The sequence below is a fragment of the Stenomitos frigidus ULC18 genome, assembly GCF_003003795.1.
In the GTDB taxonomy this organism is placed as follows: domain Bacteria; phylum Cyanobacteriota; class Cyanobacteriia; order Leptolyngbyales; family Leptolyngbyaceae; genus Stenomitos; species Stenomitos frigidus_A.
The window spans coordinates 1-45,914 of sequence record NZ_PVWK01000058.1 but is presented as its reverse complement, the minus strand read 5'-3'; the positions used below and the strand labels follow the sequence as shown (position 1 = coordinate 45,914).

Genomic DNA, 45,914 nt, shown 5'->3' with positions numbered 1-45,914 from the left:
GCCTCTCCCCTTGTTGCCAATGAGCATCGGTGACATTGTCCTTGTGGTGTTAAGCAATGTTTCGCCAACGGTATCCTAAAGTGAGCAATGTGGTTTTACCCGATCGTCTCTGACAAACGGACAAGAGTGTGTTTTGCCAAAGCAATTGCAGTCTAGGCTTGTGGGAGGAAAAGGGCGATTGCAAACAGCCCTGTCGCCGCCAGACTCACAAGTGCCAGTAATCCCGCAGGCATGAACTTGCTCGTTGCCCGAAAACGAAGGGCAAAAACAATCACCAACGCGACAGCAATCACAGTTGCCAAGATCAATCCGATCGTCGGATTTTGCAAGCTGACGTACCAGGCGATCGCCAATGCTGCACCGCTACCCAACCCTGAAAGGAGTGATTGGTTGCTTTTCGCTTTGACGTACCCAATGATGCCACCGATCGCCACAAGCAGCGCGTAGATTAGAATGAGCCAGATAATAGTTGCCAAGGTGTGTCTCCTTTTTGCCTACGTTCCACACCCTACACCCTATTCTGGTCATTAGCCTCTGGTCGTCATAATGCTTTTCACACAGACCATCCCCGTACTAGATTTACGCGACTTTTATGCAGACGATCGTCGCCAAGCCTTTGTCAGACAACTGGGAAGCGCTTTAGAGGACATCGGCTTTTTTGCCATCACGCATCATGGCGTTGAAGCAACCTTAATTCAAGCGGCATACCAGGCGGCTCAAGCGTTTTTTACCCTGCCTGAAGACGTTAAACGCCGCTATGACGATCCAGCCTTACATGGTCAGCGTGGTTTTACGGTCTTTGGGCGTGAACATGCAAAAGATCATCCCGTCTCTGATCTCAAAGAATTTTGGCATGTTGGTCGAGACCTTCCACCCGATCATCCTTTGACCGCTAGCTATCCGGCAAACATATCGCCTGTAGAAGTGCCTGCATTTGCCGCAGTGATGAATCAGCTTTACGCGCAACTGGATGCATGTGCCAAAGATTTATTAAAAGCTTGCGCCCTTTACCTGGGCGCACCAGAGAACTTGTTGAGCGACATGACACGCGATAGTGACACCATTCTCCGCGTGCTGCACTATCCCCCGATCGCGCCTGACGTTCATCCTGCCAGCCTCCGGGCAGCACCGCATGAAGATATTAATTTGATCACGCTCTTGTGCGAGGCAACAGATGACGGGTTGGAATTATTGCAGCGAGATGGCACCTGGCGATCGATTCGCGCACTACCCGGGCAGATCATTGTCGATAGTGGCGACATGCTTCAACAATTGACGAACGGGTTACTCAAAAGCACCACTCATCGCGTGGTCAATCCCACTGACAGTCGAGCACGACGATTCTCGATGCCGTTCTTCGCTCACCCTCGTGCTGAAGTCGATCTCACGCCTCTTCAAAGCTGCTTTGCTAAAACCGGAGGGCAAAGGTTTCCCAGCATTACCGCTGGCGCATACCTGCAACAACGGTTGAGAGAGATTGGGCTGGTGGTGTAAAGAGGCAGAGGACGTGAGGGGGCAGAGGCGGTAGTAAGGTTGTGGCTAAAACCCAAAACGCTGACTCCTCAGAACTTTCTTACAACTCAAAACTCAAAATTTTCTGAGCCTTCAGCCGCCCGCAGAAAAAGTCACCATTACTGCCACCGAAAGGATAATGCCAGGAGACAGCATCAGTACTAGCATCAGGAGATCGTGGGTTGTCATCGTTGCCTCTTGGAATGGGGATTTTGCGTTACTTAGCCCAAATTGGCTGGCGTTGGTTCGATCGTAACCTGCCTCCTAGTGAACAATGCTCACAGCTCAGCCTTAAAGCATTGAGAAATGCTGAAGATTGTGTTGCTCGCTAAACTGCTTTTGGACGTAAGGTAATGAGGGCGGCAGCATCGCAGGATGCATACCTGTAAACCTGTATGTGTCAGTTCTGCACTGATGATATACGCTTGACCATAAAGTCTTAATATTAATTGTTCAAGCGTCTTGCTTTAGTGTTTGAGTCTAATCTTGAGTCAACTATGAGCAACTTTTCTTTTGATGACCTGTGGCGGAAGGACTTTCTCAAGGGGCTGATTCTTTGGATCGTCATTGAGATTGTGAGTTTTCTTGTGTTACCCGGTTTGGGAGCCATTCAACAGAGCGATCGGCTGAAGCTTTGGTTTGGTCTTAGTATTCCACTAGGGATTGGTGGGGCAATACTATTGGGTGGTAGTTCCCGCTTCGTCGCCATCACGAATGAGCGTGCTGCTAGCGGCAGCAAAACGTTGTTGAGTCTTCTAGGGCAGTTTGGCGGCTCGATCGGGATTGCAGGGATTCTCTTTCCCTTTGTGATGGCAGCAGGCGAGTTTCTTGCCAAGATTTTTGATAAGTAGGGTTGGGGAGTAGGGAGAGACAACAGTGTCCTTGCACTTACAGCCGTTTGCAAATGAGTCAGCCACAGTGCGTAAAGCCTTGCGGCATACAAGAAACGCAGAGCGAGTGCTTTGCACTTACGTCTTGCTCGCGGGCATAAGCGAGACGCTCATACTCAGTTGATGTGGCTGATTCAAACGACAATTGCTGTAAGAGATTTCTAGTCAACAAAATACCCGTAGTGGCAGGTTTGACCACAAGCCTAACAGCTAGATCACAAGACTCTAGCAAAACCTGCCCGTACCCAACGGTGAATTTTTTCTTGGAAATCTCCTTAAGACAAGGCGATAGAGAGGGAAAGGAAATGGCGATCGAGCAAGTGACGCAGATACTGACGCATGCCTTAAAAGAATGGCAGGTAGCGGTCAAAGCACTGGAACAGGGTGAGATGATCGTGCTGCTGCGAAAGGGTGGTTTGCGTGAGACTGGCGGTAGATTTACGGTCATGCACGATCGCATTTTACTATATCCCACCTATGAGCACCAGCGATCGCACCTGGTCAAACAGCAATATGCCGATGCGATTACACCTGTAGAGCCAGGTTGGCATCCTGAAACGGTTCGCCTTGGATCATGGGCGATAATTACTGATCGGCTTCAAACCAGCGATGCCGCTACAGTGGCCGCATTACTCCCCTTTCACATTTGGAATGAAACGTTTGTCGCGGAACGGCGGCAATGGAAAGCGACTCAACCGATTGAGGTGTTGTTGCTAAGGGTCTACACCCTTCCTCAACCGCAACTGATCCCTTATGACTCGACGTATGGGGGCTGCAAGTCATGGCTTGACTTAACCCAGGCGATCCCCCTGGATGGCAGTACACCAGCCCTAGAGGACCGAGACTACCGTGAGCGTTGCGACCAAATTCGGGCGATCGTGTCACAGCAAGCACCTGACATTTCCCGTTTGCTAGAGTAAGACGCAACAAAATTTAACGGACAAATCATTCAAACCCTATATCTGGTGCCATCATGGGATGGAGTAGGGGTGCAGTCCCTAAATAGGGTAGAGGTCAGTCGTGTGTTTTCAGCCTGTAGTTTGAGCAAAAGCCATCCCGCTCAGTCATCAGCCCCTTATCGATCAGCTAACACTGGTGGAACGCAGCTCGTTGCGCCTTAACGTAACCTACACGTCAAAAGGGTTCAACGCTGAAAGCTGGTGGCTGAAAGCTGATGGCTAAATGCTTCAGTTGCGACTATCCTTATAGCCAGATTAAAAAGCCCGATTTGTGGACGTGTTCAGCACAAAGTGATGCAAAGCCAAACATTCGAATCAGAATTCAAGCCTGAAAGCACCCAGCGATCGACGCAGTCGTCTGTCGTAAAGCGGTTGCTAGCGGCATCGATCATGATGATGAGTACGATCGCGGCAGAAGCACACCTCATTTCCGTGCAAGCGGCATCCTTAACGAGCTGGAATTTTGATCCGGCGGCAAATCAGCTCGAAATTACGGTGAAAGATGGCACAACTCCACGCTATTTTTTGATGGCTCAACCGGCTCGCATTGTGGTTGACCTTCCTGATACCGCGATCGGTGCTGTAAGCGCACAAAAAACCTACTCTGGCGCGGTGCGTCAGATTCGGGTATCCCAGTTTGAACCGGGTCTCACCCGCATCGTGATGGAAATTTCACCCGGTGTTTCGCTCGCGCCTGGTCAAGTTAAACTGCAAAAAGTGGGGAATGATGCGGCACGAGCGGGCAATACTCGATGGATGCTGCAACCTCTCGTCACCAAGTCGCTCTCCGCTAATGCAGTAGCGGTCAAACCGTCAACCTCCGTCCAGCCGCGTACCAGTGTGACTGCTCCCACTGAGTCAGCTGCTAAGCCAGCGACAGCTCGACTGACACCGATCGCATCCACTGCGACTGTTCCAGGTGCTGCTGTTACGAAGGCACCGATCGCCAAGTCGCAGCCAGCCGCAGCCAGCAATATCCCCTCACAGCCCACAGCAAGCAGTCAATTTTCAACCGCTACCAACCCCACTACGGCTGGTAGAGCTAATAGTAAGCCTTCTGTTGTCGTGCCTAACCTCACTGCTCCTCCAACCACACCTGTAGCGCTTGCTCCTGCTTTACCGCCCTCGCCGACACCCGCTACACAGGCTGGCACACAGGCAGAGACACCGCTGTCGCCCGTAGCTGCGCCTCCAATCGATCCAAATGTCGCTGTGGATACTCAAAGCGGGGTCACGATCGCGGTTCCAACGCCCACTACTCGTTCTTCCACTGCTACGCCTCCCTTCAACAAGACAGCCCTTCAGCCATCCGTACCGACTCCGACGAAGCCTGTTGAGCCAATCCCACAGTCGGCTGCCGATCCAACCCCACGCTCGGCTGCCGCTTCAGTGCCACGATCGGCTACCAGTCTTAGCAGTACACCGGCTGTTAAGCCTCCTGCTAAAGTTACTAGCCGTTCGACTCCACAGATCATGACAACACAGGCTGCTCCAACACTAAGTCTGTCGCCGTTAGAGATCCCAACGACGTTGGCAGCAGCGTCCTTAGCACCGACACCGAGTGTGAGTGTGCCACCATTAAGCGCTCCTGGTGTATCACCCAGCCCTGCTCCAGCTCAATTCAGGCAACCTGACGCTCCCATAGAGGCTCCGCCCGATAGTGTACCTGCCAGTTCTAGTTTCAATGTTCAACCCAGTTCTAAGGCTCAGCCAAGCGTGAGTGTGCCACCCTTGATCCGGGTTGGGTCACCAAGCTTAGGTCTGCCCACAAGAGTCGCACCAGCAGTTGAACCAACGCCGCCGACTTCTGTTTTCGCTCCCAATGCGACGCTGACCCCACCCGTTGAGGTGCTCCCGTTGCTGCAACAGACTCCACCGACGATCGTCCAGCCAGCAGTCGTGCAACCATCCTACGATGCTAATACGGTGAGACAGCCAACCTCAAGCGCAAATCTCGCTCCACCGCTGAACATAGTGCCACTGCAAGCGCCGCTACAGTCGCCAACCACCACTGTGTCGGTGACTCCCGGTTACGACGCCACTACCGTCAGGCAGCCGCCTACCGATCCAGCACCGACGTCAGTTGTAGATTTTGGACAACCACTACCGCCAACGTCTCGCACTGCTGGAGTTGGTCAGCCACTCAACAGTCTGCCAAACGCATCAGCTGGCGTTCGCCAAGCCTTCAAGCCTGCCGCACCCAACGTTTTACTACCTGCTGGCAGCACTCTGAACCTGCGTTATCCTGGCAACTCCACCTTAACGTTGAAGGCAGAGAGTCCGCAGCAAGAAATACTCGTTCTACTGACAGAACTACGAGATGTCTCTGGAAACCTTCTAGCACCCGCAGGTAGTACCGTCACGGGACGGTTTGAGACTACAGCGTCAGGCAGTCAGTTTGTTACACAGGCGATCGTCGTGGCAGGGCGCACCGTACCACTGGCCGCACAGTCTGAGGCGCTAGACGGTGCCCGTAAGGTTGAGGGTAACAATCTGGCACGTAATTCTGGTATTGGAGTGCTAGCAGGCGGCGTGCTAGGGGCGCTGAGCGGTTCCGTAGGCTTGGGGGCACTGGGCGGAGCGGCAGCTGGAGCAGCGACCACCCTTCTGACTGCGCCTAAACCTGCCATCATCCAGCCAGGTCAAATTGTGCAAGTTCGCTTGACACAAGATCTTGTCACAGCACAACCGCATACACGTTGATCATATAGATTAACAAGCCGCTGCTGAACACAAGCGATACTGAACCACGATCGCGCATCTCTTACAATGCGAACGATCGTTTCACCTGCCATAGCTCATGCTTAACATCTATCAACAGCTTGCCACCGAACTTCAGAAAGGATCGGTTGTACTGGCAGCGGTCGTTGATGTGAAGGGCTCGGTACCTAGAGAAGTAGGTGCAATGATCCTGCTTTGTTGTGATGGCAGCACGATTGGTACGATCGGTGGTGGTGCAGGTGAAGCCAGCGTCATCGAGCGAGCCAGGCACGTCTTAGTAACAGGCCAGAAGCAACTGGTTGATATCGACCTATCGGGCAATCTGGAGCACACCAAGCAGGGTATTTGCGGTGGCATGATGCAGGTTTGGTTGGAACGCTGGCAGGGTGACGGCGCGATCGCCCTTGCGAACCAAATCGTAGCCCTTCTACACACTGGACAATCCGGCTGTTTGGTCATCCCCATGGCACCAGAGCGATCGCCCTACCTCTCCACACCCCACACCCCACACCCCACACCCGTTCGGCTGAGCGCTCACGTCGAAGCCCACTTCCCCACCTTCACCCTGCCTCTCCTCCCACCACCCACACTACTCATCATTGGAGCGGGTCACGTAGCAGTGCCTCTGGCGCAAATGGCACATCTGCTTGATTTTCATGTCGCGGTACAGGACGATCGCCCGGAGTTTGCCAATGTCCAGCGGTTTCCTGACGCCACCATCCTGGCTCAACCAATTGCTACCGCCATTGCCACAGTGAACGCGAGCCCACAGCTTTACGTCGCACTGGTGACACGCGGTTATCAGCATGATCTAGCAGCATTGAAAGTACTGCTGCCCCGATCGCCCCAATACATTGGCATGATTGGTAGCGAAAAGCGAGTCAGAACGGTTTTACAAGCGCTCCAACAAGAGAGCATTCCCGGCGTAGAAGAGGCCTCAGTCGCATCTCAACTACAAGCGGTTTACGCGCCGATCGGTCTCGATTTAGGTGCTTTGACACCCGCAGAAATTGCTGTCAGCATCTGCGCCGAGTTGATTACCGTCTATCGGGGTGGCAGTGGACGATCGCTCTCACGTCGATCGCGTTCAAGCCAATCACAACCCCTCTCTACACCGACCACCAACGGCGCGCTGATCAAACGTCAGGAGCAGCAAGCGCAGCAGCAGTGAGCGCGCCTCTCTGCCAGCCGATCAAACAGAAGGGTGGCGTTCAGAGGCTACATTCCCTTTACAATGTTTGCGTTTTTCATCACGTTGATACCCGCTATAGTAGGCTTGAGCATTCCAGCCTTTGTCCTTGTCAGTCCGTGAAATGCCTTCCAACCGAAGCGTTAGTCTGAGTCGAGTGCTTCCACACCAGATGTTTGATCAGCTTGGCAGTGTCTTGAACCAAACAGCCCAAGCCTTTGATGAAACCGTGTGGAGGTTCACGGAAGCAATGATGCCTGTTGATCACGCAACCACTGAGCAGCCTAAGCGTTTCCTGCTCGTTGTCTCGCGTCAATTTAGTGGTTTGCTGCTAGCAGAGGCTGTGCCACTGTGCACGGAACCATTGCAGTATCAGGTTGAGCTCACCTTTGTGCCAGACGCGATCGCAGCGTTTATGGCAACGCTCAGCAGCCAACTTCAGGATGAGCCTGTCTCCGTTCGCCGTTTGCAGGAAGCCCGTGAACAGCTACAGGCAAATGATCCAGCTGTGCAGAGCGAGTTTACGCTGCGACTGACAGACGTTCTCATTGCCCCTCAGACTCAACTGCAGACTCAGATCCAGCAACAGGAGTCCTTACTAGAACAGCATGCGATGGAACGCCTCCAGGTACAGGATGCACTTCTAGCGGCTCAAGCTGCCAGCCGTACCAAAACTGAGTTTCTGGCTGCCATGAGCCATGAACTGCGAACACCCCTCACCTGCGTCATCGGTATGGCAGACACCCTGCTGCGCTTCATGACGTTGAAACCAGAGGTACACTTCCTGCAACTCCAAAAGCAGGAGGGGTATCTCAAACTGATCAAACGCAGCGGTGAGCATCTATTGGAACTCATTAATGACATTTTGGATGTGTCGCAAGTAGAGGCAGGCAGAGCGGTACTGAATGTCCGATCGTTCTCGTTGTCTCAGATTGCACATCAAAGCCTGCAAATGCTTCAAGAACGGGCACGCTCTAAGGGGGTTGAGCTCACCCTGAGAACGCTACAGCGCGACTCCCAAAGCTCAGTCTCAGGCAGCAATCACCCTGAAGATGATGCTTTCACAGCCGATCCACGTCGAGTCAGCCAAATTTTGTTGAATCTACTCACTAACGCTATTAAATTTACGCCTGAAGGTGGGCATGTGACGCTGCGGTTTGGCAACAAGCAGAACATTGCCATGTTTCAGGTTGAAGATACAGGCATCGGTATTTCAGAAAGCCAGCGTCCTCTGCTATTTCAAATGTTTCAGCAGCTTGACAGCGCCTTAAATCGCACCTATGAGGGGACAGGTTTGGGACTGGCCCTAACCAAACAGCTGGTTGAACTTCACAACGGTCGTATTGAAGTTCACTCTACCGTTGGTGTTGGATCAACCTTTACTGTATGGTTGCCTGCCCAGCCGATCGCCCAGTCGACCAAAAGCAATAGCAAGACTTTACCGGCGATCACGGCCAATCTTCTGGAAACCGACGCAGCCACTCACCCTCTACCCGTTGGCGAACGCATTGTGTTGATTGAAGATCACGATGAAACCGCCATGTTGATCTGTGATTTGCTCACTGCCACAGATTGCCAGGTTGTTTGGATGATTGATGGATCGACAGCCATGCGACAAATTGAACTGTTGCATCCTTGCCTCATCATCATCAATCGGCACTTGCCCGATATGCAGAGTGATGACATCCTCTACTTTGTACATCAGCACCCTGCTCTGCAAGCCACTAAAATTCTAATGCTTGTCGAACAAAACACATCAGGCGATCACTTAGAAGCAGGAGCGGATGCCTACCTCACCAAACCGATCGAGCCGTATCCACTGTTAGATCAGGTTGCAGCCCTGGTGGGAGAGAGCAGAAAAAACAAACGGCAACTGGCAAAAGAACAGAAATAGAGTTTAGTGGATAAACAGTGGGGCCTCAGCGGTTAAGACAGTCGCTAGGTCAAGACAGTAGCTAAGAGTGAAGGCCTCATTCCGCATTTCGCGTCCCCGTCACCAACTCTCTAATCGTCTTTTCCACCGATCGCGGTGCCCAACCGAGCTCTCGGCGAGCCTTGCTGCCATCCACACGCACACAGCGATCGTACACATAATGCACACGCTCTCGACTCAGCGGTGGTTGCCAAGAAAAGAGACGCCCGATCGGGTCAAGTAGATTACCCACCAACCGCACTACAGCTTCTGGCGTTTCGGCTGGGGCAGGCACACCAGATTCCTTGCTCAGTAGCGCAAACATTTCACGCGTTGTCATGTCGCCAGCCGAAATGATGTAACGGTCTCCCCGCCGACCTTTTTCGGCTGCCAAGAGCATCGCTGTTGCTAAATCATCCACATGCACAATACCCGTGACTCGATCGCCCCCTGCCCACAGCTTGAGCCTGCCTTTGAGAAACTGCTTCACGACAGGCCCAAAGTGTGGATCGTCGGCACCAAAAATTCCCGATGGTAAGACGCTAACGACATGGAATCCTTGATCCGCAGCTTGATCAACCAGTTGCTGGGCGTCGTACTTAGTGCGATCGTAGGCCGACGAAAAATCCTTCTGGGTGCGCTCAAACGTTTCATCAATCACACGCCCTTGTGTATCGCCAAAAATACCGATCGTGCTGCAATACACCATCTTGGGAACTCCCACTGCCTGCGCCGCTGTCAGCACTGCACGCGTACCTTCTACATTGACACGCGCCATTTCTGCCGCGTTGACAAGACCCAATTCCACATAAGCAGCAACGTGGAAGACCACATCCACACCCGTCATGGCTGTTTTCAGAGCTTCAACGTCGCACAAATCCGCGTACACTAGCTCAACGTGGCATCCCTCCAGTCGTGAGCGATCGCTGGACTGTCGCACCAAACCCACAACGAAATCACCACGTTGTTCTAATGCTTTGATCAGATGGGATGCCGAAAAGCCATTTGCCCCAGTTACGAATGCTTTCATAGATCAAACAATAGCCACTTTACTCAGGGTCGAGAAGCTGAAGGTAGTTGATTCACAACTTGATCAACAAGCGCCTTTTCATAAATGCGGTAGGTTTTATAAATTGTGCCGCCAGAGGCTTCTATGAGTTTACGAGAGGGGAAATTGTCCTCATAAACCCAGGAAAGTTCCGCGCGTTTGTAGGGTTTACCTTTTTGAATACCACCTTGCATACCCAAGTAGATCAGTCCCAACGGCACCATTTTGCGGCGGAACTCTGGCAGTGAACAAATGGCAATTACTCGTCCCTGATCAATCTGGCGGCGATACCAGAGAAACTTGAGGATGCCAAGCCAATTCAGCTTGCCATTCACATGTTTGAGCGGAATGTTGTAATCCGGTAAACCCATCCAGAAACCAATCATTTCTCCGTTGTATTCAGCGATCGGAAACACATCTGGATCAACTAAACTCTGCAAATCTTTCGCTTCCTCCAGAAACTCTTCTTGTGTACGTGGTGTGGAACTCCAGTTATTTGAAAAGGCTTTCGTAAACAGGTTATACAAACTAATGCAATCCTGCTCAAAGCCCTCACCTTTAGTGCGCAAGGGACGGAAAGTAACACCCGATTTCAACGCAATGCGGTAACCCTTTTCAAACTCTGGCGACAGCGGTTTATCCAACGGAAAGTTATACGCATAGGCATCCTTTGCCTTTTGCCAACCGTCCTGCTCCACAAATTGCGGGTAGTAGGGCGGGTTGTAGGGCATCATCATCATCGGTGGCGAGTCAAACCCATCCACTAAGAACAGACAATTGTTATGAGTGGAAAGGTCGATCGGCCCCCGCACGATTGTCATGCCCTGTTCCCGCAACCACTGACACGCTGCATCCAACAATGCCTTCGCGACAGTAAAATCGGGCACGCATTCAAAGTAGCCAAAGAGCCCAACTTTTTGACCTTCGCGATCGATGAGCCGATCGTTCACCACCGCCACAATCCGACCGAGAAGTGAAGGTTTTGCTTCTTTACCCCTCTCTCCTATCTCCTCACCCCTCACTGCCACAAACTGCTGCAAGCGCCCGTACTGAAAAAATGGGTTTGTGGACGCTAACTGCTTGGCAATACTGCTGCGTAAGGGAGGCACCCAATTGGGATCGTTCGCATACACAACCGCCGGAACGTCGAAAAACCATTCCTGCTCTACCGCAGTTTTCACTGGGATAATCTGGATGGCGATCGAGCCTTGGGGCTTAGTCGTTGTGCTGGGATTAGCAGGCATAGAGGATTCCACAGATGCTTACCTCTTGTTCTTTCTCATCTTGCTTTACAGATACAGCGGTGATCACTCCAATGCACTGAACTATAAGTCCTGACCTCAAAGGTTGACTGACCAAACTCTCTTGCCCTCACCTATCCTCCTCTGAGAGAAGGCTTTGGAGCGATCTTGTTCCGCTTCCCTCTCCCAATTTGGGAGAGGGCTAAGGTGATGGCCGTTCGGGCAATGATGCCACAGTTTTGTCAGTTAACCAGATCCTGCCTCAAAGGTTGTATCTCACTTTCAGAAGAAGGGCGATATAGTGCTTACTCCACCGCTAGAAAGCACTATATCAGCCTTCCTCTCCTTTTAATGCTTTGATTTACGACCTGGAGAGTTTAATCTCGGTAGCCAACGGGCAGGAGGCAGAAAGTCTACAAGTTCCTTCAACTCGTCTAAGTTAGGGCACCTGCTGATGTTGTTTTGGGTCAACGTCTGGCAGCGCATGTTCCATTTTTTAGCAACCTCTTTATCGGCGAGCTTTTGCTTAACTTGGTCAGTGATAATATCCGTCTTTTCTTTCCAAGGCGCGACTTTGGGAAGCTGATTCGCTTCATACATAGCATTTTCCAATTCGCCATCATCGAGAAAATCTTGTGCTTTGTGCTCATGCTGATAGGGCTCTATTTTTTGCACCATATCGTCTCTCCGCTGTTGCCAGAGAGAATTTTGATTTGTTTGATTGGCATTGATTTGATTTACCTCCTGTAGAGCTGTTTCCCAGTCATTTTGGTCTAATGCTTGTTGGGTCAATTGCAAGTGTTTTTGATTACTTTCATGCATTGCCTCTAGCTTTTGCTGTAGGGCTCTTTGTTCTTCTTCTTGCTGAAGCGATTGCCCTGACCATTGATTAATCGCTTGCTGCGCTTGCTGATAGAGCAGACTGTTAACAGGAATTTTGCTTGCTTCCGCGATCGCGTCCTCAAATCTATTACCTACTGCCAGTCGTCTAGCACGATCAAGCAGCATTTTCGCTTGCATTTCGTTGCCGTTTTGCGTATCCGTTGGACTTTCAGCCTTTGGAATGCTCTGTTCGTCTTGATTTAATCTTGGTTGCGTTGACTCAACGGTAGACGGCTGCGATCGTTGCAGAACCTCCAGTTTTGCCAGGATGACATAAACAACGCCTGAAAAGACCGTCAAGCCCATCGCGATCGCAACAACAATCACCACAGCTTGAATCATACGGTTTGGGCGCGATGGCTCGGTTGATGGACACGACTTGAGATCGGTAATCGATGTCTCTTGAGACGGTAGTTCAGGGATCGATAGCACTGAAAGATCGTCCTGAGATCTAGCAGCTTGAGATTCGCTGGTTTGAGATTCACTGATTTGAGATGAGGCGGTAGGAAACACTGATGTTTGAGAGTAGTTTGTTGATTTCATAGGGTTGGTTTAGCGATAGCGGTTAGTGATGTGGCGTACACAACATGCCCAACGATCGAGTTGCTCAAAATTGGTCGATTTTAAGCAATACGTTTAACTGGTTAGACTGGCGCTGAAATGCGGTTTTTGAAAGATCCAACGTCTTGTTTTATGGCTTGTTTTTCTCTTCTTCTCGCTTCTTTTTGTTCTCGGCAAGGTACTTTGTGACGGCCTCACCAATCTCTTCTTCTAGTGTTTTGGGCCGTTTGAGCTGAGCAAGAAAATCCACAAGCGTCACGAAAACTAATCCCGTAAAAATCGCGATCGCAAATGCCATATTCGTTAACGTCCTTGTATAGAATTAATGAAACCTGGCTCAACGTACAGCGTTATATTCTGACGACTGATGACGTAAACAACTTTGCCTGGAAGCAGCGTCAACCCTTGCACTGATTTGGCCGTCCACCAAGAGCCCTGACATTGCACCTGCCCCCTTCTTCCGGGTGCAATGGTTCGAGTGACGATCGCCTCAATGGCAGACGTTGAGTTGCACGTGGAAACCTGGGGTTGATGATTGGTCAGTCCTTCAATTCCAATCACCGTCTTCACAAAAGCAATCAGGCTGAACATAGTCTTTCTCCTTGTTTAGGTAGTGACGAAGCGGCGGATGTCACTCAACTCGGATGGCGGCATCTGCCCTGGTCTGTGATGTCTCTACTTTCGCAAGCAGTCTTATAGCTTTCAATACAGGTAATTCCAGACTATTTCATAAAAGAAAAAACCTGAAATTTGGGTAAAGTTCAGGATAGTTCAGGATAGTTCAGCCTTACACTAGAGCACAGGCATCTACTTTAGGTTTGGTAAATGGACGCTGACGAAGCACTCAAGTTTGTCGAGCAGCTACTTTCAGAGCAGGAAAAACGGCTCAATGATCTCCAACGAGTCATGTTCCGAGGAGCGTGGGAGGGCAAAAGTTCTAGGAAGATTTACCAGGAATGCTCTAGTCGCTGTACTTATCAGCACTTGATTCAGAACGTTGGACCAGAACTATGGCGACTGCTTTCCGATGTTGTGGACGATCGAGTGAGTAAACGCAATCTGCAAGGACCGATCGAACGAGCAAAAGAGCTGCGATCCAGGCGCGATCGCAACGGCACATCTACCACTTCTGAGCGGTCACAGCCCGAACCCAACCTTAGATTAGAGCCAGAGTCCAATCTACTTTGGGAGGAACACAAGCCACAATGGGAAGATTGGGGCAACATTCCGGCGGTGTCATCCGTCTTTGGGCGCATCAAAGAACTCGAACAGCTAGAGGAGCGCTTTAGCTTCAATGGCTGCCGTTTGATTGTTCTGTTTGGTGCGCCGGGTATTGGCAAAACAACGCTGGCAGCGAAACTAGCACATCAGGTCAAAGATCAGTTCGACTTCCTGATCTGGCGATCGCTTCAGCCCGCGCCATCGCTAACCTCACTGGTTGCCGATCTCGTCCAGTTTCTCTCTAACGGGCAGGAGACCAGCACCGAGTTGACGCGCTTACTGTATTACCTGCGCAATCAATCGTGTTTGATTGTTTTGGACGGCTTAGAGTCAGTGTTACGCGGTGGCGTGCATAACGGGTCATACCAAGAAGGCTATGAAGAGTATGGTGAACTGCTGAAGCAAGTGGGGCAGACCGTGCATCAAAGTTGTTTGGTCTTTACCAGTGCGGAAAAGCCGAAAGACGTTGCCCGTATGGAAGGTGGAAATCAGCGTGTTTTTGCCTTAAAGCTAGAAGGGTTAGGAGAGCTAGCAGCACGAGAATTTTTGAATGCCAAAGGAGCGTTCTCTTGCGCGGATAGCGACTGGCGGTTGATTATCCAACGCTATGAGGGCAATCCATCGGCGTTGAATGCGATCGCTACCAATGTCCGAGAAGTCTTCGATGGCGATGTCAAAAACTTTTTGGAAGAGTTGCAGCAGGGCACTGCCTTGTTTGAGGACATTCGCTCGCTGCTCGATCGCCAATTTAACCGCTTGTCAGATCTAGAGCGTGCCATTGTTGAATGTCTGGTGAAGCATCATGAACCCCTGACAATCACTGAAATTATTCAATCCGTAACGCGCCCGATCACCAATGTAGAGGTTCAAGAGGTTTTGCAATCGTTGCTGCGGCGATCGCTTATCGAAGGCACGGCCGCCCGCTATTCTTTACAGGCACTTATGACTGAATACATGGTACATCGCGCTATTGAGCAGCGGACTTGAAGCTTTTTGTGACTTAGGGCAGAGGCTTAACGGTGCTTTCTGAATCAAAAACAGTGGCCAGTTAGCCAAGTGTCCTGATTCTCCTTACTGGTAGAATAGACTGACCGTACAATTATAGACAGCTTCAGCAAGCGTTAAGTTCCTTTTTCTTCTTGACTTCATTCACAGTCACTAGAAGGGCATTGCTCGTCGATCGCTGTGTGATGAATGGCTAGCTGAATTGTTTGCTCGAGGACTAACGATCGCTGCGTCTAAACTCTACAACCGGTGCACTCTAAGGAAGGCTTTTCCCATGTCAGGCTACTCCTACCGCGATTTTCAATGTGATACTGAAGTTCTATATACTCACCTACTGAATCACAGAAAGATTGAACAGCCCTATCAATTGCTTGAACGCCTCCACAACCTCTTTGTTGAAGGACAAGATTACGATAAGCCTGAGGTCTTAGTGGCTCTGAACCGCATTGTGTTTTCAAAATGGGCCGATCAAGAATTCAATGCCATTCTTAATCGTTGCTGCCATATTTTGATGAATTATTGGTGGTCGCATTTAGGCTGTGAGTCGCCCGCTGTTGATCTGGTTGAACTGTTCCAAGCGTCACCTTATACGTCTGCTAGCTTTGTCGCTACGAGACGTTTACGCGAACTGGTAAAGTTGTTTGTCCAGAGCAATCAGTACCTCGAACTGAGACAACGGGTAGAAGCAGCAGAATTAGCGCCTCAAACGCCTCAAACGGATGACGAACGCAGTCAGCCCATCAAAGATTTAGTGCCTCGCTATCCATATCTCTATCCCCACTGCTTAATGAATTGGGATAGTAGCGATTTAGGACACCAGGTGATCAGTCAATTGCAGGTTAAAAAAGAGCAGCAATTTGAGCAAGATTTACATCGCTACACAACTCATTTATTGCGGCCGAAAGCACCTCCCACAAAGACTGCACCTGAAATCAGCAACCCAACGCTGCTCAGTAACCAACAATTAGAAACATCGATTCGCAGATTTGCAGGCAAAGCAGAGGGCTCAAAAACCTATCAAGAGCTTGCCAAACAATTTGTCAGCTCTAGTCGTCAAGCGCCTTCTTATCGCGTGGTGAAGCGGCAGATGTATGATTATCTAACCGCTTCCATCACTTATTCTGACTGTCGAGACTATGGCAAACACCATTTCAACCGCTGGTTGACAAACCAGTTAGAGGCAACTTTGCCGCAAAATGATACGCTCAGACCGAACGGCGGCTTGCTTGTGCAAACCTGCGGTCAATTGATTGATTGCTTAGTTGCCAATCCTAAGCAACAACCTAACAATCATGGCGTTTTTGTCGATTTAACCACTAATTTAGGTGCGACCTTTACGATCGGATTGCTACTGAAAATCGTTTTGCTTTGCCGCGAAACAAAAGCCAATTTGGATGCAGTCAAAGCGTATTTGGCTAAGCGGTTTGCAGTCGTCCTTAAACATTACGAAACGAAGGTGAGAGGCGAAATGTCGTGGCTAGTAGAATGCCTTGAAAATCTGATGATTGCCTTTGGCATCCACTTTGGTCAGGCAGACTATTCTTGGGTCAACCTAATGTAGTGATTAGTTGTTGGTTGCTGGCAGTTAGATCAACGTTATCTGACGTTCGAAAAGACGCCTTGCTGACTTCTAACAACTAACAACCAACAACTAATAACGGCGTTCAGGCACTAATCGTTGGTTTATAAACCAGGTCGCGTACTTTAACCATTGCAGCCACAAGGCGATCCATTTCCTCTTTGGTATGCAGCGCATTGACGGTTACACGGATACGCGGCTTGGCGATAAACCAGATGGGCGAAACCCAAATGCCATACTCCATGAGTTGTCTGGCGTACATTTTGGGGTTGATTTCGGCAGGTAAAATGACAGGCACAACGTTGGTTTCGCCGATCGCCATAAAGTCGTTTTCTTCGAGGCGCGATCGCAAGTAAAGATTGTTTTCCTGCAGTTGCTTCACGCGTTCTGGTTCTCGCCGAACAATGCGAATGCTTTCCAGCGCAGCGGCGGTTGTTGGCGGCGGTAAAGAAATAGTGCCGATCGAGGTTGGCGACACATCCAGCAAGGGCTTAAGTTCCGCCACGTGGCTACTGATAGCGGCTCCAGCTGACGCGGCGAACTTGGAAAAAGTCGTCATAATCAGCGGCACAACGCCTCGTTCGATAGCTTGCTGCGGTCGCAAGCCAAAGTGCTCGTAAATACCGCGACCCGTAGGCCCGATCGATCCGCTGGCGTGGGCTTCATCCATCACCAGCACACTGCCTTCGTAGTGACTCATCACATCCAGCATGCCGGGTAAGGGAGCAATGTCACCATCCATCGAGAAGACCGCATCAGAAATAACCATAATGCGATCGTCGGGGCGGGCATAACGCTGTAGCCTGCGGGCGAGATCCTCTGTATCACAGTGACGGTAGGCGCGAACACGCACCCGAGGATTATGACCAAACAACTTACCAGAACGAGTGCCTGAATGTGCAAGAGCTGACACAATGCAGCCGTGATTCAACACATCGGTCAAAATCAACGTTTCGCGAGTGTGCTGAAAATTGGGTACCGGAATGGCTAAATGACAAAAGGCATCAATGAGTGCCTGCATTGCCATCCATGCATTTAAGAAAAGCTGGGTATGGGGCAAGTCTTTAAATGCCGAAATTTCTTGCTCCAATTGTCGATGTAGATCGATACGACCACTCAATGCCGAAACTGAGCTGTTGGAAGTGCCGTATTGCAAAATAGCGTCGATTGCTGCCTGCTTTACGGCGTCTTCCTGATTCAATCCCAGCACATCATTGGTACAAAACGTGAGAACCGTTCGACGTTTGCCAGTCGCTTCTTCTTCAATCTCGACAACATTGCCTTGCTTTTTATGGCAAACGTAGATATCGGGATCGAGCCCGCTTTCGTACCAACGCTGGATGTACTCCTTAACAACTTGCACAGTAAACTCCTCTCACCTTTTGTAGACAGCCGAATCGCCTCTCGCTCAACAGTATATTTGCCTAGCAAGTTATTGGCTATCCAGCCCGGCAGAATTTTGCACTCATGCCGGTTTGAACCGTATCAACTAATTGCATAAACCTATATAATGCCAACTTACTTCGATCGCAGACACGATAACAGTCATTTGTGCGCCCGGAAATACATCTGTTCGTAAATGTTTATGTAGAGTCAGCGTGGTCAGGCAGCCACCGTTCATGCGTGGGGCTGTCGGGTTGGCCTTCTACAGAGCTAGAGACGGCTGCATTCAAAGCTTTGTGCCTGTTCGTTTGAGTTGGACTAGAACTCCGCATAAACTGTTCATATTGCCGCATGATCAACCGTTGGACAGCAATGATAGCAGGATTAATCTCCACATAGCGCCGCGTTGGCTCAGCCAGATACTGGCGTTGCTCACTTTCCATCATCTCAATGTCCTGCGCCAAAAACCGCATCAAAACAAAGCGCTCTAACAATGACTGCAGCAGTGGCTCAAGGCGCTTGAGTAACCATTGCGGTAAACGGATTTTAAAGAAGAAGAGGGCAAACGAACGACTTTCAACTGGACTCACGGGTAACCGCATGAGATACAGTGCCGAAACCCCTTCCAGGCTGCTTTGATAGTGGGGATAGCAATACTGCACCGTAATTGGCAAGGTTGTTACCTGATCGGCCCGTTCACTTAAGCCCAGAAACTTTGCCATGTGGCCTTTGTAAGATACCTGATATTCTGCACAGACCGCATCCTCTGTTTCTCGCAGGCTCAGCAGGCGTGGATCAAACCAGCCTTGCAAATTCTCGTGCAAAAAGCCATGAAACACATCCATTGAGTTTTCGTTGCAGATTGAGAAGTGCGCCTTAAAATGCCCGGTAACGGGAACTTTAAGCCAGCCTGACTCTGTGTCTTCCAGTATCTGTGGCGGTTGGTGGTCTGACGCGATCGTGGCATCACCCGGGAACACCCAAAGCAGGCCATACTTTTCTTGAATGGGATAGCTCCGTGCCTGGGCACAAGGTAATTTTTGTCCTTGTGGTAAGTATGGCACGCTGACACAGCGGCCCTCAGCATCAAATTCCCACCCGTGGTAGCGACATGCTAAATGTTGCCCGTGAACTTTGCCTCGGTGTAGCTCAACACCTTTGTGCGGACAGGCATCAGCTAGTGCATGTAGACTTCCTTCGGTATCGCGATAAACCGCGATCGGCTGCTGCCAAACCGTCACCTGCGTGACCTGACAGGGTTGCAGTTGCTTTGCCCAACCGACCGCATACCAGTGGTTTGGATTGATCCCAACTTCTCGCACACCCGCCCGAACGGTCTGACTTTTTAGGGCCGTAGCCAGTTCCATTCTCCTCTCCTCACGCTAGGTCGCCTCGCCACTGTACTCACGTCAAACGGTGTTTTGTCAATACGTTATCATTCCTGTCAATATATTACGGCTACGTACTAAAGCCCTAACGATGCCTGACTTTGGACTGAATGATAGCACTTAATCTTTGTTTACAAAAGCCCATTGACTAACTGGGGTCTGGCACGAGGGGCAGCATCCCATCAACTAGCAAAAACTCAAAATATTCGGTACGCTTCAATCTAGGGTAGGAGTGAGGAGAAAATAGATGCCTGACCTGACAAAAGTGGCTATAGGGTTGGTCTGCTTTACGACCGCCTTTGTGCTTGCCAGCTTAGTGGAGTACTGGGTTCATCGCTTAATGCACGCATCGCACCGTCTCGGTGAACGTCATCGTGACCACCACCGTCGCAACGAAGGACAGGGCGTTGTGTGGGAATTTGTTGACTATGTGAAGGGAACATTCATCGTCATGTCTCTGTTGTTCTTCTATTCGCTAGAAGCGGGTCTGGGTTGGTGTCTTGGTGGTCTAGCCTTTGCTGCATTTTCGTCCTATGCGCATCAATTGCAGCATGAAAACCCAACCAAGTGCTTTTGGATGAAGATGCCTGTCCATTACGTTCACCACAAGTACGGTATGTGGCATCACAATTTTGGGTTGGCGGTGGACTGGTGGGATCACGTGTTTGGTACTTATAAGCTCGTAGACTGGCTGACTGACGAAGAACTGAGCCGACCAGCGCGGGGCTATGCTGAGTTGCGCTGGTGGTAGCGGCTCAAATCCAAAAACTTTCGATCGCTCTTGTACGCTCAGGAATTGTCTGTGGTATCGTTCCATAACCCGACTACAAACTACCCCGGAGGAGGCGCTTTGAGCTACTTCCAAGACGCTAAGGCACATTTTATTGCAAGTCATCAGAACCCAATCAACCAGGCATTGCATCATCTCACCAATCTTCTGGCGATTGCGGCTGTGGTTTTTCTGTTTTTCGACTGGCGAGTGACTCTACTCTGCCTGGTGCTGACCCAAGTCTTTGCACTGGGTGGACATGCTGTGTTTGAAAAAAATGAACCAGCGTTTGTTAAGTATCCCGGCATTACGATTCTGGCAGCCATGTCCTGGTCGTTTGAGAACTGGTTTGGTCTACGTCAAGTGCTGCATTATTTCAGCCGTGTCGCCAAAGTCGAAAAATCCAGTTGATTGAAACGTTGGAGCAACGCACCTGAGTCTCTTTGCTTGAGTTTGACAAACCCGCTTGCATCTCATCGCCTTTTTCCTCTCTGCAGTGTGAGAGCGAGTTTCAGTAACTCAGGCTCCCTTGCTCAGAGTGTTGATTAAGGTGGCGCCGAGCTCGCTTGGTTCTTTCCAGTGAGCAAACTTGTGCCTTGACTTAAGTGGTTCTATGACCTTGACTGCTCAACGCTCTATTGACTCTATCCAGCCCAGTTGTTCACGTCTCACTCAAGCGAAGACATGAGCATCCTCAAGCGTTGCTTGCTCAAGGAAAGGCTACTGGAGCGATACGTATAGAGCTCTGTCAAGGCTGCGTTTGAGCTGTCAGAACCGGCTGATGGTTGGATGCAAGCGATCGATCCTCAGCGTTTCATTCACTTTCATTAGTTTTTAACCCCCGAACCGAAAGGAGAACGGCATGTACGAAGGTTTACTGGTTGTTGACGCCGATGCCCACAAGCTAGAGAATCCTCTGGTACTACGGGACTACATCGAGCCAGAATATCGCGATCGCATTGGCCTGGTTGTAGACAGCCTGGGCGACCAACGCGCGAAAGTGATTGATGCAAATCCCGCGACAGGTAAAGCCGACTATCTCCGCATGTTTCCTCAGCCACAGGGCTTGGGTAAAGGCGGTTTCCGTAACCTCCACCCTGATACAACGCTGGGTGCAATGTTCAACAAAGTACGGATTCAGCATATGGATCAGGAAGGGGTTGATGTACAGGTCATCTACGGCACCTTAAACCTGATTTTCTCCAGCCTGTTGGACAAAGACCTGGCGATCGCGCTCTGCAAGGCATACAACACTTACATTGCTGACGACTGCCGGGGCTATGACAATCGCCTCAAGCCGATCGGTGTTCTGCCCCTCCAAGATGTGACGGCTGCTGTTGCCGAAATGCACCGCTGCGTCAACGAATTGGGACTAATTGCGGTGGCCGTTGCACCCAACATGCCCATCCCTCATCCTAAAGCACCGGATGCCTTCCCCGAAATCCGCACCTGTAAGGCAATCAGCCATCCTGACTTCCGCCCTATCCTGCAAGCAGCCGTCGATCTCGACATTGCTCTGGGGATTCATGGTGGCCCCGGCTCCTACATGATGGGCGGGATTTCTGACCACATGGAAACCTTTGTGCTGAACCACATCTTCGTGCAGCGCAATCAGCAGCAGCACGCGATGACCCGCATGGTGTTTGATGGTGCGTTTGAGCAGTTTCCGACTCTACGGGTTGGCTTTTTGGAAGGCGGCTGTGGCTGGGTGCCCGACCTTGCTCATGCCATGCACGAACATTGGGAAAAGCGGATTCGCGACTTTGACCCCAAGCATCCGTACCGCCCGTCGTTGATGGACTTCACCAAGTTGATGATCCAAGAGCGCGGCACGCACAACAACACCAACATCATCAGTCAGGCGAAAAGCATTTTTGATCTGATGTGGACGAAGGAGAACGATCCCACGAAGATTGACGACGCCAGCCTCTACGAGCATTACGACCTGCGCCATCGTGATCCTCTGGATTACTTCAAGCGCGGGCAGATCTTCACCTCCTTTGAGTCGGATGATCCCGGCCCGTCTTACTTGCCGATCGGCTTGGGCGAAGCAGGGAAACATCTCACCTGTTTCTCTGGTGACTACGGCCACTGGGATGGTGTGCTGAAGGATTGCGTGAAGGATGCCGCAACGGGCTCAGACTACGATCGCGACTATCTTGAACTGTTGTTGAGTGGCAACGCACTAGCACTGTATGGCGATCGTCTACGCCAATCGCTCCCAGCTTACGTCACGGCCAAACCTAGCTTGAGCAGTTCTACTCTCTAACGCCGTTCGACTCACTAGCAATGAGCAGCCGGTTTGAGGTTTGATTGAGACGTCGTGTAACAATCATTGATAGCCTTGTCACCATAACCTTCAGAACAAGGGTAAGCCTCTTGTTCTGAAGGTTTAGCTGTCTTGCTGATCCAACAGCTTCTTACAACAGATGTCTCAATGGGTTAACTGCCACTTCAAGCCGCTGGCGACTCTCACATGTACTAAAATTTAGTCTTCTCAAGACCAGTTGCTTGACGTGGGGCGCAGTGCGACCGATGTCTAAGTCGCATTCTCAAACACATTGACTATGGCATCCATTGCCCGTAAGAACTTATTTGAGGACATACCTCGCTTTTTGGTTGCCCAGGCAGGAATCATGTTCGCGGTCAGCCTGGTCACCATCCAGATTGGCATTCTGAACGGCTTTACGCGATCAACGGGGTTACTCATTGACCAGTCCAGTGCCGACATTTGGGTTGCATCTGAAGATATGGTGCATCTGGAAGTCACATCGCCGCTGCCGTTAGACCACATGGTCAAGGCACGGAAGGTCGAAGGGGTACAGCGTGCAGAAGCCTTGATGATCCGAGCTGCACTCTGGCGATCGGCTGATCGTCGTATCGCGCCGATTCGTCTCTATGGCTTTGATCCGAAGGGACAGTTATTCGCAAATTGGAAAGTGGCTCAAGGCGAACTAAACGCCTTGAGTACGCCATATACGATGGTGATTGATAAGGCTCAACTGTCCGCGATCGACTTGAAGCAGGTTGGGGATTCTGGGTCGATCGGTTCCTTGCCAGCAAAACTGGTCGGTTTAGTCCAAGATACCCAATCAATGGCATCCAGCGCTGCCGTCTTCACATCGCTTGAAACGGCAAACGCCTTCTCAACCTCTGGCCTTAGTTCTACAGCTAATATTCGCATCCAAAATGGGGAGGTTCAAGTTCTCAACAATGTTGATGCGGCGCCTGCACGATCGCCTTCAGATGCACCGCCCCCAGCACCCCGAAAGCTCTCTTTGTCTGACTCCATTACGTTCATCCTGATCCAGGCAAAACCCGGTCAGGATTTACCGACGTTACGCAAGCGCTTAGAAGCCGCTCTTCCTGGCACACGCACGTTAACCCGAGCCGAAATGGCACAACAAACCCGTGACTATTGGGAAAAACGGACTGGAGTGGGCTTTATTTTAGGTCTGGGCGCAGCCGTCGGTTTCGTGGTTGGCATGGTCGTGGTGAGTCAAATCCTTTACTCCTCAGTCGCAGACCATATCAAGGAGTACGGCACACTCAAAGCAATGGGTGCGTCTGACTGGATTATTTACCGCGTCATTACAGAGCAAGCCCTGTGGATGGCAGTTTTGGGTTACTTGCCCAGTATGGTGCTCTGCATCGGCTTGGGTTCGTGGACTATGGCCGCTAAGGGCATCATGATTTTGATTAGCCCAATGACGGCTACCGGTGTGTTCTGTATTACAGTCGTTATGTGCGTTAGCTCGGCCATGTTTGCGATTCAAAAAGTGACTAAAGTTGATCCTGCCATCGTCTTTAAGGCGTAGTTTTCATCATAAAATTTGCCGAAAGGTGCGATGCGGATGGGTGTGCTGGTTCGTTACACTATGTAAATTAGCTGCTGCTTAACCCCTAATAGCTGCTTAACCTCTAACAAATTAACTAAGTTACTTTGCTCTTTGGGGAAAAGGGTCCAGCTGGGTGAAGTTAATCTGACCGTGATTATTTATCCTTAGTTTTCTTCGCTCTTCTCTTGCTTCTCACCGTTGCGACTCTACCTATCGATTGATGTTAAAAAAATGACTGCTTCTCAAGTTAATTTTGCTAGTTTTATTCAAGCGCGCGATCGAGCTGCGTCTACCTCAGTTGTTGTGGAACGGTTTAAGGAGCAGGCTATCGTAGCGACGGGTGTTGAAATGGTGTACCGCTCTGGTTCACAGGTTTACCCCGTGCTACGTGGAGTGGACTTAACGATTCAACAGGGCGATATTCATCTCCTGATGGGACCATCCGGTTCCGGTAAAACGACATTACTCTCAATCCTGGCTGGTATTCTCACTCCAACGGCGGGCAGCGTCAAGCTGCTGGGCCAGGAGATTACGAAAATGTCGCGTGCTCAGTTAGCGCATTTTCGGCTGCAGAATATTGGCTTCATTTTTCAGGGCTTTAATTTATTCCCAGCCTTGACTGCTTCCGAGAATGTGGAAGTGGCCTTAAAAGTAAAAGGCGTTCGTGGTGCTACTAACCGTCGTCGGATGGCGCACGAACTGCTAGCACAAGTAAAACTGGACGATCGCATCAACCATCTGCCGCGCGATTTGTCGGGTGGGCAAAAGCAACGGGTGGCGATCGCTCGTGCCCTCGCAGGCGATCCACAGATTATTATGGCTGATGAACCAACAGCGGCACTCGATTCCCATAGCGGTCACGCTGTAATCGAGCTCTTACGCCAACTCGCCAAGCAGAGCAATCGCACGGTTCTGATTGTCACGCACGATCCACGCTTGATTGATGTCGCCGATCGGGTTTCTACGTTGGAAGATGGCATTTTGCGGCAATGATTCGAAGTTGTTCGCTGCTGTTGGTAAGGATCAGACCGTAACACTAGCAGACAACCCTTTCTACTTATGTCAGCAGCATTCATCAACCTGGTGCAACGCCTCCAAAACGGCTTGATCGTGTCTTGTCAGGCTCCAGTCGATTCACCAATGCATCACCCTGTTGTCATTGCAGCAATGGCTCAGGCATCGATCAATCAAGGAGCCGTTGCCATCAGGCTGGATACACCAGCGCACGTGCAGGCTGTTAGCGGCCAAATCACAGCACCCATCATTGGGCTGTGGAAGCAGCAAATCCCAGAGTTCGATGTCTACATTACGCCGCAGTTTCACCATGCACTGGCGATCGCGCAGGCCGGTGCAGACATCATCGCGATCGACGCGACCCTCCGCGATCGTCCAGGTAGCGAAACGCTAGAGTCACTGATTGCCCGTATTCAGACCGAACTGGGCAAACCTGTCATGGCAGATGTCGATACGTTAGACGCCGCGATCGCCGCTTCTAGGGCTGGGGCTGATCTAATTGGCACCACATTATATGGCTACACTGCTGCAACACAGCATCAAACCCCTCCCGGTTTTGATCTGCTGGCTCAGATGGTCGCCGCGATCGACAACCCCATCATCTGCGAAGGTGGCATTGCGTCCCCAAACATGGCACGACAGGCGATGACGCTTGGGGCTTATGCCGTAGTCGTGGGTACTGCGATCACTGGAGTCGATCTCCAGGTCAAAGCGTACAACGTGGCACTACAAACAGCGTTGTCTTAAGCAGCCTCTGTCACTGCGTTTGAGCGCTTCAAGATAATCATCTCAGAACCAACGATCGGACTACGGGCAAGCAGCTTTCCCGTAGCATCAACCAGTTCTAGCTTGATGAAGTCCAGGTTTTCGGTGCGGCGCGAAATTTCGCCTGCTAAGTTGTCTTGCTGCGATCGACTCAAGCTATACCACCCATCACTGATGTTGACAATCAGGCGGCTGCCACGAAAGTTTGCCTGCACCGATTGCACCAGACCGCTGGCATATTGGTTGCTGATCGCGGCAACCTGATCCTGAATGCGGGCGATTAATGTTTGTTCTGGAGTCAATTTGAGGGGCGGAGGGGGGATAGCTGGTTTGCTGGGCGCAGGGCTAATTTCCACAGGCTTGGGACCCTCTGGTGCTTTGACAAGCGGTGGAATCGGCGCCGGCGCAGGTGTTGGCGTGAGCGCTGGCGTTGGTGGTGCAACCGTCTCAGTGGGAGGCGCTTTCGCGATCGTGGTTGGCTGTGGTTTCGCGGGCAGTAGAGAGGATACTGTCCACAAAAGAATGACTAAAATACCTGCAATCGCTCCTGTCAGAGCTTGATCCGAAAAATTGCGGTTAATGGCTGTAGGTAGGCGATCGCGAATTTGCCTCAGCAGCGGCCGCCACGATCGCCATGCCTGCTGCCGGAGCGTGCGGAACTTCTCCCTTAGTGCAGCAGTCGAAAAAGGCGGTACCAGTTTGCCAGTAGGAGTTTGTGAGGACGGGGGCAAAGCGTCCTCAGAAGCTTGACCTGGCACTGGTACCCTTCTTCTCACCTGTTTGGGAGTCGGTTCAGCTTCCAGTCGCTCAACTGCTTTTTCTAAAAGCTGAATGGTACCCCTTAAGGTTTTAATGCCCTGTTTCTTAAGCGGTGGTTGTGCGGCTACAACCGCTTCACCCAACAACCGCAGCAGGGTTTGCGGAAGGATTTCATCATTCGCTGGGGCTGGTCTGCGCGCACGGGTCGATCGTTCATTGCTTGCTGCCCGACGGGATGGCTTTGCCTCTGTCTGAGCGGCGTCTGCTTCTGTTATACTTACATTCTTTTGAGCTGCTTCTGTCTGCGCAGCTTCTGCGATCGCTGCGTCTGTTAGACGTTCTACTTCGTTAAGTGGAGCGTCTAGTGTCGATTCTGATGACGTTTCAGAGGCTTCGTGGCTAGTTGGCTCTGATAATGGTGGCTGATCCTGTGACATAAAATTTCTCTCCCAGGCAGCACAAACAGGCTCAAACGCGGTAGATTCTTACGGGTGCTACCTTAGCAGGAACCATCTTAGCAGTTAGCGGTCAGCTTTCAGCGGTCAGCCATCAGCTGGCAACGGTCAGAATGAGTTTCAACTCAAAACTTTTAGCCTTTCGCCCTTCCCGCCCAGTTTATGGATCTCCAGCGTCTATGAGTCTCAGCCGTCGTCAATTTTTGGTTTTAGGCGGAGTCGTCGGTGGCGTTGGTGTCGCCACTCTGGTGCATCAAGTGCTGACGGGTGGCGCTACTAATCGCCCGCTAGCGACTCCAGCAGCAAGCTCGTCATCGCCTGTAGCGGCAGCATCTGGTCAGACCGTGGTGGCAGCAAACACGGCGATCGCGCCCAAAGGCCTGTTTGCGCCTGTTCGCGGTGATGTTCGCATAGCCGTCATCAGCGACCTGAACAGTGCCTATGGTTCCACAGACTACGAAGCAGAAGTACACAAGGCGATCGCGCTCATTCCAGACTGGGAACCGGATGTGGTGTTGGGTGGTGGCGATATGGTGGCAGGGCAATCGCCATCATTAGGTCGCGAACAAATTCAAGCCATGTGGGATGGCTTTGAGCGACATATTGGCGCACCGCTTCGCAAAACTGGGGTGCCCTTTGGGTTTACGATCGGCAATCATGATGCTTCAGGCGCGTTATCGGTTGGGGGCAAGTTTCTGTTCAACCACGATCGCGAACTGACAGCTGCATACTGGAATGCGCCTGGCCATAATCCAAACCTTCAGTTTGTCGATCGTGCAGGCTTTCCCTTTTATTACACCTTCCAGCACAAAGGTATTTTCTATCTGGTCTGGGATGCTTCCACCTCTCGCATTCCACCGGAACAAATTGCCTGGGCGGAAAAAAGTCTGGCAAGCTCGATCGCCCAGTCCGCCAAAATGCGGTTTGTGATTGGTCACCTGCCTCTCTACGCCGTTGCTGTTGGGCGTGATGAACTGGGTGAAATTATTGCTGGTGCGGATAAATTGCAGGCGATGCTTGAGAAATATGACGTGCATACCTATGTCAGCGGGCATGACCATGCGTATTACCCCGCCCACAGTGGCAAGCTAGAACTGCTGCATACCAGTGCTTTAGGTGCAGGACCGCGTCCCCTACTGAATAGCAAACTGCCCCCATTTAAAACTCTGACGGTAATTGATGTAGATTGGGGCACTGCATCTACTCGCTACACAACGTACAACATGACGACGCTCCAGGTTGTTGATCACAAAACCCTGCCCCGTCTCATTGTGGGACCGACTGGCAGAGTACTGCGCCTGGATATACAGGAAAGTGACCTCACCGCAGCAGAGCGATCGCTCACCTTCACGCCTAGCAGTTAAGTGACAGCGCTCAGCCAAACGCCTATTACTGACTACTGACTCAACAGATAAGCCTAATTACTTTTAGGACACGTTGGGTTGAAGTATGAAACCCAACCTTTGGTGTCAAGCTGGCCCCTAGGGGTATTTTGTTTGCTAGAAATCTTCTAACAAATCCTTTAGCCTTTAGCCTTCTCTCTAAATCTCATACGAAATCTCTGGTGCTTGCATAGCCCTCGACAGTTCAGCAGCCACTTCGGGACGGGAAAATTCGGGTGGTGGCAGTTCGCCTTTGCGGAGGAGTTCCCGCACCTTCGTTCCCGACAGATGAATGCGCTCTTCGCGAGTACTGGGGCTGGTCTTCGTGGTTGCCATCGACTGGGTGCGCAGGCAGTAAAAGGCGTGTTCAAACTTCATCGGCGTGATGCCCAACTCGCCGGGTGCAAATTCGTCGAAGATGTATTGCGCGTCGTAGGTGCCGTAGTAGTCGCCCACGCCAGCGTGATCTCGCCCGACGATAAAGTGCGTACAGCCATAGTTTTTGCGAACAAGGGCGTGGAAGATTGCCTCGCGTGGCCCGGCATAGCGCATGGCAGCAGGATTGATGGCTAGAATCACCCGATCCCTGGGGAAGTAGTGTTCCAGCATAATTTCGTAGCAGCGCATCCGCACATCAGCGGGAATGTCGTCTTCCTTGGTGGCACCGACTAAGGGATGTAGAAAGAGCCCATCAACGGTTTCGAGCGCACACTTGATGATGTATTCATGGGCGCGATGGATCGGGTTACGGGTCTGGAAGCCCACGATCGACTTCCAGCCTTTGCCCCGAAAGAGCGATCGTGATTCCAGCGGATCAATTTGATACGTAGGAAACAATGTGTGAGGATTGCGCTCTAGCAACCAAACATCACCTGCTAGATTCACGACACCCTGCTTGTAAACCACCGACACTCCGGGATGCTTTTCTTCGTTTGTGCGGTAGACCAGCAGCGCTTCATGGCGTTTGTCGTAACGATATTTTTGGGTTAGTTGCAACACGCCGACGAACGTACCGTAGGGATTGTCTAACCGGATCAGGCTCCCTTCTTTGAGCGGTGCCGCGACCTCTTCGGATACAGGCAGCGTGATGGGGATCGACCAGGGCAAACCGTTTGCCAGGTGCATATCATTGACGACCCCGTTATAGTCTGCCTCGTTCATGAAGCCCGTGAGGGGACTAAAGCCACCGATCGCAATCATCTCTAGATCTGAAACCGCTCGTGCTTCCAGTTTCACTCTGGGCAAAAAGTCGGCTTTGTCGAGAAATTCGGCGCGTTGTTCAGGCGTGGCGATGCGGTTAATCAGTTGCCCACCGTGGGGAGCAATGCTGTCAGAATGCTGGCTCATGGGAATTGTGGATTGCAGTGTATCGATCGCAGAGTTTGCTCACCCATCCATCCTACTAGGCTGCGCGATCATTCCTCTAGCTGTTTAGAAACTACACCCCACACTCGTTAAAGTGTTGATGGCTGCTGCGATCGCCCATCATGTGATGGGGGCGCGACCGCTTAGGGTCATTAAGCCTGGGTTAAAATCAGCGTATGCCTAAGAAAATTCGAGAACTTAAGCAAATCGTGAGTCAAGCAGGCTTTATTTTGCAAAAGAGACGAGGCAAAGGAAGTCATAGTTATTGGGTGCATCCTAAAATGCTATCAATGCCACTAACCATTCCAGGCAAAGATGGCGATTATGCTCCCAGATACCTTGAGCCGCAAATCTTACGAGCACTGCAAGCCCTGAAAGTATTGGAGGATGAGAGCGAATGAGCTACAGATATACAATGGTGATTCAGTGGTCAGACGCCGATCAGCTCTATCTGGTGCATCTCCCCGAATTTCCCTGGCAGCAATTTGTCACACACGGCAAAACGTACCAAGAAGCTGCTCAAAATGGACAAGAAGCACTTGAGGGTTTAATCGAAGTCCTTCAAGCCAACAACCAACCCTTACCAGAACCACGCCAGATTGAGGTTTCACAAGTCGCTTAATCGTTGCACTTCATGGACTGAACTTGCGGCGCGATCAGAAGCAATCCTCCAGGAGGAGATTATGCGATCGCGATCGAATGTAGTGCGATTGATCGCAGTTTTGCTCACCCATCCATCCTCCTAGGCTGCGCGATCGTTTCGATAAGCAATATTGCTCAGGGCTGCACTGCGAAAGCCTCTGGATCGATGTCCCAATTGACCCAGCGAATGGCTTTTCTAGCAGTCGTGCTGGTACGTCGAGTGTGCACAACTACTGAAGAGCGATTATCAAACATCCCTTCAGCGATTATCAAACATTCCTTCTATGAATAAGGCACCTAAGCCATTTGAGAATTAAGCTTTGCCATCTCGATCAGAGTTCGCCAACGGTATCCGGTCGTTTAATTGACAGTTTTCGCCTTTTGCCTAAAACGACACAAAAGGGGTCTTTTAGGGTGCTCAGAGTGTAAATCAAGTCGTTAATGAATCTATGTATCAAAATAGTGTAACTTTGATGAGTTCTGAGACAATAACAGTACATTAGAACTCTCCTTATGCTCATTGGGTACGAACGCATTTCAACCGACGACCAAAATTTGGCGTTGCAACATGATGCGCTGCAAGCCGCAGGGTGCGAAAAAATCTTCGCTGACAAAATGAGTGGAGCGAAAGCCGATCGCCCTGGATTAAAAGAAGCCTTTGCGTTTGCCAGGAAAGGAGACACGCTGGTCGTTTGGAGACTCGATCGCTTAGGGCGATCGCTCAAAGACCTGATGGCATTGGTCGAGGGATTGGAGCAGCGTAAGATTGGGTTTCGCTCGCTGCAGGAAAGTATTGATACTACGAGTAGCAGCGGAAAGTTAATCTTTCATATGTTCGGGGCATTGGCGGAGTTTGAGCGTAACCTGATTCGGGAGCGCACTCAGGCTGGCTTGCAAGCAGCGAGAGCGAGGGGACGCAAAGGGGGACGGCAGCAGAAGTTAACGCCACAGCAAATTGCCATTGGGCGATCGCTGGCAGCAGACCCCAAACAGAGTGTGTCGTCCATCTGTAACCATCTGAACATTAGCCGTCCGACTTACTATCGCTATATCAATCCCAACTTGGCTCTCAAGGTAGCGCCAGAACCAACGACGAAGACAACATAGGTGTAGCGAACTGCAAACACAAACAGCTCGAACTGCAAACAAGGGAATTTTCTGCCCACCTTATTTGCAAATAGAAGTAGCCCTCAAACCACATTACCTGCACCTAAACTTGGCTTTCGGTGAAAACCACTCTAGGCTTTTATTTGGTCGCATACCGTTCAACTTAAACATGAAACTTGGGCATATACGTTTAGGCAAAACCATTCTTAAATCTGGGCACCGCAACCCCCCATGTAGGTCAAGTGCCTGCTGAACAGCACATCAGGCTTGGTTGCAAAGAATGTGGTTTCAACCGGCTGTTTGCAGTTTCGTATCAGCTAATGCAGGTTCAGTGGCAGCTAGTCTGGTTTTGGAGCCGGTTTTAGTGACAGCTAATCTGGTTTCAAAGGGATGCTGTTTGCAGGTTGAAGAGATCCTGTTTGCAGGTTGCTATGGATAGCTGGTCATCTGTTTGTCCTGTCAATCCATTGGTCTTGCTGTAAAATTTGGGCGTTCAACTTTGTCTGGTGTTTTTACATGTCCGATTGATCCAGACCTGCGCGCACTAATTAACGCAGTGACCTGAACGCCGCGCGGATCTCCTCAGAGAAAAGCTGCGGCTGCTCCCACGCTGCGAAGTGGCCGCCCTTGGCGACCTCATTGAAGTAGATAAGATTGCGATAGGCGCGCCGAGCCCACGTCTCTGGAGCTCGATAGATCTCCCCTGGAAATACCGTGATGGCCACAGGGAGCGAGATCTCGGTGGTCTTTTGAGCCGCCGCGTTTAAGAGGCTGGTCTTGTTCTCCCAATACAGCCGCGCTGACGAGACCGCGCTGTTCGTCAGCCAGTACAGCGTGATGTCATCCAGCACCTCGTCTTTCGTCGGGGACTTGTCGGAATCGCTGCTGCTTGTCCACTGCGCGAAACCTGGATGCCCAAGCAGCCACGCCGCAAGTCCGATTGGCGAGTCCGTCAGTCCGTACCCGATCGTCTGCGGTCGTGTGCCCATCATCGCGGCGTAGGCCCGTTTCTTCTTATACAATGCGTCGAGTGAGTCGAACGCTGCGCGTTCTTTCTCGGAGAGTTCTGCTGGCGCGGGTCCGCCGCTGGCAAGCACCGCAGCCACGTCGGGCGGTACCGTCGCTGGCAAGTTGATGTGGATGCCAAGTAATCCTGCCGGTGCCTGGCGCGCCATTGCGCTGGAGATGGGAGACCCCCAATCGCCGCCCTGAGCAACGTAACGGGTGTACCTGAGGCGCTGCATCAGCTCAGCCCAGGCTTGCGCGATGTGGTCAGGGTTCCAACCAGTGCCCGTCGGCTTGCTGGAGAAGCCGAAGCCAGGAATTGACGGGATGACCAGGTCGAAGGCATCTTCCGATCGCCCCCCGTAAGCTGTCGGGTCGGTCAGCGGACCAATGATCTTGAGCTGTTCAAATACCGAGCCGGGCCATCCGTGCGTGATGAGCAACGGCAACGCGTTCGGATGTTTAGAGCGGACGTGGATAAAGTGAATGTCCAGGCCGTCGATGTTCGTGACGAACTGCGGTAAGGCATTCAGCTTCGCCTTGGCTTTCCGCCAGTTGTACTCCGCTCCCCAGTGGCGGACAAGTTCCTTCAGTGTTGCTAGTTGCACGCCCTGTGACTGGTCGGTGACTGTCTCCTTGTCGGGCCAACGAGTTGCTGCAATGCGCCTGCGGAGATCGTCGATCGCCACTTGCGGAACGTGGGCGCGGAAGGGGCGGATGGCGTTGTTTTCAGTCACGCTAGCCTGGGCCGCGTCCTGGGATTGTGCGCTAGCCTGGACGGATTGCTGTGCCAGCACGCGAATGGACGGTGCCAGAAACATCATTGCTGCAAAGAGCGCAACGAGGAGTCGCGACAGGACGAAGGCACCGCAGGCGCGGGCTTTGATTTTGTAATGTACTTTTTTCAATTTGGTCATAGTGTTTTCTCGGCTTCACTCCGCGTGAATTCAGTGGAGTACAATTTCACGAAGTCGGACATGCTCGTCGGTGTCTTGCCAGTGAGCTTGAACAGGTCATCCGTCATACGGTCATACCGTCCTTGCTTGTGAAGTTCGGCCATCACCACGAGGTGGTTGAGGAGGTGCGTAGGCACCCCAAACTCACGAAGCGTCTCAGTCCATACGGAGAGCGGCACGTCACGATAGCGGATCGTTCGGCCGATCGCCTCGGAAAAGACGCGCGCGTAGTGGTTCAGATCCGCTGACTCAAAGCCGGTCAGATTGTAAACCTGACCAATGTGTGGGGCAGGGTCATCGAGGATCACGGAAACAGCACGCGCCACATCAACCGCCGAGATCGGCGAGGTCTTGCTGTCACCCAGCGGCAGCACCAGTTCGTCGTTGTCCCGGACTCCAGCAGCGGCGAGACGCAGGAAGAAACTCTCGAGGAAGACCGTTGGCCGCACCGTGACGATCGGTAGCCCCGACCACGCTAATGCCTGTTCCGCAAGCCAGTGCAGCTTGTGCTGTGGACTGTCCGTGGTCTCGGTGATGCTCATTTGCGTCACTGTCATTTGAGACATGTTCACGAAAGCTTTGACTTCGTGGTGACGCGCCACCGCAGCGGTGTTGACTGTGGCTTCAAGATACGCTGGCGAAACCGACATGCCGAAATAGATGCGGGCAACGCCTGCGATCGCGCGATGCATCGAGTCCAAATCGGTCAGATTGCCCTGCACAACCTCAGCTCCAAGCTGGCGCAGTGCCTCAGCACGTTCATCCTCCCGCCGAACCAAAGCACGCACCTTATGCCCTTTGGCGAGTAGCATTGCGGTGAGGTTGCGACCGATCGCACCGATATCACCAGCCGCTCCAGTTACGAGGATGGGGCTGTCATGTGTAGATTTCATTGTCATATCATTTACCTCGCGTTCACTTTCCTGTTGCTTGTTGCGAAGGTGTATCTGTTTGCGTGATCAACCAAACGTGAATGCAAACGCCTCCACCCCGGTATCCAGAAACTCGATCTCGAACTGGCGATCGCTAACGGTCTGCGGTTGTCGAATCAGTTGGTACAACCGCTGTTCAGTCACCGTGCCTTCGCCTCGCTCATCGATATCAAGTCCGCGAGCCGTAACTGCTGGCTGTCCGTCCACAAGCACGCGAAACCGCACGGATGTTCCTCGCTCGACTGGTCCCATGACGAGGTGAAGGTCGCGGGCGTGGAAGCGGTACGCAATCCGCCCACCAGATTGGTTTAGGACAATGGCTTGTCTTCCGATCGTCCAATCGCCGGAAAGTGCCCATTGATTACGGTTCAATGGCGCGGGATTGGCATATGAACGAGGCTTGTTTAACAACGCGCCGCCAGGAGACGCAAAATTCTCCGTTCTTTCATAGCCGAGGTAGTTTTCAGGCGATTTCAGGCTGCCCCAATCGGCGGCAGCCTCTAAACCGCGAGCGTCAACTTTGACCAGTTCCTGACCAACACGAGCAGTTCCTGACTCAGACAGGAGCTGTTGAATGACCCGTTCCGATCGCTCGTACTCACCCTCGCCGAAGTGGTGATGCCGAATGCGTCCTTGCCTGTCGATAAAATAAAGGGCTGGCCAGTAATGGTTCCCGAAAGCCTGCCACACCGCGTAATCGTTATCTACAGCGATCGGATAGTCAATTCTCATCGCCGTCAAGGCTCGACGGACATTATCAGTATTCTTCTCGAATTCAAACTCGGGCGTATGCACACCAATGACGACTAGCCCCTGGTCCTGATACTTCTCGGCCCACGCACGCACATACGGGAGTTGGCGCAGCCAATTGATGCAGGTATACGTGCAGAAGTTGATCAGCACGACTTTTCCACGCAGTTCGTCAACTGTTAATGGCTGTGAACTGAGCCACGCGATCGCACCAACCAGAGGCGGCAATTCACCTTCAATGGGTAACTCAGCCGTTGTCGATGTAGCGTGCTGTGTGGTGCAGCCGAGCATGCCAAGCTGGGTGGCAGCAATAGTTGTAAGCATGGTTGTCAAAAAGTAGCGGCGATTGTAATTGATTGACACGCGCTGACCTCCCTGTCGCTGCGCTCCGATAGATTCGGTGAAATTAGAGAACCTCGACGACCTTCTCCTCCTTGACGACCGCACGCATAGCCTCGGTCTTTGGGTGTGCAGGGCGCTCATGAAAGTGTGACGTGGGTGTCCGATCAATCAGCAGACTGAGTAGTTCGGGGCGGCTGTAATGACCGCGCACATCCATGAGCCGCTTGCGGGCGTCGATCTGGGCAAAGTCAAGATGGCTCAGCGATGGCATAACGCAGCGACCGAAACGACACCCTGAGTTCCTGAGCAAAAATCGTTTGCTGCTCCCATGTCGCGAAGTGATCGCCCTTGTCGAGCTTGTTGTAATGAATGAGCTTGGGATCGGCCCGCTCAGTCCAGCTTCGCGGGGCCTCATATTGCTCGCCGGGGAAGACACTCACTGCCACCGGAATAGAGACGCCCTTGGTGTTGAAAAAGCCACCCTTGTATTTCCAATAGAGCCGAGATGCAGAGATCCCCGTATTCGTCAGCCAATACAGCGGGATGTTGTCGAGGATCTCATCCCGCGTCAGTTCGCCCGTGGCGCTCGTGGTGCGGTTGAGAGCTGAAACGGCCGCTGCCGCTGGCTGCCCGTCAGCATTGCTATGATCCAGAACCCAACTTGGCGGATGTCATTCTGACCGTATCATCTAGAAAGAACAGGAACAACCTCCTCCATGTAACGATCAGCGGCGACGGCGGCTTCTTCTGGACTGCTGCCATTCTGACGCGCACTCAGATAGGGCGCGTACCAGTCCCACCAGTGATGCTCAGCGTGAGTTTTCTCGTAGGAGTCGTGGTGCTCTGCCGTCTCACGCAGCAAGGTTGCAAGAGTTGCAACGTCTGTTCGAGGAGAATCCCACAGCCGATCAGGAAACCGCGTTGTGATTTCCTGAAGTAGCCAGAGGTTTCCGTCTGGATCTTCAAATGAGGCAAAGGAGAAATAGGAACGACCTTCTGGGTCGCGCCCGTTGACGCGTGGGTTCTCCACCGCGTTGTTGAAGGGTCCACCCGCGTAGTGGAAGATCTCACTCACGTTGACACCGCGATCGATCAAGTCTTTACGAGCAGCATCGAGGTCATCCACGGCGAGAACCAAGTTCTGCACCGAGCCGGACCCGTCTCCATTGCCGAAGATGATCGAGGCTTCTGAGTTGGGCGGTGTCATCTGCACGCCGCGGAAGTCGCCCACCGCGATGTCAATGTCGAGCCGCCAGCCGAGATTCTCATAGAATGCCTTCGCGCGATCGACGTCGGAAACGCTGAACAATACAACTTCGAGCTTCATGTCTGGACTGTTTACAGGATTGCTACTCATCTTGATCTCCTTTAAATTGATGGATTTGATGTTCAAATTGGTTACGTTTCATTCTTCTACGATCGCCCCATGCACACCACGCAAGTTCGTTGAGTTAAAACGCGACTTAAATGGGACACTCACTTCACCGAGGAAAAGGTGGTTGGTGCCAGCAACTCGCTGCTGATGTTCTGGATGAGTTGACCGCCCTTCTCGGTTTCGGTGCTGATTGCAATCCATTCGGGGTCAGCAAGGAAGGCGTTCCAGCGATCCTCGCGTTCAGCCATGCTGTCCCAGGCGAGCAGGTAGGTGAGTTGTTGGTTGCTCTCGCCGATTAGCGTTGTCCAGAATCCAGCCTGATGGATACCATGCTTTTCCCAAATCCGCAGCGTGTGGTTCTGGAAGCGCGCAAGCAGCGCAGGTAGTCGTCCGGGGATGGCGTGATAAATGCGTAATTCGTAGATCATGCCTTCAGTGCCCCGCACTCTGACCGCCATCAACGTGAAGGATTTCGCCTGTCACAAAGTTGGCTGATTCGAGGTAGAGGATTGCATCAACGATGTCAGAGATCTCGCCCATCCGATCAATTGGGTGCATGGCAGCGAGCTGTGCATGGGTCTCGGCAGGGTGCATGGGCGTCTTGATGTTACCCAGCGCGATCGCGTTCACCCGGATACCGCGCTTGGCATACTCGATCGCCAGCGATCGAGTCGCGCTATTCAGTCCGCCCTTCGTCAGTGATGCGAGTACAGACGGTACGCCCGCGATCGGGTTGTCAACCAGGCTTGTGGATATCTGCACGATATGACCACTGCCCTGCTTTGCCATCTCGGCGATGGCGAGTTGCGTCATGTGAAAGAAGCCAGCGATGTTAGTGCCCAGGTAAGCGTCGTAATCAGCTTGAGTGTATTGGGTGAAGGGCTTGGCGATGAAGATGCCAGCGTTGTTGATCAGTGTGTCGATGCGCCCGAAGCGGGTCACGCCTTCGATGATTGCCCGTTCGGCAGTTTTTCGATCAGCGAGGTCGCCTGATACTGCCAGAATGGCATCATCATCCGATGGTCGAATTGAGCGTGAGATGGCAACCACCCGATAGTTGCGATCGCGGTATGCCTTGACAAGGGCTGCGCCGATGCCCTGTGATGCGCCGGTAATCACAGCAACTTTCTGTTCAGTGCTCATAGTAAAACTCCTTTATGCGTTTTGGGGGTTGGTGGAATGAGGGTTGAATCGGTTGAATGGCAGAGTGCCATTACGCTTTATTCTTCAGCGATCGCTCTTATTTAGACCACTCAAGTTAGTTGAGTTAAGCCGCAACTTAAACGGGTGTTTTCCTGGACTTTCAACATTCCAGTGAATTTAGCTTTGGTGTACCAAGGGGTAGGATGAATTGAACGAATTTAGCGTAGGTTTCGTTTCTGTACGACTGCTCATATACTGATGGAACATTTACGTGTTCACAGTTGCAGCTTATTCCCCTGCAAGAACATGTTTAATCAACCTCTATGAGAAAGATTACTTAAGATCTGATACCAATTTTCTTTAAAGCTGCACAGAACGAAACCTCTGAAACAAGGGGCTTAAGCCCCTTGTTTATGTGCAGGCTCATATTGAATTGGTATGAATCCTCGGTTGGTCAAAATATTGATCATCAAACCCCAGCAGAAGCCTCGGATTTGAGTAGGGTGATTGATGCGTTCAGGGCAGCATTCAAGAATGTCCCAACCTGCTGTTGTTGGGTTTCAGCAGTGGCATTCTCACTCAATTGGGACGATCGCAGCACAGCCCCAACCCAGTGTTGGGTATGCCAAAACGCTTGCCCCTCCAGAGTAGGAAGATTGGCGATGTCTGGATAGGGATAAGGAGAGACATACCAGTAGGGTTCTGGATAGCTCGCATCTCCGGGCGAAAATCCAATCCCGACTGTCAGTGGATGCCCATTTTTGGTGTCAGGAAGCGTAATCAGCGTTGCGATATCAAGGTGATGGGGCCAAATGTGAATTGCTGAAGCATTCTCGTTAGTGGTAATGATCGTCTGAAGTAGTTGATCAGTGATGATGTAAGTGTCTGCTAATTCACGCAATGCAAACCCCGGACTGGCATCAAAGGCTGCATCATGAGCCAGGGGATGATCGGGAAAGTCATTCGGTGGATAATCTAAAAACACAATCTTGCTGGCATCGGCACCGAGTTTAGCAAGCGCTTGCTGGAGCCAGTCCAGTCCTTCTCGCATGGTCTTTCCATGTAATGGCAAAGAGGCGATCGTGTCATTCTGATCAGCTACCAGGATTAAGGTGAGGCTGATGGGTTCGACTGCAACTTGAAAGGGCTGAGTCGCTGGAATCGTTGAGCCAACAAACGCTTCTAAAGCTGGATTCCATCCAAAGCTGGTGTGACTGTGGTCTGGTAGAGGCTCCGCTAATGCCGCACCTGTTGCAGCAATATATTGAACGGCATAGTGTAATTGCAGTCTGCTTTCAGTCAGTGCTTGAGGGCTGACTGTTCCTATCATTGTCTCTGGTGTCGTCATCGTTATTACCATTGATTAAATAGAGATTTGCAAGAAGCGCAGGGGAAAAGGAAGCAGCTAGCGATCGTTCGGATGGGGCAAACAATTTATGCACTGCGGAAAGCTACTCCACCGTTTGGGGAACCAACGTTGCCGCCATCGACGAAAAGCTCAACCGACTGGACGTAGGACGAATCGTCTGAAGCAAGAAAAAGGACGGCTTTGGCAATCTCATCCGCTTCTCCCCAACGACCCAGGGGAATCGTTGCTGCCATTTTTGCCGCCAGTTCTTCATCCGCTTGAGACGGAGTAGAATCACGGCTCCAGATGGGAGTTTTTGTGGCTCCCGGTGCAACGACGTTGACCCGAATGTTGCGAGGAGAAAGCTCAGATGCGATCGTTCTTGCCATGCCGCGAACACCTGCTTTGCTTGCGGCGTAAGCTGCCTGTCCTGGATGTCCCAGCGAGCCAAGCACTGAACTGTTCAAGATGATTGAGGAGCCATCATTGAGCAGCGGTAGTGCGGCTTGTACGGTAAAGAAAACGCTGGTGAGATTGACGCGAATGATGTGCTCAAACACTGTTTCGTCAGTGCTTCCCATAGGCGTGACTCCAGGAATACCCGCGTTGGCGAAGACGATATCCAGACTGCCGAACCGCTGACCAATTTTGCTGAAAAGGTCGGCGCGGGCGTGGGAGTCCGTCACATCTGCACGATAGGCAACGGCTTTTGAACCCAGTTCTGCGAGGGCAGCATCGAGCGTCTTCTGATCTCGACCCGTGATTGCGACCTCAGCGCCTTCGCGAATGAAGAGTCGAGCGGTGGCAAAGCCAATACCGCTATTTCCCCCAGTAATCAGTGCCTTCTTCCCTTCCAGTTTCATGACATCTCCTTTGGCAATCATGTGTGAATGTTGTAGATCAGACGATGGTCTAAGCCGCTATGTGGTGGTCATGGTCGGTGCTGGTCGCGACTGGTAGCCATGCTTCAATTTCCTCTGCCATTCTTGCGGCATTGTTTTGGTACATCGCGATCGTGTCCTTCCCGACGGGCAAATGTAGCGGCGGATGCTCTGTATTAGCTAATTGAAGAACCACCTGGGCAAACTTTTTCGGATCACCGGGCTGGTTCCCGTGTAGCGCATCGGCTCCGCTCCGCATCGGTCCTACCGTTGCCTGGTAATCGTTAATGATGGTTTTCGCGGCAACATAGGAGTCAGTGCTGAGGAAGTCAGTACTGAAAAGACCGGGAGCTACTGCCGTGACGTGGATGCCGAGCGGTGCCAGTTCGATCGCTAGCCCTTTCGAGATCCCTTCAACCGCAAACTTGGTGGACCCATACAAGCCCCAGCCCGGAACGGCATCGTAGCTAAACAGCGACGAGATATTGATCACCCGCCCGGACTTTTGCTGGCGCAGGTACGGCAACACAGCACGAGTCACGTTGAGTAATCCAAAGACGTTGGTGTCATACTGTTTGCGAGTTTCAGCATCCGTGGCTTCTTCGATCGCCGTCACCATGCCATACCCGGCATTATTGACCAAGACATCAATCCGACCAAACCGGGTAATGCCTTGCTGGACAGCGGCCTGTACCTGGGCTTCCTGGGTGACATCCATCGGCACAACGGACAAATCCGGGTGGTTGTCCAAAATGGCGGCGAGTTGTGCGGGCTGACTGCGAACCGTTGCTACGACCCGATCGCCCTCTGCCAGGGCTGCTTTAGCAATTTCTAACCCAAAGCCCCTGGATGCTCCGGTAATGAACCATACTTTCTGCGTTTTCATCATGTGTCCTTGTTTTAAGTGTTGTTTAGTGTGTTGATGTCCTGTTACCGTCCGGGAGCACGGGTTTTCACTTCCTGGAGCACCCAACCATTGCCATCTGGATCACTAAACGAAGCAAAGGAGGCATAGTCGCGACGCTTCGGATCGGGACCCGGTACCCGTCCCTCGGTTCCGGCATGGTGAAAGATCCCGCCGATGTCGTGGAACACTTCACTTACCTCGACACCCCGATCGACGAGTTCGGCACGGGCTGCCTCGATGTCGTAAACGATCAGGTGCAGACCCTGAACTGAACCTGGCGTGGCTGACGAAACTCCTTTACCAAAGATGATCGAGGCTTCCGATCCAGGAGGGGTCAACTGCACTACTCGGAAGTCCTCACTGGTGACAAAATCAGCATCCAGCCGCCATCCCAACGCCTCATAGAACTGCTTGGCTCGATCAACATCCGCAATGGGAATTACCACAACTTCGAGTTTCATGTTTTGACTGTTTACAGGATTGCTACTCATCTTGTTCTCCTTTAGCTTGGTGAGTTTGCTGCCCACCTCGATTAACTTCATTCTTCTGCGATCGCTCCATGCACACCACTCAAGTTCTTTGAGTTAAAACGCAACTTAAATCATTTTGCAGTTGAGGAACGCCGCAGGAAGTGAGCCAGGAGCCATTAAACCTGATATACTTCAGCCAAGACGAAATCATTTGCCTGTCAATTTATGCTGCTGAAACTCTTTGCCAAACCTTGATTGAAGAAACGCCCGGTATGTTGAGGAAAGACTCACTCTGTCCTTTACGGCATTGGCTAAACTATGGATGCCAACCCATCAAAATCTGGACGGGGTCGCTCCACTTCTGGGCGAGTGCGAGGAGTTATCCTGTCGCCCCAGGGATGGCAAAGATTTCAGACGGCAAAACAGCAAACAGAAGCGGACGAAACGTGGGGGAAGCACCTCACCCAGGAAGATCTCAGCGATCGCACTAGCCTTTCCCTCAATACCCTTGCCCGCATCTTCAAGCGTGAACTGGGGGTGGATCGCCAGTCAGTGGAGTACCTCTTCCGGGCATTTGGGCTGGAGTTGACGAAGACAGATCTGACATCCCCTGCCTCCTCTGAAGAAACAGAGAACCGCTGGACAAATCCCCAACAGGACTGGGATACGGCGGTCGATGCCTCGGTATTTTATGGGCGTGAGGTAGAACTGACGCAACTGTGGCAATGGGTCATTGCTGAGCGCTGTCGTGTAGTTGGGCTGTTGGGCATTGGGGGCATTGGCAAAAGTACGATCGCCGTCAAAGCCGCGCTGCAAATGCAGGCAGAATTTGAGATTGTTGTATGGCGATCGCTTGCCAATGCGCCACCGTTGGAGGAACTTCTGTCGAGCCTGCTAAAGTTTCTCATGCCACTCTATGGGGAAGATCCCATCATTCCTACTACGTTGGCTCAGCAGGTCTCCAAACTGATGCAATACCTGCGATCGCGTCGGTGTTTATTAATTCTGGATAATGCGGAAACCATTTTGCAGCGTGAGCCCGTGGGACACTGGCGATCGGGCTACGAAGGCTACGGGCAGTTGCTCAGAGACATTGGCGAAGCGTCCCACCAAAGTTGTTTGTTGCTCACCAGTCGAGAAAAGCCACGCGAAATGGTACTGATGGAAGAGGATGAAAGTGTGGTGCGAACGACTGGTCGTCGCGCTTGCGCTTCGCTGACCTTGAGTGGGCTAACCCCTGATGACGGACGCGCCATCTTCCGGCAGAAAGGAGCATTTACAGGGTCAGAAGCGGAATGGCAGACGTTGATCCATCACTATGGCGGCAATCCCCTGGCACTAAAATTGCTGGCAGCCGCCATTCAGGATTTGTTTAACGGCCGCATTACCGAGGTGTTGCCCTATCTCAGTCAGGGATTGGCTGTTTTTGAAGACATTCGCGATTTGCTGAACCGTCAGTTCGATCGCCTCTCTGAAGCTGAACAGAAAACATTATCCTGGTTTGCAATTTATCGGGAGCCAGTCTCGATCGCCGATATTCGAGAAAGTGTGGTTGATCTTGCTACTCAGCAACGGGTACCCAATCTGGTCAACTCACTACTCCGGCGATCGCTCATTGAAAAAAAAGATGGGTTCTTCTTCTTGCAACCCGTGGTGATGGAATATATCACAGAGCGATTCGTGCAGCAAATTTGCGTCGAATTTGAGACGCAGCAGCTTAACGTTTGGCAAACGCATCCCTTACTACGAGTCCAAGCAAAAGATTACATTCGAGAGATTCAGACGCGCCTCATTATGCAGCCTGTGATGGAACAGTTGCTGTCTCGCTTTGGCAGTGTAGCGGCGATCGAGGCGCAGGCAAAACATTTATTAAGGCAGCAGGGAAAGAAACCAGGGTACGCTGCAGGCAACTTGATTAACTTGCTGGTGCAGCTTCAGGTCGATTTGCGCGGCTCTGACTTTTCTGACCTTGTCGTGCAGCAAGCTGACTTGAGACAGATCGATTTAGCCAGAGTCAATTTTCAGAATGCCAATTTAGCCCAATCTATCTTTTCAGAAACCCTCAGTAATGCGATGTCGATCGACCTGAGTCCAGACGGTCAGACAATTGCAGTCGGAGCTTCCAATGGCAACCTCTACCTCTGGAATATCAGCACAGCCCAACTCTTAGCCATCTTTGAAGGGCACACAGGCTGGGTGTGGTCTGTCGCCTTTAGTCCGGATGGCACGATGTTAGCCAGCGGCAGTACGGATAGTTCGGTGCGCTTGTGGAATATCCAGAGTGGACGATGCTTGCAGGTGCTCACAGAGCATACAAGCTGTGTTTGGTCAGTGAGTTTTAGCGCCGATGGTCAGCAATTAGCGAGTAGCAGCGCCGACCAAACCGTGCGCGTGTGGAATTTGCAAGGGCAGTGTCTCCAGGTCTTGAAAGGGCACGTCCAGAGTGTTTACGCTGCCCACTTCGCTCCGGACCAGCAAACCTTGGTCAGCAGCAGTCATGATACGACCATTCGGATCTGGGATGTGAGCAACGGGAACTGCCTGAGTGTCTTACAGGGGCATATCTGTGGGGTTCAGTGTGTGCGATATAGCCCCGATGGTCAACTGCTTGCGAGCGGCAGTCGTGATGGGTCAATTCGGCTGTGGAGCGGTTATCTTGCTAGCGATCAAGCGTCAACGCTCAATTTCAAGGTGCTACAGGGACACACCGATTGGGTTTGGGACATCGCCTTTAGTCCAGATGGACGCTTGTTAGCCAGTGCCAGTCGCGATGGGACTCTGCGCCTTTGGAGTGTCCAGGATGGTCAATCCATCTATGTGCTCGACAGTCATACGCACGATGTTCACGGGCTTGCGATTAGTGCCGACGGTCAATTGTTGGTGAGTGCAGGAAAAGACCATACGGTGCGGCTGTGGCATTTGCAGAGCGGACGAAACCTTAAAACGTTGCGCGGCTATACCGGCGGGCTTCACTCCCTGAGCCTCAGTGCGGATGATCAAATGCTTGCCAGTAGTGGTCAGAATGAAGCGATTCAGCTGTGGCGTTTGCAGCTCGATAGCAATTTGCCACAACTTCATCCCTACAAAACATTTTCCAGCCCGACCCGTCAGATTTCATCCTTAAGCAACGTCAGCTTTAGTCCGGATGGTCAAATGCTAGCGATCAATCGACATGATGACTCGATCGCTGTATGGCATATCCAAGCTGAGCGGTTCGACCAATGGTTGGCACATAGCGCATCCATCTGGACAGTGCTGTTCAGCCCGGGGGGAAAGATTTTAGCAAGCAGTAGTTATGATTGCACTGTGCGACTATGGGATGTGCAAACACATCATTGTTTGCAGGTGTTACGCGGGCATGAGAGCGGTATTCTCGCGATTGCCTTCGACCCTAGCGGTCAATGGTTAGCAAGTGGTAGTTTTGATGACACCATTCGCTTATGGGATGTGCCAACTGGGGCATGTTTGAGGGTGTTGCAGGAGCATACGGGTGCCATTTTCGCATTGGCATTTGATCCCAGTGGTCAACGCTTGGTCAGCGGTAGCCATGACCAAACCATTCGCTTGTGGGATCTGCAAACTGGCGCGTGTCTGAAGATATTGCAGGGACATACAGGAGTGGTCTGGACGCTTGCCATCAGTCCAGATGGTCGAATCTTAGCCAGTGGCAGCGATGACCAAACCATCCGTTTGTGGGATTTGCAAACGGGACACTGCCTGCAAACATTGTGCGAACACACCAGTTGGGTCACGTCCGTCCTGTTTAGCTCCAACGGTCAAATCCTAATCAGTGGCAGTTATGATCGCACGATTAAACTATGGGATGTGGAAACAGGACGTTGTATCAGCACATTGACGATCGATCGCCTCTATGAAGGCATGAATATTCAAGGTGCGACCGGGTTGACAATAGCTCAAAAGTCTACCCTGAAAACATTAGGGGCAATTGAGCATTAAGGCGATCGCGTTGGTTAGTTGCCCCCAGAGCAGAAGTGCAAGACAGCATCAGGGTTTCAGCCGCTCAAACCGGGTAAATTGGCCTCTGTACTACCGCTTTCGGAGTCAAAAAGTTGACTAAGCCGCTAAGTCGCCTCAGCGGCTCGTCTTCAAAACCAGACGTGAGAGTTTCCCCTCCTCTAACTCCTCAACAATGCAATGCCCTGACAAGGCATACTTCTCCAAATCACCACGTGTTTTGGCGTCGTGACAGTGTCGAT

41 protein-coding genes are annotated in these 45,914 nt (G+C 51.7%); 19 read left to right on the top strand and 22 right to left on the bottom strand.

Going from position 1 to position 45,914, the window contains the following annotated elements; all coding sequences use genetic code 11:
* Window positions 1-152 precede the first annotated feature (152 nt).
* Complete coding sequence (locus tag C7B82_RS10650; protein ID WP_245939822.1) at window positions 153-476, bottom strand: TMEM14 family protein; 324 nt, start codon at window positions 474-476, stop codon at window positions 153-155.
* A 70-nt stretch (window positions 477-546) separates the two neighbouring features.
* Here C7B82_RS10650 and C7B82_RS10645 point away from each other — a divergent pair, with 70 nt between their 5' ends.
* From C7B82_RS10645 to C7B82_RS10620, 6 genes are all read left to right on the top strand, one after another.
* Complete coding sequence (locus C7B82_RS10645) at window positions 547-1,494, top strand: isopenicillin N synthase family dioxygenase (RefSeq protein WP_106256273.1); 948 nt, start codon at window positions 547-549, stop codon at window positions 1,492-1,494.
* Window positions 1,495-2,009: 515 nt separating this feature from the next.
* On the top strand, window positions 2,010-2,363 hold the full coding sequence (locus tag C7B82_RS10640) for a hypothetical protein (protein ID WP_106256272.1): 354 nt from the start codon (window positions 2,010-2,012) through the stop codon (window positions 2,361-2,363).
* A 344-nt stretch (window positions 2,364-2,707) separates the two neighbouring features.
* Entirely contained in the window at window positions 2,708-3,322 is a 615-nt protein-coding gene (locus tag C7B82_RS10635) for a DUF1802 family protein (RefSeq protein ID WP_106256271.1), read from the top strand.
* A gap of 333 nt (window positions 3,323-3,655) precedes the next feature.
* Window positions 3,656-6,064, top strand: coding sequence for an AMIN domain-containing protein (locus C7B82_RS10630; protein WP_106256270.1), 2,409 nt, complete (start codon window positions 3,656-3,658; stop codon window positions 6,062-6,064).
* 97 nt (window positions 6,065-6,161) lie between these two features.
* Window positions 6,162-7,253: an XdhC family protein gene (locus C7B82_RS10625; protein ID WP_106256269.1), complete on the top strand. Its 1,092-nt coding sequence runs from the start codon at window positions 6,162-6,164 to the stop codon at window positions 7,251-7,253.
* Window positions 7,254-7,395: 142 nt separating this feature from the next.
* Entirely contained in the window at window positions 7,396-9,165 is a 1,770-nt protein-coding gene (locus C7B82_RS10620; protein WP_106256268.1) for an ATP-binding response regulator, read from the top strand.
* Between the two features lie 76 nt (window positions 9,166-9,241).
* Here C7B82_RS10620 and C7B82_RS10615 read toward each other — a convergent pair whose 3' ends face one another.
* From C7B82_RS10615 to C7B82_RS10600, 5 genes are all read right to left on the bottom strand, one after another.
* Window positions 9,242-10,213 (bottom strand): NAD-dependent epimerase/dehydratase family protein, encoded by a 972-nt coding sequence (locus tag C7B82_RS10615; protein ID WP_106256267.1) that lies wholly within the window; start codon window positions 10,211-10,213, stop codon window positions 9,242-9,244.
* Window positions 10,214-10,236: 23 nt separating this feature from the next.
* Entirely contained in the window at window positions 10,237-11,487 is a 1,251-nt protein-coding gene (locus tag C7B82_RS10610; protein ID WP_245939821.1) for a hypothetical protein, read from the bottom strand.
* A 333-nt stretch (window positions 11,488-11,820) separates the two neighbouring features.
* Entirely contained in the window at window positions 11,821-12,786 is a 966-nt protein-coding gene (locus C7B82_RS10605) for a hypothetical protein (RefSeq protein ID WP_146141129.1), read from the bottom strand.
* 259 nt (window positions 12,787-13,045) lie between these two features.
* Window positions 13,046-13,213 carry a hypothetical protein gene (locus C7B82_RS32195; protein WP_181357442.1) on the bottom strand — a complete coding sequence of 56 codons (168 nt, stop codon included), beginning with the start codon at window positions 13,211-13,213 and terminating at the stop codon, window positions 13,046-13,048.
* A 5-nt stretch (window positions 13,214-13,218) separates the two neighbouring features.
* Window positions 13,219-13,506: an NfeD family protein gene (locus tag C7B82_RS10600; protein WP_106256264.1), complete on the bottom strand. Its 288-nt coding sequence runs from the start codon at window positions 13,504-13,506 to the stop codon at window positions 13,219-13,221.
* Between the two features lie 234 nt (window positions 13,507-13,740).
* Here C7B82_RS10600 and C7B82_RS10595 point away from each other — a divergent pair, with 234 nt between their 5' ends.
* Window positions 13,741-15,123: a helix-turn-helix domain-containing protein gene (locus tag C7B82_RS10595; RefSeq protein ID WP_106256263.1), complete on the top strand. Its 1,383-nt coding sequence runs from the start codon at window positions 13,741-13,743 to the stop codon at window positions 15,121-15,123.
* A 292-nt stretch (window positions 15,124-15,415) separates the two neighbouring features.
* Window positions 15,416-16,702, top strand: a complete 1,287-nt coding sequence (locus tag C7B82_RS10590) for a hypothetical protein (RefSeq protein WP_106256262.1) — start codon at window positions 15,416-15,418, stop codon at window positions 16,700-16,702.
* A 103-nt stretch (window positions 16,703-16,805) separates the two neighbouring features.
* On the opposite strand, the gene C7B82_RS10585 is transcribed toward C7B82_RS10590, so the two are convergent.
* The gene (locus C7B82_RS10585; RefSeq protein WP_106256261.1) at window positions 16,806-18,083 is read right to left on the bottom strand and encodes an aminotransferase class I/II-fold pyridoxal phosphate-dependent enzyme; all 1,278 of its coding nucleotides are present in this window, start codon (window positions 18,081-18,083) and stop codon (window positions 16,806-16,808) included.
* Between the two features lie 220 nt (window positions 18,084-18,303).
* Window positions 18,304-19,470, bottom strand: coding sequence for an aromatic ring-hydroxylating dioxygenase subunit alpha (locus C7B82_RS10580; protein WP_106256260.1), 1,167 nt, complete (start codon window positions 19,468-19,470; stop codon window positions 18,304-18,306).
* A 268-nt stretch (window positions 19,471-19,738) separates the two neighbouring features.
* Between C7B82_RS10580 and C7B82_RS10575 the strand changes: the two genes are divergently transcribed.
* The 6 genes from C7B82_RS10575 (at window position 19,739) to C7B82_RS10550 (ending at window position 25,860) form a co-directional block, all read left to right on the top strand.
* Window positions 19,739-20,242 (top strand): sterol desaturase family protein, encoded by a 504-nt coding sequence (locus C7B82_RS10575; RefSeq protein ID WP_106256259.1) that lies wholly within the window; start codon window positions 19,739-19,741, stop codon window positions 20,240-20,242.
* Window positions 20,243-20,341: 99 nt separating this feature from the next.
* Window positions 20,342-20,671, top strand: coding sequence for an Mpo1-like protein (locus tag C7B82_RS10570; protein WP_106256258.1), 330 nt, complete (start codon window positions 20,342-20,344; stop codon window positions 20,669-20,671).
* A 451-nt stretch (window positions 20,672-21,122) separates the two neighbouring features.
* Complete coding sequence (locus tag C7B82_RS10565; RefSeq protein ID WP_106256257.1) at window positions 21,123-22,529, top strand: amidohydrolase family protein; 1,407 nt, start codon at window positions 21,123-21,125, stop codon at window positions 22,527-22,529.
* 298 nt (window positions 22,530-22,827) lie between these two features.
* Window positions 22,828-24,078, top strand: a complete 1,251-nt coding sequence (locus tag C7B82_RS10560) for an FtsX-like permease family protein (RefSeq protein ID WP_106256256.1) — start codon at window positions 22,828-22,830, stop codon at window positions 24,076-24,078.
* Between the two features lie 252 nt (window positions 24,079-24,330).
* Window positions 24,331-25,092 (top strand): ABC transporter ATP-binding protein, encoded by a 762-nt coding sequence (locus C7B82_RS10555; RefSeq protein ID WP_106256255.1) that lies wholly within the window; start codon window positions 24,331-24,333, stop codon window positions 25,090-25,092.
* A 66-nt stretch (window positions 25,093-25,158) separates the two neighbouring features.
* A complete protein-coding gene (locus tag C7B82_RS10550) occupies window positions 25,159-25,860 on the top strand; it encodes an N-acetylmannosamine-6-phosphate 2-epimerase (protein WP_106256254.1) in 702 nt (233 codons plus the stop codon).
* Here C7B82_RS10550 and C7B82_RS10545 read toward each other — a convergent pair.
* Window positions 25,857-27,074 carry a hypothetical protein gene (locus tag C7B82_RS10545; RefSeq protein WP_106256253.1) on the bottom strand — a complete coding sequence of 406 codons (1,218 nt, stop codon included), beginning with the start codon at window positions 27,072-27,074 and terminating at the stop codon, window positions 25,857-25,859. The genes C7B82_RS10550 and C7B82_RS10545 overlap by 4 nt on opposite strands.
* A gap of 197 nt (window positions 27,075-27,271) precedes the next feature.
* On the opposite strand from C7B82_RS10545, the gene C7B82_RS10540 reads away from it, so the two are divergent.
* Window positions 27,272-28,456, top strand: coding sequence for a metallophosphoesterase family protein (locus C7B82_RS10540; RefSeq protein ID WP_106256279.1), 1,185 nt, complete (start codon window positions 27,272-27,274; stop codon window positions 28,454-28,456).
* 177 nt (window positions 28,457-28,633) lie between these two features.
* Here C7B82_RS10540 and sat read toward each other — a convergent pair whose 3' ends face one another.
* The gene (gene sat / locus C7B82_RS10535; protein ID WP_106256252.1) at window positions 28,634-29,821 is read right to left on the bottom strand and encodes a sulfate adenylyltransferase; all 1,188 of its coding nucleotides are present in this window, start codon (window positions 29,819-29,821) and stop codon (window positions 28,634-28,636) included.
* 194 nt (window positions 29,822-30,015) lie between these two features.
* Here sat and C7B82_RS10530 point away from each other — a divergent pair, with 194 nt between their 5' ends.
* From C7B82_RS10530 to C7B82_RS10520, 3 genes are all read left to right on the top strand, one after another.
* A complete protein-coding gene (locus tag C7B82_RS10530; protein WP_106256251.1) occupies window positions 30,016-30,240 on the top strand; it encodes a type II toxin-antitoxin system HicA family toxin in 225 nt (74 codons plus the stop codon).
* The gene (locus tag C7B82_RS10525) at window positions 30,237-30,461 is read left to right on the top strand and encodes a type II toxin-antitoxin system HicB family antitoxin (protein ID WP_106256250.1); all 225 of its coding nucleotides are present in this window, start codon (window positions 30,237-30,239) and stop codon (window positions 30,459-30,461) included. The genes C7B82_RS10530 and C7B82_RS10525 overlap by 4 nt, the downstream gene beginning before the upstream one ends.
* 533 nt (window positions 30,462-30,994) lie before the next feature.
* A complete protein-coding gene (locus tag C7B82_RS10520) occupies window positions 30,995-31,588 on the top strand; it encodes a recombinase family protein (protein WP_106256249.1) in 594 nt (197 codons plus the stop codon).
* Between the two features lie 548 nt (window positions 31,589-32,136).
* Here C7B82_RS10520 and C7B82_RS10515 read toward each other — a convergent pair.
* The 12 genes from C7B82_RS10515 to C7B82_RS10460 form a co-directional block, all read right to left on the bottom strand.
* Window positions 32,137-33,510: an epoxide hydrolase family protein gene (locus C7B82_RS10515; protein WP_219904253.1), complete on the bottom strand. Its 1,374-nt coding sequence runs from the start codon at window positions 33,508-33,510 to the stop codon at window positions 32,137-32,139.
* Complete coding sequence (locus C7B82_RS10510; protein ID WP_219904251.1) at window positions 33,507-34,448, bottom strand: SDR family NAD(P)-dependent oxidoreductase; 942 nt, start codon at window positions 34,446-34,448, stop codon at window positions 33,507-33,509. Before C7B82_RS10510 ends, C7B82_RS10515 begins: the two co-directional genes overlap by 4 nt.
* A 60-nt stretch (window positions 34,449-34,508) precedes the next feature.
* Window positions 34,509-35,594: a redoxin domain-containing protein gene (locus C7B82_RS10505; protein ID WP_219904249.1), complete on the bottom strand. Its 1,086-nt coding sequence runs from the start codon at window positions 35,592-35,594 to the stop codon at window positions 34,509-34,511.
* 43 nt (window positions 35,595-35,637) lie between these two features.
* A complete protein-coding gene (locus C7B82_RS33135; protein ID WP_219904247.1) occupies window positions 35,638-35,844 on the bottom strand; it encodes a hypothetical protein in 207 nt (68 codons plus the stop codon).
* The gene (locus C7B82_RS35090; RefSeq protein ID WP_219904245.1) at window positions 35,822-36,019 is read right to left on the bottom strand and encodes a hypothetical protein; all 198 of its coding nucleotides are present in this window, start codon (window positions 36,017-36,019) and stop codon (window positions 35,822-35,824) included. The genes C7B82_RS33135 and C7B82_RS35090 overlap by 23 nt, the downstream gene beginning before the upstream one ends.
* A 239-nt stretch (window positions 36,020-36,258) precedes the next feature.
* Window positions 36,259-36,966 (bottom strand): VOC family protein, encoded by a 708-nt coding sequence (locus C7B82_RS10490; RefSeq protein ID WP_219904243.1) that lies wholly within the window; start codon window positions 36,964-36,966, stop codon window positions 36,259-36,261.
* 83 nt (window positions 36,967-37,049) lie between these two features.
* Window positions 37,050-37,376: an NIPSNAP family protein gene (locus C7B82_RS10485; RefSeq protein WP_106256276.1), complete on the bottom strand. Its 327-nt coding sequence runs from the start codon at window positions 37,374-37,376 to the stop codon at window positions 37,050-37,052.
* A 4-nt stretch (window positions 37,377-37,380) separates the two neighbouring features.
* Window positions 37,381-38,091 (bottom strand): SDR family NAD(P)-dependent oxidoreductase, encoded by a 711-nt coding sequence (locus tag C7B82_RS10480; protein ID WP_106256246.1) that lies wholly within the window; start codon window positions 38,089-38,091, stop codon window positions 37,381-37,383.
* A 469-nt stretch (window positions 38,092-38,560) separates the two neighbouring features.
* Window positions 38,561-39,439 carry a hypothetical protein gene (locus C7B82_RS10475; protein WP_106256245.1) on the bottom strand — a complete coding sequence of 293 codons (879 nt, stop codon included), beginning with the start codon at window positions 39,437-39,439 and terminating at the stop codon, window positions 38,561-38,563.
* 86 nt (window positions 39,440-39,525) lie between these two features.
* On the bottom strand, window positions 39,526-40,302 hold the full coding sequence (locus tag C7B82_RS10470; RefSeq protein WP_106256275.1) for an SDR family NAD(P)-dependent oxidoreductase: 777 nt from the start codon (window positions 40,300-40,302) through the stop codon (window positions 39,526-39,528).
* Between the two features lie 49 nt (window positions 40,303-40,351).
* Window positions 40,352-41,206, bottom strand: coding sequence for an oxidoreductase (locus C7B82_RS10465; RefSeq protein WP_106256244.1), 855 nt, complete (start codon window positions 41,204-41,206; stop codon window positions 40,352-40,354).
* A 44-nt stretch (window positions 41,207-41,250) separates the two neighbouring features.
* Complete coding sequence (locus C7B82_RS10460) at window positions 41,251-41,688, bottom strand: VOC family protein (protein ID WP_219904241.1); 438 nt, start codon at window positions 41,686-41,688, stop codon at window positions 41,251-41,253.
* A gap of 327 nt (window positions 41,689-42,015) precedes the next feature.
* Here C7B82_RS10460 and C7B82_RS10455 point away from each other — a divergent pair, with 327 nt between their 5' ends.
* Window positions 42,016-45,654 (top strand): WD40 repeat domain-containing protein, encoded by a 3,639-nt coding sequence (locus C7B82_RS10455; RefSeq protein ID WP_106256243.1) that lies wholly within the window; start codon window positions 42,016-42,018, stop codon window positions 45,652-45,654.
* Window positions 45,655-45,914 lie beyond the last annotated feature (260 nt).

Excerpts from the sequence above, each read along its gene's own strand:
- C7B82_RS10645 (WP_106256273.1), top strand. The coding sequence starts at position 547 with ATGCTTTTCACACAGACCATCCCCGTACTAGATTTACGCGACTTTTAT.
- C7B82_RS10640 (WP_106256272.1), top strand. The coding sequence starts at position 2,010 with ATGAGCAACTTTTCTTTTGATGACCTGTGGCGGAAGGACTTTCTCAAG.
- C7B82_RS10635 (WP_106256271.1), top strand. The coding sequence starts at position 2,708 with ATGGCGATCGAGCAAGTGACGCAGATACTGACGCATGCCTTAAAAGAA.
- C7B82_RS10630 (WP_106256270.1), top strand. The coding sequence starts at position 3,656 with ATGCAAAGCCAAACATTCGAATCAGAATTCAAGCCTGAAAGCACCCAG.
- C7B82_RS10625 (WP_106256269.1), top strand. The coding sequence starts at position 6,162 with ATGCTTAACATCTATCAACAGCTTGCCACCGAACTTCAGAAAGGATCG.
- C7B82_RS10620 (WP_106256268.1), top strand. The coding sequence starts at position 7,396 with ATGCCTTCCAACCGAAGCGTTAGTCTGAGTCGAGTGCTTCCACACCAG.
- C7B82_RS10615 (WP_106256267.1), bottom strand. The coding sequence starts at position 10,213 with ATGAAAGCATTCGTAACTGGGGCAAATGGCTTTTCGGCATCCCATCTG.
- C7B82_RS32195 (WP_181357442.1), bottom strand. The coding sequence starts at position 13,213 with ATGGCATTTGCGATCGCGATTTTTACGGGATTAGTTTTCGTGACGCTT.
- C7B82_RS10600 (WP_106256264.1), bottom strand. The coding sequence starts at position 13,506 with ATGTTCAGCCTGATTGCTTTTGTGAAGACGGTGATTGGAATTGAAGGA.
- C7B82_RS10595 (WP_106256263.1), top strand. The coding sequence starts at position 13,741 with ATGGACGCTGACGAAGCACTCAAGTTTGTCGAGCAGCTACTTTCAGAG.
- C7B82_RS10590 (WP_106256262.1), top strand. The coding sequence starts at position 15,416 with ATGTCAGGCTACTCCTACCGCGATTTTCAATGTGATACTGAAGTTCTA.
- C7B82_RS10580 (WP_106256260.1), bottom strand. The coding sequence starts at position 19,470 with ATGGAACTGGCTACGGCCCTAAAAAGTCAGACCGTTCGGGCGGGTGTG.
- C7B82_RS10575 (WP_106256259.1), top strand. The coding sequence starts at position 19,739 with ATGCCTGACCTGACAAAAGTGGCTATAGGGTTGGTCTGCTTTACGACC.
- C7B82_RS10565 (WP_106256257.1), top strand. The coding sequence starts at position 21,123 with ATGTACGAAGGTTTACTGGTTGTTGACGCCGATGCCCACAAGCTAGAG.
- C7B82_RS10560 (WP_106256256.1), top strand. The coding sequence starts at position 22,828 with ATGGCATCCATTGCCCGTAAGAACTTATTTGAGGACATACCTCGCTTT.
- C7B82_RS10555 (WP_106256255.1), top strand. The coding sequence starts at position 24,331 with ATGACTGCTTCTCAAGTTAATTTTGCTAGTTTTATTCAAGCGCGCGAT.
- C7B82_RS10550 (WP_106256254.1), top strand. The coding sequence starts at position 25,159 with ATGTCAGCAGCATTCATCAACCTGGTGCAACGCCTCCAAAACGGCTTG.
- C7B82_RS10545 (WP_106256253.1), bottom strand. The coding sequence starts at position 27,074 with ATGTCACAGGATCAGCCACCATTATCAGAGCCAACTAGCCACGAAGCC.
- C7B82_RS10540 (WP_106256279.1), top strand. The coding sequence starts at position 27,272 with ATGAGTCTCAGCCGTCGTCAATTTTTGGTTTTAGGCGGAGTCGTCGGT.
- sat (WP_106256252.1), bottom strand. The coding sequence starts at position 29,821 with ATGAGCCAGCATTCTGACAGCATTGCTCCCCACGGTGGGCAACTGATT.
- C7B82_RS10530 (WP_106256251.1), top strand. The coding sequence starts at position 30,016 with ATGCCTAAGAAAATTCGAGAACTTAAGCAAATCGTGAGTCAAGCAGGC.
- C7B82_RS10525 (WP_106256250.1), top strand. The coding sequence starts at position 30,237 with ATGAGCTACAGATATACAATGGTGATTCAGTGGTCAGACGCCGATCAG.
- C7B82_RS10520 (WP_106256249.1), top strand. The coding sequence starts at position 30,995 with ATGCTCATTGGGTACGAACGCATTTCAACCGACGACCAAAATTTGGCG.
- C7B82_RS10515 (WP_219904253.1), bottom strand. The coding sequence starts at position 33,510 with ATGACCAAATTGAAAAAAGTACATTACAAAATCAAAGCCCGCGCCTGC.
- C7B82_RS10510 (WP_219904251.1), bottom strand. The coding sequence starts at position 34,448 with ATGACAATGAAATCTACACATGACAGCCCCATCCTCGTAACTGGAGCG.
- C7B82_RS33135 (WP_219904247.1), bottom strand. The coding sequence starts at position 35,844 with ATGCCATCGCTGAGCCATCTTGACTTTGCCCAGATCGACGCCCGCAAG.
- C7B82_RS10485 (WP_106256276.1), bottom strand. The coding sequence starts at position 37,376 with ATGATCTACGAATTACGCATTTATCACGCCATCCCCGGACGACTACCT.
- C7B82_RS10480 (WP_106256246.1), bottom strand. The coding sequence starts at position 38,091 with ATGAGCACTGAACAGAAAGTTGCTGTGATTACCGGCGCATCACAGGGC.
- C7B82_RS10475 (WP_106256245.1), bottom strand. The coding sequence starts at position 39,439 with ATGACGACACCAGAGACAATGATAGGAACAGTCAGCCCTCAAGCACTG.
- C7B82_RS10470 (WP_106256275.1), bottom strand. The coding sequence starts at position 40,302 with ATGAAACTGGAAGGGAAGAAGGCACTGATTACTGGGGGAAATAGCGGT.
- C7B82_RS10465 (WP_106256244.1), bottom strand. The coding sequence starts at position 41,206 with ATGAAAACGCAGAAAGTATGGTTCATTACCGGAGCATCCAGGGGCTTT.
- C7B82_RS10460 (WP_219904241.1), bottom strand. The coding sequence starts at position 41,688 with ATGAAACTCGAAGTTGTGGTAATTCCCATTGCGGATGTTGATCGAGCC.
- C7B82_RS10455 (WP_106256243.1), top strand. The coding sequence starts at position 42,016 with ATGGATGCCAACCCATCAAAATCTGGACGGGGTCGCTCCACTTCTGGG.